Here is a 45,309-nt window from a genome sequence, read left to right as displayed (position 1 = left end):
CCGCCGCACACTCGCGCGGCGGGCGGGCCACTGCCTGGCTCCGATCGTCGGAGGGTTGGACGCCGGGCTCTGGCCGAGTGTCGCGGCGGCCGTCGCCGGGCTCGGGACGGCCCCCGTCTTCGAGCCCGCCCTGCCCGACGCCGCGCGCCAGGAGGCCCGCGCCGAGTGGCGCGACCTGCTCGCCCGCCACATCACCGCCGGTGCGCCGGGGCGCGCGTCCCGCGGCCCCGAACCCGACTCACAGGAGGAATCAACGTCGTGATCCGGCTTCCCCAACGCAAGGCGAGGTCAGAGACGAGGAGCGCCATCCGCCGCACCCCGCTGACGCTCGACCGCCGGCAGCAGATCGAGCGGCTCGCCTCCCGGCGCGTCGACGTCCTCGTCGTGGGCGGCGGCGTGACCGGCTGCTACACCGCGCTGGACGCCGTCACCCGCGGCCTGACCGTGGCGCTCGTGGAACGGGACGACTTCGCGTCGGGCACGTCCTCCAAGTCGTCGAAGATGGTGCACGGCGGCCTGCGGTACATCGAACAGGGCAACCTGCCGCTGGTCCGGCGTTCGCTGCTGGAGCGGCAGCGGTTCCGCCGCAACGCGCCGCACCTGGTGCAGCGCCTGCCCTTCGTCTTCCCGGTGCTCGCCCAGGACGGCGTCTTCGACGCGCGCATCGCCAAGGCCTTCGAGGGCCTGCTGTGGACGTACGACCTGGCAGGGGGGTGGCGCATCGGCCGGTTGCACCAGCGGCTCACCGTCCCCGAGGTGCTCGTCCGCGCCCCACGGCTGCGCGCCGACCGGCTCAAGGGCGGGCTGCTCTACTACGACAGCCGCACCGACGACGCGCGCCTGACCCTGACCATCGCGCGGACCGCCGCGCACTTCGGGGCGACCGTGCTCAACGGCGCCGTCTGCCGCGGCCTCATCCGCGAGGGCGGGAGGGTACGCGGCGCGACCGTCGAGGTCGACGGCCGCGAGATCGACGTGCACGCCGGTGTCGTGGTCAACGCCACCGGGGTCTGGGCGGACGCGCTCGACACCCTGTCGGATCCCGGCCACCGGGCCCGGATCCGTCCCGCCAAGGGCGTGCACATTGTGCTGCCGTGGACCCGGCTGCCCATCGACGGCACCGTGACCGTGCCCGTCCCGGGCCGGGCCCGCCGCGCGACCTGCACCCGCTGGGGGGACGTGGTCGTGCTCGGCACGACCGACACCGACTACGACGGCTCCCTGGACGAGGTGCTGTGCACCCGCCAGGAGATGCAGTTCCTGCTCGACGGGGCCAACACCGCGTTCGACGCCGACCTCACCCCCGCGGACGTGGTCGGCTCGATCGCCGGGCTCCGGCCCCTGGTCGGCGGTGAGGAGGGCGCCACCCTCGACCTGAGCCGCGACCACGACATCTCGACGGACGCGCACGGGCTCGTCACCGTCACCGGCGGCAAGCTCACCACCAGCCGCCACATGGGCGAGCTCGTGGTCGACGAGGCCCTGAAGGTGCTCGGCCGCCAGGCCCGCTGCCGCACCGTCCGGCTCTCCCTGCTGGGCGGCGCGGGCTACGACGCGGAGGCCACCTCGGCGACCGGGGGGCTGGGCGCGCACCTGGGCGAGCGGTACGGCACCGAGGCCCGCTTCGTCGCCGACCTCTTCACCGAGGACCCCTCCCTCGCCGAGCCGATCGTCGAAGGCGCCGCCTACCTGCGGGCCGAGGTGGTCTACGCGGCCCGGTGCGAGCTGGCGCGGACCGTGGACGACGTGCTGTCCCGCCGCACCCGGATGCGGGTGTTCGCCCGGGACCTGTCGATCAAGGCGGCCCCGGAGGTCGGCCGGCTGCTCCAGCGGGAACTGGGCCTGTCCGACGAGGAGGTCGCCCGGCAGATCGACGACTACGTCTCCGGCATCGACCGGGAGAAGACCGTACTGATGGAGGAACTTTCATGATCAGCAGGCAGACCATCACCCATCCGTTCAACCGGGGCGACTACGTCGTCGGCGCGCCCACCCCGCCCCGCTGGGCGGCCGACTGCCCGCCCGGCGACGGGAAGGCCAGCCTGCAGGGTGCCGTGGTCGAGGTTCCCGCCGCGGTCGTGGCCGAGCTGCGCGCGATCGGCGCCACCGTGCACACCGACCGGGACGAGGTGATCCTGCGCACCCGCGACTGGTGGGCGGGCACGTCCATCGGCGAGACGGACGGCAACCCGGCCACCCCGGACGCCGTGGTCGTCGAAGCGGCCGACGAGGAGCAGGTGGCCGCCGTGGTCCGCGTCTGTCACGCGCACGGCATCCCGCTGACGGTCTCGGCCGGCCGCAGCAACGTCCTCGGAGCGGCCCTGCCCGTGTTCGGCGGGATCGTGCTGGACGTCTGCGCGCTCAACCAGATCATCTCCTTCGACTCCGAGTCGATGATCGTCGAGGTGCAGGCGGGCATGTTCGGCGACCTGTTCGAGAAGGAGCTGCAGGAGGCGCACGGCGTCACCACCGGGCACTGGCCGTCCGCCTTCGCCATCTCCACGGTCGGCGGCTGGGCCGCCTGCCGCGGCGCGGGCCAGCTGTCCACCCGGTACGGGAAGATCGAGGACATGATCGTCGGGCTGGACGTGGTCCTGCCGGACGGCACCACCGCGAGCTACGGCACCTACCCGCGGGCCGCCGTCGGGCCGGACCTTCGCCAGCTGTTCATCGGCTCCGAGGGCACGCTGGGCGTGATCACCCGGCTGCGGCTGCGCACCCACCGGCTGCCCGGCTACGCGGCGGGCCTCGCGTACGGGTTCGACACGTTCGCCGCGGGCCTGGACGCCTGCCGGGAGATCCTCCAGCGGGGCGCGACCCCCGCGGTGCTGCGCCTGTACGACGCGCACGAGAGCGGCACCCACTTCGGACAGTCCGGCACCAACCTGCTGCTCATCGCCGACGAAGGCGACCCCGCGCTGGTGGACGCCACCATGGCCGTGGTCGAGGAGGTCTGCGCGGAGCGGGCGCCGGTGACGCTCGACGGCGACGCGATCCTCGCCCGCTGGCTGGACGAGCGGATGCTCGTCGGCAAGTCCGGTGACGGGTTCGCCAAGGGCCCCGGCTTCGTCGCCGACACCTGCGAGATCGCCGCGCCGTGGTCGTCGCTGCCGGTGATCTACGACGAGGTGGTCGCGGCCATCGAGGCGGTCCCGGGGACGCTGCGCGCCTCCGCGCACCAGTCGCACGCCTACACCGACGGCGCCTGCCTGTACTTCTCGCTGCGCGGCGAGGTGGAACGGGCCCGCCGCCGCGAGTGGTACCGGGCCGCCTGGGACGCCGCCAACGAGGTGCTCATCCGGCACGGAGCCGCGATCAGCCACCACCACGGCGTCGGGCTGCTGCGCTCGCCGTACGTCGAGGCCTCGCTGGGCAGCGGCTTCGGCACGCTGATGGCGGTCAAGCAGGCCCTCGACCCGGCCGGGATCATGAACCCGGGCAAGCTGGGGCTGCCCAGCCGCTACGAGTCCTGATGCGGGTCCTGCGTAAGGTGGACCGGTGAGCTCTCGTCCGAAACGTCCCGTGGATCGACGCCTCCTGGCTGCGCTGGCGGAGTACCCCGTCATGGCGTCGCTGGTCGGCGTGGCGATGGCGGACCGGTTCACCACGACCTCGACCCCGCTCGGCATCCTCGCGTCGGTTCCGCTCGGCGATCTCGCGGCGACGGTCCAGCGGACCGCCGCCGCGGGCAAGATCGTGTTCGTCAACATGGACTCGACCCCTGGTCTGGGCCATGACCCCGGCGCCCTGACCTACCTCAAGGGGATCGGGGCGGTCGCGATCTGCTCCACCCGTGCGGCGATCATCGAACGCGCGAGCGGCCTGGGCCTGCTGGCCATGCAGAAGGTGTTCGTGACAGACCGCTCCAACCTGCACCGCAGCGTCCAGTCGATCTCCCGCTCCCAGCCGGACCTGGTCCAGTTCATGCCGGCGGTCGTGCTGCGCTACATGGAGCAGCAGGCCAGGGAGCTCGGGGTGCCGTACCTCGCCGCCGGGTTCGTCCAGGACGAGGCGGACGTCGTCGAGGCACTCCAGCACGGCGCGGCCGGGGTCTGCACCTCGGACCAGGAACTATGGGAGCTGCGCCGGTCGGCCCTGCGCGCATCCTGAACCACCTCCGGCCCGCCTTCGCGCGTGTGCGCGCGGGCCGGTCAGGTGCGTCAACCCATCGGTGACTCATCGGCGGCAGGCCGCGATGAGCGGTCCCCGCACGGAAGGGACGATTGATGACGCCCGTAGAGCCGCGATTGCCCGGAGCGAGACCTGGGCCGGCGCCTTCAACGGGTCAGGCGACCAGTGAGGCGGGCCGGTCCGGCACCGGCCCGGGAGCGCGGGCGGGCGGCTCGGACCTGACGGCGACCGGCCCGGCGTCGCGGGCGGGCGGCTCGCGCCTGATCCGGAGGGCGCGGATGGGCGGGTCGTCCCTGATGGCGGTCGCGCCTCCCGTCTTCGTCGTGCTCTGGAGCAGCGCGTTCATCGCGGGCGTTCCAGGGGTCGGGGCGGCTCCGCCTCTGCTGCTGATGTTCGCGCGCTTCGCCCTGGCCGGAGTGCTGCTGGCCGGGTACGCCCTGGTCACGCGCACCCCCTGGCCGCGCGGCCGGGTCGCGGCGCACATCGCCGTCTCCGGCCTGCTGATCCAGGCAGTCCAGTTCGGCTGTTTCTACGCCGCGCTCGGGATGGGCTTCCCGGCGGCCGTCATCTCCCTCGTCCAGGGGCTCAACCCCGTCGTCATCGCGCTGGCCGCGCGCTTCCTCGGCGAGACGGTCACCCGGCGGCAGTGGCTCGGCTTCGCCCTCGGCGCGACCGGCGTGATCCTCGCGGTCGCCGACCGGGTGAGTCTGCCGGCCGGGGGCGTGGTGCTGTGCGTGGCCGGACTGCTCGGGCTGAGCCTCGGCACCCTCTACCAGAAGCGCTTCGTCCCGGCCATGGACGTCCGCACCGGCACCGCCGTACAGCTGCTCGTCAGCGCCCCGGCGGTCGGGTTGGTCTGTGTGGCCGTCGAGACCCCCCGGGTGTCGGACTGGACGTCCTTCGGCGGGTCCGTGGCCTGGATGGTGCTGGTCAACTCCATCGCGGCGTTCATCCTGCTCAACATGATGCTGCTGCGCTCGTCCGCCAGCCGGGTGAGCACACTGTTCTTCCTGACCCCCTCGGTGACGGCGGTGCTGGCCTGGCTGCTCGTCGGCCAGTCGCTGGGGTCGCTCGTCATCGCCGGGCTCGTGCTCGGCGGGGCCGGTGTCCTGCTGGCCAACCAGCGGGCCGGTACGGGCCGCGGGGGTGAACCGTCCCGCCAGGGTGAATAGCTGGGGCGGACGGGATGAACATTTCCGGCGCGGCTCGAAGCTGAACGAGCAACTTGTCTAGCTTTGTTGCGTGTCACCTGAACGTGCATTCTTAGTCCGTGTCATTCGCGCGACCGGCGTCCTCGTCGTGGCCCTGGCCGCGACGCTGGGTATCCTCGCTGGTCCCGCGTCCGCGCATCTGACGCGCAGCCATGCCGAGCTGGTAGTGAGCACCTCCGCCGGGCTCACAAGCGGTCGCTTGGTTGTGCACCGAGACGTCGTCACCCCCGAACGTGCCGGAGCCTGGGCGGCCGGGCTCCTGGAAGGCGGATGCCCCGTCAGCGCACACGGGGTGGCCGGCGACACCGGCGGCATCCCCGGCGGCGTCGTCGTCGAACTCGCCTGGTCGTGCGCCGTTGACGGCCTGGACCTGGGCGCCCTGCTGCACGCGGGAGGGCTCTCCGAGATCATCGCCGAGTTCGACGGCGTCACGTCCAACGTGACGGCCGCCCTGCCCGTCGTCGACGCGACCGGTTCGCACGCGCGCGGCCAGGACTGGCCGGTGCTGCCCGTCGTGGCGTCGCTGCTCGGCCTGCTGCTGGCTGTCACCGCAGTGACGTGGCTGCGCCGCCGTAAGCGCTGGGCCGTCCTCGTGGCGGTCACGGCGGCGACGGCGGTGCTCGCGCCGGGCACCGCGCTGGCCGCCGCGAACGTCCCCGAGGCGGGGAGTCCCACACCCGCGCCGAGCGCGCAACCGAACGCCGGCGCCCTCACCGGCACCCTCGCCCTCACCACCGTCAACCCGAAGGCCGGCTCGCCCGTCACCTTCAGCTACACCACCGACAAGCCGAACGCGCTCAACTGGGTCGGCCTGTACGGCGCTGACGACAAGCCGGGCTCCGTCGCATCGAAGACCTGGGTCAGGGCGCCGCTCGCCTCGGGAACCGTCACGCTGGACACCCGCTCCCTCGGCGAGGGGTCCTGGAGCGCGCACTTCCTGGCCGACGACGGCTACGAGCCGCTGAGCGCCCCGGTCACGTTCACCCTGGCAGGGGCCGGCTCGGACGAGGTGACCGTCGAGGGCGCCGTCTACGCCGACAAGGACGGCGACGGCGTCAAGGACGCCGGAGAGAAGGGCCTGCCGGGCGTGTCCGTCACCGACGGCGCCCGCTGGGCGACCACGGGAGCCGACGGCGGCTACACGCTGAGCGTCGACCGCAACCGCAGGGAGACCGATCTCGTCAGCGTCGTCTCGCCCAACGGCTACACGCCGGCCCTGCGCGACGACTTCGTCCCGGCCTTCTTCCGAGAGGTGCCGGGCGGGCAGGGGCCGCTGAAGGGGCTCGACTTCGCGCTCGTCCCCGACGCCAACGCCGCCGATCCCAAGGAGAAGTGGCTGATGGTCTCGGACGTCGAGGTGAGCAACGGCAACGACGCCCAGGCGAAGAACACGCTGCCGCGCTGGCAGGGCCAGGTCGAGGCGATGGCCGAGGTGCACGGCGCCACGATGACCATGACCACGGGCGATCTGACCGTGACGGACTACGCGGCAGAGCCTCGCCGCCAGGGCGGCTACGACATCCTGCGCGAGGGGCTGCGCAAGGGCAAGCTCGGCCACCCGTACTACCCGGTCGTGGGCAACCACGACGTCGGCGGCACCGCGACCTCCGCCGGATACGGCGGCAGCCTGGAGTACTGGCGCAGGAACATGGGCCCCGAGTGGTACAGCTTCGACCGCAACGGCCGCCACATCGTGGTGCTGGAGGACAACTACGACTCCAGCGGCCTGGCGCCGCAACTGCAGTGGCTGCGCGAGGACCTGCGCAGGCACGCGACCGGCAAGCAGGTGCTCGTGTTCGCGCACCGCTCGCTGTTCACCCGCTGGGGCCCCGGCGCCGGCATGCAACCGACCGTCGACGAGCTGAGCAAGTACGACGTGCGGATGTTCGCGGCCGGTCACAATCAGCAGGCCGAGTACCGGCGGGGCGCGTTCGCCAGGTCGGTCGAGGTCAACAACATGGGTGTCTACGGCATCGACTCCGCCAGGCCGGACTACAAGGTCCTCGACTTCAGCGGCATCACCGACGACCCCGGCACCCAGCGTAACGAGGACGTCGGCTACGTCACGGGCACCCACCGCCAGTTCGAGGTGGACGACGACGTCGCGCTGGTCAGCCCCGCGCAGGGCAGCGTGCACGGCGCGAAGGCCGGCGTCCCGGTCGAGTTGTACGCGGAGGACGACGGCCGGACCCCGAGCACGGCGGCGCTGACCGTCCGGGCCGGGAACGGCAAGGAGGTCTGGCGTGAGCGCCGCCTCGAGTTCGGCCGCGAGACCAAGCCCACCGGTCAGGTCAACTGCTACACGCCCCCCGGCGGCACGGCCGAGCCGTGCCCCACGGCGCACGTCTCGTGGACCAGGGTCAGTTCGCGGATCACCGGCCTGCGTCCCGGCACTTACACCGCGGAACTGGTCGCGGTCGACACGGCCGGCAAGCCATGGCCGGCGGTCAAGACGACCTTCGAGGTGGTCGCCGACGCCCGTCTCAACCGTCCGGAGCTCGGCCAGGACTGGACCGGGCAGGGCGGGGACGAGGAGGGCCGCTCGTCGGCCAAGGACGACCCGGGTGCGCGGCTGAACCTGCGCTGGGCGGCCAGCACCGGTGAGCAGTTCCACCTCAACGGCGCCGCCGTGTCGGGCGGCAAGGTCATCGTCGCCTCGCGGGCGTTCGACTCGCCGTACAGCATGATGCTCGCCTATGACGCGCTGACCGGCGCGGAGGTATGGCGTACCTACCTGGACGGCGACGCCGAGTCCTTCCCGACCGTGCACGACGGCAAGGTGTACCTCACCACCGGGGTCGGGCGCGTCTACGCCCTGGACGCGGACACCGGCAAGGTGGCCTGGGAGACGATCGACGACGAACAGGTCAAGGGCTCGACCGTGCGGCGCTACGGCCGGGCGGGCGGACCGGTGAGCGTCTTCGACCTGCCCGGCCGCGCAGTGGCGGTCTACCAGGCGTGGGACACCGTGCTCTGCCGCGACGCGAAGACCGGCGCCCGCCTGCCCGGCGGGTTCGGCGCGCCCGCGGCCTGGGGCCAGTTCCACAGCATCGCCGTACGCCGGCCCGGCGCGACCACCGCCTATCTGCACTCGGGGTCCGGACAGTTGCTGATCGCGATGGACCTGACCACGTGCAAGCAGCAGTCCTCGGTGGACACCGGCGGCGACCTGTTCACGGAGTCCTCGCCCGCCTTCACCGACGAGGGGCTGGTGACCGCGACGTCGTCCGGCGTCCGCGGGCACGACCTCACGGCGGGCGGGAAGGTGCTCTGGCAGGCCAAGCTCGGCACCGCGAACACCTGCGAGCCGGGCCCGCCGCCGGTGACCAGCCCGGCGACCCGGGGCGCGATGGCCTATGTCGCCAGCGTGGACGGCGTGGTCAGGGCGTACGACACGGCCTCGGCCGATCCCGCCAAGCCGGTCTGGGAGACGCCGCTCGGCTACCTGCCCGGTGAGAGCCCGATGGACGACCCGTGGCGGGTCGCCGCCGGGTGCGCGGCGGCCGGCCCCGGCTCGCCGGCGATGCACCCGCTGGCGACCGAGACCATGGTCTACGCGACCACCTGGGACGGGCGCGTGGTGGCGCTGGACCGGGCGACCGGTCGCAAGCTGGCCGAGTACAACCTGGGCGGCGGCGTGGCGTCGTCGCTGTCGGTGAGTGGCGACCTGCTGTTCGCGCTCACCGACGACGGCTCGGTCCATGCGCTCGCGGCCACGCAGGTCCGCGGCGAGTGATCATGGCTGTGGTTCGGGTTCTGACCCGCCTGCTCGCTGCTGCGGGCCTGGCGGTGCTGATCCTGCTGGGAGCGGCGGGTCCGGGGTGGGCACACCCGTTCGGCCCGCCGCTCGCGGCGAAGGTGACCGCCCGCGGCGACACGGTGCAGGTGACCTGGTCGGCGGCGGCCGACGATCTGGCCAGGCTCGACCAGGCGCTCGCCGGCCGGGGCGAGCAGGTCGGCGGCTACCTCGGTGAGCACATCGGGGTCTGGCAGGACGGGGCGGCGTGCACGCTGGTGTCGGCGCGGACCGAGGCGCTCGCCGCCTCCGGCGCGGTGCTGTCCTTCCGGTGCCGGGCTGAAGTCCGGGCCGTCACCCTCAGGATCACCGCCCTCACCGACGTCAACGACGCCTACCGGACAGTGTCCACGACTCCGGACGGCGCGGGCGCGCTGCACACCGCCACGGCGCCCGCGCACGTGTTGCGCTTCGACGGCGCGCCAGGCGACATGACGGGCGGGGCGGCCGGCACGCCGATCGAGTTCGCCGCCCTTTGGACGGCCGAGCTGTCCTCGCTCGTGGACAACCAGGTCGTGCTGCCGCTCGCGCTGCTGGTCGCGCTGGTGGCGGGGGCGGTGCACGCCTGCGCGCCGGGACACGGCAAGACCCTGACGGCCGGGTACCTGGTCGGCGGCGACGGCCGGACCCGTGACGCTGTCCTGCTGGGCGTGGTGGTGGCGGTCATGCACACCGTGTCGGTGGCCGTGCTGGCCGTCGGCTGGTGGCTGACCGTGGACGGGTCATCCGCTTTGGGGGGAGTGACACGGTGGCTGCAGCTCGCGTCCTCGCTCGTCGTCCTCGCTGTCGGCGTGGGACTCCTCCTGCGGCACCTGCGCGGACAACGCGGACAGCACGGTCACGGTCATGGGCACGGCCACGGTCATGGGCACGGGCACGGTCACGGGGAGGCGGGCTCGTTGCTGACCTGGCGGGGCATCGTGACGATGGGCGCGTCCGGTGGCCTGCTGCCCTCTCCCTCGGCCTTCCTGTTGCTGCTCACGGGCCTGCTCACCGGCAGGGCGGCGTTCGCCCTCGCCATGGTGGCGGCGTTCGGCGTGGGGATGGCGGCCACGCTCGCGGGGGTCGGCATCGCCGTTCTGCGCGGCAGGAACGCGGTGGAGAGCGTGGCACGATCGCCGAGGCTGCGCCGATGGAGCAGTCGCCTGCCGCTCGCCGGGGCGTCGCTGGTGGTCGCCGGCGGCCTCGTGTCCTCCGTCCTCGCGGCCGTCGCGGTGGTGGGCTCCTGACAGCCGCGCGCTGGACGACGGGCGCACCGGCGGGCCTGCTGTGCCCATCCTCTTCACGGACGACAGGGCGAAGCGGTTCACCCTCATCCACGAATCGGCACGTCAAACGCTTCGGCGGAGAACTCCAGTCCTTCCGGCAGGCTCCTGACCCCGATCAGCTTCACATCAAAGGGCAGATCCACTTTGAACGGGATCGGGTAGGAGATCAGCTGCGCGATCCGATCTGGCACGGGCACGCCCTGGATCTTGTCGGCCTGGAGCTTGATCCTCCCGTCGGCGACCTCGACCCGCATCTCGGCGTTGAACTTCACCTTGTTCGCCCCGATCGTCACCTCCCCCGAGGCCGTGAGCCGACGCCCGTTGCCGCCGATCTTCACGCCACTCGGGGCGTATTTGTCGATCGTCGCTCTGGTGAGGGTGCCGCTGATGCTCACGCGACCGGCCTGGATATGGGCCTGGTTCTGCAGGACGTCGGCCAAGGGTGCCGTCACGTCGTACGCGGCGCCCCGCAGGTTCCTGACTGGCACGCCGCCGTAGGTGAAGGTGCCGAGATTGAACCGCACCTCTGGATAGCGCCCCGACACGGCCTGGGTGAGAAACGGGATGCCCTCGATTGACACAGTCGGCGTGCCGGAGAAGTTGGGGGCGGCGGCGATTCTGTTCGCCAGGTCGCGCTCGACGCTTGCCACAGCGACTCGGTCGATGATGAGGAGGGCGACGAGCGCGATCAGTAAAACGATCAACCGGCGCATGGGGCGCCCCAACCGGAGCCGCCTGTGATCCACATCCGCACGGCGACCATGGCGGCGCTGGACAGCCGCGCCGCCGCCATCAGCACACTGAGCATCTCCTCCTCGTGCCGCTCTCGGTGCTCCCACGGGAACCAGCGGAGAAGGCGGCGGTAACGCCGTTCGAGGCCGCTCACGCGACACCTCCGGCGGGGCGCGCGTGCAGCCGGGCGGCGGCGGTCCTAGTGTTGCGCCGCAGCCGTTCGACTTCGGCGGCTAGACGGGCGCCGCCCTCGTCGGTGAGCCGGTAGTAGCGCCGCAACCGTCCGCCGACGATCTCCTCCCGGTCCTCTCCGATCAGCCCCTCGGACTGCAGCCGGTCCAGGGCTGCGTACAGGGTCCCGGCCCGCAACCGGACCTCACCCTCAGAGATACGCTCAACGTCGACGATGACGCCGTAACCGTGCAGAGGCTCGGCGGCCAGCGCGGTCAGGATGAGGAACGAAGGCTCCTGCAAAGAGCGTAACTTCGACACAGGATCTTTATATACCGATAGTCGGCACATTAAAGGATCTAGAAGCTGACTCCCAGCAGGCTTTCCATGGTGGCGATCAGCGAGCGCCAAGTCTCGCGCTGCTCGGCGGCGCCGTAGGCGAACGGGGCGGCGGAGATGACGGTGGACCGTCCGGCGATCTGACGGCCCCGCAGGCATGCGATCGACGTAGGAGCCTCGCTGCTTGGCTCAGCTCTTCCTGTGTGAGGCCGCGATGAGGGTGTCGCGGCCTCGGGGGTCAGGGATGGCAGATCGGGTCGGCGGCGGGGAGGGTGCCGGTGGCCAGGTAGGCGTTGACCTTGGCGTCCACGCAGGCGTTGCCGTATTCGCCGTAGATCCCGTGGGCGGTGGTGCCGCGCAGGGTGAGCAGGCGGGAGCCGGTCAGCGCCCGGTGCATGGCCTTGCTGCCTTCGTAGGTGGTGGCGGTGTCGCCGGTGGCGGACACGATCAGCGCGGGGGTGGGGTTGGCGACGTGCGTGAGGCGCTCGCGCGGCTGGTTCGGCCAGAAGGCGCAGGGCCAGATGTTGTTCTTGAGGGGGCCGAAGAGGGGGTGGCGCGCACGGCTGCGCTGGACGTCGTTCCAGTAGGCGTCGGGGTCGCGCGGCGCGGCGCGGTCGCCGCAGGTGATCGCGGCGGTGGGGCTGGCGAGCGGGGAGCCGACGCTGGTCAGGACGAACGCGAGGAATCCGTTGAGTTCGGAGCCGGGGTCGGCCGGGCGGCCGTGCGCGGCCTCGTTCAGGGTCCGAACGGTGGAGGTGAACTCCGCGCGGGCCGCGGGGCGGTCGTCGCCGGAGCCGACGGACAGGATGTACGGGACCGCCTGGTCGTCCACCTCGTACGGTCCGACGCGCAGCGGGCGGTCCTGCGCGGCGGCGACGATCGCGTTCACGGTGGCGAGCACGCGGGCGGGGGTGGCGCCGAGGCCATAGGTGCCGTGACGTTCGGCGGCCCAAGCCGCCCAGCCGCGCAGCGCGCGTTCCGCCTCATCTTCGGTGCCCTGCGTCGCCCTGGGGCCCCACTTGTTCGGGTCGCCCGCGCTGTCCAGGACCACGCGGTCGGTGCGGCCGGGGAACATCTGGGTGTAGACCGCGCCCAGGTAGCTGCCGTAGGAGTAGCCGAGGAAGGAGATCCGGCGCTCCCCGAGGACGCGGCGCACGAGGTCGATGTCGCGGGCCGTGTCGCGCGTGTTGGCGTACGGGAGCACGTCGGCGTGGCGCCGGGCGCAGCGCTCGGCCAGGTCGTGCTGCACCGCCACCTGCTGATCGAACCGGGCGCGGGTCGGACCGGCCGAGCGGAGCCACAGGCCGATGGGCCAGCCGCAGTCCAGCGGCGTGCTGCGCCCGACGAAGCGCGGGTCCAGGCCGACGAGGTCGTAACGGGCCGCGACGTCCTTCATGGCCGCGCGCGTCTGCAGGGGCATGCCCAGCGTGGGCTCGCCGGGGCCGCCGCTGTTGAGGACCATGGTGCCGATGCGATGGGCGCGGTCGGTGGCGGGGAGGCGGGACAGCGCGAGTTTGATGGTGCGGCCGCCGGGCCTGGAGTGGTCGAGCGGGACGGTGAGCTCCGCGCACCGTGCGCCTGCCCGGTCGAGCTCCCTGCCGAGGGCGTCGTCGGTGCCCTGGGCGCAGGGCTTCCAGTCGAGCGGTGGGGGCGGGCCGCCGTCGGCTCTGGCCGGGGGCGCGAAGGCGGCGGACAGGGCGATCAGGGCGAGGGCCGGGACCAGGAGTCTGCGGGTCCGCGCAGATGTAGGTTTCATGGTCGGGGACGCTATTTCGGCCGGACGTCCGGCACGATACAGCTGGCCGCACGCGCGTTGGTACAGCCCGCTGTAGTGTCCGGCGGGGACCGGTGACGGATAATGCTCTCCGTACGGCGTCGTGAGGAGGTGCGGATGCGTGACCGTGCGTTCTCCGGCTCGGCCTACCTGCTGGGCACGTTGGCCACCGCCGTGGTCACGGCGCTCGCGTTGCCGGTGCTGCTCGCGCCGCCGGCGGCGCGGGGCTGGGCGGAGTGGCACCGTCAGCGGGCCGGCAGGCTGCTCGGCGTTCCGGCCGACGGGCGGCCGGGCGGGCGGCGGGCTCTCGCCTGGGCGCTCGCACACGTCGCCGTCGGGTTCCCGCTCGGGCTGGCAGCCCTGATATGCCTGGGCAACATCCTGGTCGCCGCGGTGGCGGCGCCGTTGTGGTGGGCGTTTCCCGCCGACGCGCGTCCCACCCTGTTCTCGTTCTTCGACGTCCCTGTGGGCGATTGGAAGACCGCACTGGTCGGGGGCTCTGTTCAGATCGTCGTCCTCGGTGCGGCGGCCTGGTGGGTGCTCCCGATGATGGCGCGACTCCACGCGCGGGTGTGCCTGGCGGTGCTCGCACCGTCGGCCCGCGAGCGGCTCACCGAGCGGGTCGACGTGCTGACCAGGAGCCGGGTCGGCGTGGTCGACGCCCATGGCGCGGAGCTCCAGCGGATCGAACGCGATCTGCACGACGGGACACAGGCGCGCCTGGTGACCATCGCCATGCAGCTGGGCATGGCCCGGGAGTCGCTCGCCGACGATCCGGACACCGTGGCGACGCTGCTCGCGCAGGCGCACGAGACGGCGGAGGAGGCGATGGTCGAGCTCCGCGCGGTGCTCCAGACGATCTACCCGCCGATCCTCGCCGACCGCGGGCTCGACGGGGCGCTGACGGCGCTGGCCGCCCGGTCGAGCGTGCCGGTCCACATCGAGCTCGCCGATCTGGGCGCGCTCCCGGCGACCGTGGAGGCGGTGGCCTACTACGTGATCGCCGAGGCGCTGACGAACGTGACCAAGCACGCCGCCGCCACGCGGGTGGCCCTCCGGATCGAGCGCGCCGACGACGTGCTGTCCATCGAGGTCACCGACGACGGAAGGGGCGGCGCCGACGAGGCGCGCGGCACCGGGATCGCCGGGATATGCCGGCGGGTCGCCGCCCTGGACGGCGCGGTCCGCCTCGACAGCCCGCCGGGCGGCCCTACCGCGCTCGCCGTCCAGATGCCGTGCGCGTAGTGATCATTCAGGAGGTCCCGTGCGGGTCGTGATCGTCGAGGACAACGTCCTGCTGTCCAGCGGCCTGGAGCTGCTGCTGGCGGCGAAGGGCTGCGAAGTCGTGGCGGTCGTCGGCGACGGCGAGGCGTTCCTCGACGCCGTCGCCGAGCACCGCCCCGACATCGCCATCGTCGACGTGCGGCTGCCACCGTCGTTCCGCGACGAGGGAATCCACGCCGCGCTGCGGGCCCGCCGCGAGCACGGCGCGTTGCCGATCCTGGTGCTCTCGCAGTACGTCGAGCGCGAGTACGCGGGTGAGCTCCTCTCCGACGGCCGCGGCGGCATCGGCTACCTCCTCAAGGACCGCATCGGCCGGGTGGCCGAATTCGTCGACGCCCTGCGCCGCGTCGCGGCCGGCGGCACCGCCATGGACCCCGAAGTGGTCGCCCAACTCCTCGCCCGCCGCGCCGATGACCCCCTGGACACCCTCACGTCCCGCGAGCGAGAGTCGCTCGCCCTCATGGCGCAGGGCCACGACAACGCCACCATCGCCGAGCGGATGCGCATCTCCGACAACGCCGTCCACAAGCACATCGGCAACATCTTCGCCAAGCTCGGCCTGGCGCCGGACGACTCCGGCCACCGCCGCGTACGCGCAGTACTCACCTACCTGGACGGCACACCCCGGTCGGCCGAGCCAGCCCCCGGCCGTGGGAACCCGCCCTGATCCGCGTTCAGACCTCCTCCGGCCCGTGAGGAATCTCGGCAGAGCGCCTTGCGCCGACTCGACCCGACAGACACCACAGAAAGTCCTCCCGGACACTGCAGGCTCGCGGGGGGCGACGCCGGCTTGGCGGGTCACGACGCGTCGTAGCGCAGGCGGGAGGCGGCCACGTACTCGCGGTGCTGCTCGGCCCATGTGATGAGCCCGGAGACCTGGGCCGAGAGCGTCTGCCCGACGGGGGTGAGGGCGTAGTCCACCCGGGGCGGGGAGGTGGGGGTGACGGTCCGCTCGACCAGGCCATCGCGCTCCAGGCTGCGCAGGGTCAGGGTGAGCATCCGCTGGGATATGCCGTCGATGGCGCGCTGCAGTTCGGAGTAGCGCTTGGGCCCGCTGCCAAGCAGGTCCATCACCAGGACGCTCCATTTGTCCCCAACGCGGTCGAGGATGTCGCGCAGCTGGCAGGTCGGGTGATCCTCGCCGATCGTTTCGCGCACATCGGTGTGCCTTGCGCGGGTCAAAGTGCCTTCTTCCGTCATGGCGGCATTGTGGACCAGACTCCATGTGCGCACAAGAAGTAACCAACGCACAGAAAGTGCTGTTGCGATGACCATCGACTTGACCGATCCCCCACCCCGATCCGGCCCTCGCCCACGGACCACGGGCCTGGAGATCCCGCACGGCCAGCTCGACCAGTTCTCCCCGCCGCACATCAGGGCCGCCCTGGTGGCGGAGGCGCAGGCGCTGGCGGGCGTGTTCACCGGCCCCAGCCAGGTGTCCGCGCCCTCCTCGCTGGCGCTGCGGCTGCACGAGCCCGCCGGGCCATGGGCGGCGTTCCTGCACCCCAGCCGCGACGAGTTCGGGCACATCCACCGCTCGGGCTTCCTCCATCTCACCGTGCCCGTGCCGCTCATCGAGCCGCTTGGGCAGGCGGGGTGGATCGAGCCGCATCCGATCAGCCGTCGTCCTGAGTGGCCGGACACGATCGTGATGCTGTACGCCCCCCGCGACGAGGCCGAACTGGCCGTCGCCCGCGCCGTCCTGCGCGCCTCCTGGCGGCAGGCCACCGCATCTTCTACGGAAACGGAGTGATCCTCATGCGTGCCATGGCTTTCACCGACTTCGGCGCCGACCTGGCGGCCACCGACCTGCCCGTGCCCGAGCCCGGTCCCGGTGAGGTGCTGGTCCAGGTGCTGGCCTCCTCGGTCAACGGCTTTGACCTGGGCGTGCTGGGCGGCTACCTCAAGGGCGTGTACGACTACGACTTCCCCGTCGTGCTCGGCAAGGACTTCGCCGGCACCGTGGCGGCCGTCGGCGCCGGCGTGACCGGCCTGACGCCGGGTGAGGACGTGTTCGGCGTGGTCATGCGCCCGACCCTGGGGCAAGGCGGCTACGCCGAGTACGTGGTGGTGAGCGGGCAGTACGGCCTGGCCAAGATCCCCGACGGGCTCGACCACACCCGCGCGGGCGTGCTGGGACTGGCCGGTAGCGCTGCGCTCAACGCCATCGACGCCGTCGCCCCGGCACCGGGGGAAACCGTCCTGATCTCAGGTGCGACCGGCGGCGTGGGCGCGTTCGCCGTCCAAATGGCCGCCGCGCGCGGCGCCAGCGTGATCGCCACTGCCAGGCCCGGAGCCGAAGCCGCCTTCGTCACCGGCCTGGGCGCCACCTGGGCCGTCGACCACACCGACCTGCAGGCGCAGGTACGCGCGATCGCGCCCGACGGGGTGGATGCCGCGCTGCACCTGGCGGGCGACGGCCTCACCGTCGCCGCCCTGCTGGCCGACAGCGGGCGGCTGGCCTCCACCCTGCACCACCTGCCCGACGAGCCCGGCCGCGACATCAAGGCCACGGCGGTGATGGCCGACCCCAACCCGGCCACCCTCGCCCGGCTCGCCGCCGACGCTGCCGAAGGACGCCTGCGGGTGCCGGTGGCCCGCACCTACCCGCTGGCCGAGGCGCCGCGCGCGATCGCCGACTTCACCGCCGGAACCGTCGGCAAGCTCGCCGTCACGATCTGAAGGAGGTGCCCCAACGCCGAATCGCTCGCCCACACCTTCGTCGAGATGCTGAGCACCCATGATGTGGACGCCCTCGTGGTGGTCGATGATCGCGTGGTCGGACGCTTCACCTACCGCGGCACGCACACCGGCGGGTCTCACCCGCCAGCGATCATCACGGCCTCGGCCCGACTCCTCCGGGGCTGGCCTGTTGGTAAGATGCCGGATGATCTTGCTAGTCGATCATGTCGTTCGCGAAGGGAAGATCTTGACTTTTCGTCGTATCAGCATCATGACCGCCCCCCTGCTCGTCGCAGCGGCCATCGCCCTGCCGGTCACGGCCGCCCATGCATCCGTGACGTCGCAGGCGGCGACGGCCCAGGTCGCCGCCGACTCCTGCAGCAAGGCATCTGCCGACGCGAGGGCCTGGCTGAAGCGGCTCAACAAGCCGACCACCGGTTCATGGTCGGTCCTCCGCAATAGGATCTACAGTGTGACGGAGGGCATGTGGAACGGCGTCACCAAACAAGCGGGCCTAAAGATCGCGACGCGGCTGACCAACCGTTGCCGCTGACCGCGTCTCCCGCCCGGGATGCTCACTGACCGCGTCTCCCGCCCGGGATGCTCACTGACCGGGTGATGCTCGCTGACCGGGTGACGACGGCGACGAGGGCGGACCACCCCCGTCGCCTCTCACCGGTGGCCCAAGCCGCCCGGGCGGGGACGCCGCGGCCTCGCCGAGCCCCAGGCAAGATCCGCCACCTGCCCGTCCACCCCGACCTACGCCAGGCCCTCACCGACTGGCTCCAGGCACGCGCCGGCTGGAAAGGCGCCCGTACCGCGGCCGCCGGTCAAGACCTGTTCGAGCAGGCCCGAGCTTCCGGCGGCCGGCCCGTCCGACCTGACTGTCCGGGCCGACCCTGTGCTTCACGGGGCTTATCCGGACCTGATCCAGGAAACAGACCCTAAGTCCTTTCGACGGGGACAGGCTCATCCTCGAGTACCAGGGAGATTGGCATCAGGCCGGAAACTTGTTCCTTCACCTCCCGGAGCAGAGGATCCTGACGGCGATCGACAGCTTCACAGTCAGGAACGCGCCGTTCTTCCGCCTTCTGTTCTCCCCTCACGTACCTGCGTACTTCGACGCCATGGACCACATGCTCGAATACGACTTCGAAACCGTCGTCTCGGGTCACATGGCCCTCTTCGGCACTCCAGAGGACGTGCAGACGAATCGCGAGTACATCCGCGACCTGCGAATCTCCGCCACCGAGGCACTGCGCGAGGTGGGCGTGAAGGAGGCCGCCGCCGCTGCTGGCGTGCCGTACGACAATCGGCAGGCACAGCTCAAGGTCTGGATGGACGCGGTCGTCGCCCGCGCGGCAGAGCTCATGCCGGCGTCCTGGGACAAGCGGCTCGGAGGAACCGACATCTTCCTCACCGACAATCTCAACGCCGTCGCATGGAGCGTCTTCATCGACTAACCAATCCACCCGCGACCGGTGGTAGTTCAACCATCACCAGAAGGGAGCAATCCCACGTCCGAAACCTCTGCCCCACGGTGGTATTCGTGCACGGCGCCTTCGCGGACGCGCCCGCCTTCGGCGGGGTGACCCGCGAACTGTCCGCCTCCGGCTACAACGTCGTCGCGGCGCCGAACCCGCTACGCGGCTCGCCTCTGACGCGGCCGCCGTCGCGAACGTGGTGCGGGCGGTCGACGGGCGTTGAGGATGGCGAGGGCCCTGGATGCGACGGTCCGTCCCGGCTCGTGTGCGCCGCCCGCCATCAGCTCAGGGGGAGGCCGACGTAGTTCTCGGCGAGAGAGGCCTGCGCCGCGGGCGAGCCGGCCGTGTAGCGCAGCTGGGAGAGCTGGAGCCGGTAGTCGAACGGGGTCTGGTGCGGGTCCCTGTGCAGCATCGAGGTCATCTGGTAGGAGAAGTGCTCAGCCCGCCACACCCGCCGCAGCGCGGCCTCGGAGTAGCCGCCGAGCAGCTCCTCCTCGCCGCCGGTGAGCGCCCGCGCCAGCAGGGTCACGTCCGCGGCCGCGAGGTTCAGGCCCTTGGCCCCGGTCGGCGGGACGATGTGCGCGGCGTCCCCGGCGAGGAACAACCGGCGGTGACGCATGGGCTCGGCGACGAAGCTGCGCATCGGCGTGATGCTCCTGTCGGTGATCGGGCCGCGCTCCAGCTTCCAGTCGCCCTCCACCGCGAAGCGGGTCTCCAGCTCGTCCCAGATCCGCTCGTCGGGCCAGTCGGCGAGGTCGTCACGCGGATCGACCTGCAGGTAGAGGCGGCTGACGTGGGGGGAGCGCATGCTGTGCAGCGCGAAGCCGCGCTCGTGGTGGGCGTAGATCAGCTCCTGGCACGACGGCGGTACGTCGGCCAGGATGCCCAGCCAGGCGAACGGGTAGTCGCGCTGGAAGGTGGTGATCGACGGCATGGCGGCCCTGCCGATGCCGTGGAAGCCGTCGCAGGCCACCACGAAGTCGCAGCGCAGCTCGTGCTGTCCGTCGTCGTGCCGGTACCGCACCACCCCCGTGTCGGGGTCGGCCGACAGCGCCTCCGCCTCGAAGAGCAACGGGCCTTCGCGCAGCGCGATCAGGTCCTTGACCACCTCGGTCTGCGCGTAGACCATCACCGTCCTGCCGCCGGTCAGCGAGGGGAAGTCGATGCGGTGCGACTCGCGGTCGAAGCGGAGCTCGATGCCCTCGTGGACCAGGCCCTGCCTGTCCATCCGCGCGCCCGCGCCGCAGGCGCGCAGCACGTCGACGGTGTTCTGCTCCAGAACCCCGGCCCGCTGGCGGTGCTCGACGTGCTCACGGGTGCGGCTCTCCAGGATGACGTTGTCGACACCCCGGGCCGACAGCAGGTGGCCGAGGAGCAGCCCGGCGGGGCCGGCGCCGATGATTCCCACCCGGGTGTGCGTCATGGTGACTCTCCTTCGAGGACTTGCTGGGCGACGGCGAAGGCGGCGTTGGCCGCGGGCACCCCGCAGTAGACCGCGCACTGCAGCAGCACCTCGCCGATCTCGTCGGGGGCGAGCCCGTTGCGGAGCGCGGCGCGCACGTGCATGGCGAGCTCGTCGAGGTGGCCGCGGGCGACGAGCGCGGTGAGGGTGACGCAGCTGCGGGTGCGACGGTCCAGGCCCGGACGGGTCCAGATCTCGCCCCAGGCGTAGCGGGTGATGAGGTCCTGGAAGTCGCGGGTGAAGGCGGTGGTACGGGCGATCGCCCGGTCCACGTGCGCGTCTCCCAGCACCTCCCTCCGCACGCTCATCCCCGCCAGAGTGGCCAGGTGGGTGGGCGGGTGGGCGGGCAGGTGGGCGAGCAGCGCGGAGGTGACGGCGGCGGGCTGGTCGACGCCCGCCAGGTGGGCGGCCCCCGCGACCTCGACCAGCGTGGCCCGCGGGATGCCGTCGGCCAGCTCTCTGGCGTGCGCGGGTGGCGTGGCCGGGTCGTCCCGGCCCGCCAGGACCAGGGTGGGGGCCGTGATCCGGGCCAGCGCGCCGCGCAGGTCGTATCCGGCCAGCGCGTCGCAGCAGGCCGCGTAGCCGGCGTCGTCCGTGCCTGCCAGGTCGTCCAGCAGTGCTTGGTCGGCGGGTCCGGCGAACCAGCGGGCGGCGGTCGTGTCCAGCAGCGCGGCGGTGCCGCGGGCCCGGACGAGCCCGGCCCGTTCGCGCCAGGCCGCCGGTTCGCCGAAGCGGGCGGAGGAGCAGATCATGGCCAGGGAGCGCACCCGGGCGGGACGGCGCACGGCCAATGTCGCGCCGATCGCCCCGCCCAGGGAGATGCCCGCGTAGTGGAAGTCGGCGAAGCCCGCCGCGCCGGCCGCCTCCAGCACGAGTTCGGCGAGGTCGTCGACGGTTCGCACGCCGATCGGGCCGGAGCCGCCATGGCCCGGCAGGTCGAACCGGAGCACGCGGAAGGTGCGCGAGAGCGCGGCGAGCTGGGGCTCCCACACGCGCAGGGAGGTGCCGAGCGACGGTCCGAGGACGAGCGGCCGGCCGCCCTCCGGCCCGTCCAACCGGTAGTGCAGCATGGTCACTCCGCCTCTCCCAGGGCGCGCGCGACGAGCGCGGCAGCGGCACCGGGCGTCCCGGTCACGCGCAGGTTGGAGCGCATGCGCTCGGGATGGACCCGCAGGCCGGCGACCAGTTCGGCGGCGTCGGCCGCTGCGCCGGCCACCAGGCGCAACGCCTCCCGCAGCGGCTGCCACTCGGCGTGCCAGGCCCCGGCGGGGCGTTCGTCCTCGGCGGCGAGCGAGCCGTACAGGATCGCGGCCAGCGCGGGCACCTGGCGGGCCGCGGCCGCGATCATCACGGCTCTGACCGGGTTGCGCTTGTGCGGCATGGACGACGACCCGCCGCCGACGCCCTCGGAGACCTCACCGACCTCGGTGCGGGACAGCACCAGGACGTCGGCGGCGAGCTTGCCCAGCGCCCCGGCGGTGAAGGCCAGGGCTCCGGCCAGGTCCGCGACGGGGGCGCGCAGCACGTGCCAGGGCAGCACGGGCTCGGCCAGCCCCGTCTCGGCCGCGAAGCGGGCCAGGACGGCCGGGCCGCCGGGCTGCTCCAGCGTCCCGGCCGGGCCGCCGAGCTGGGCCGGCAGCGCCTGCCGCACGGCGTGCAGGCGGGTGCGCGCGCCACGGGCGAGCGCGTGCCAGCCCGCCGCCTTGAGGCCGAACGTGGTGGGCACGGCCTGCTGGGTGAGCGTCCTGGCGGCCATCGGGGTGTCGCGGTGGTCGGCGGCGAGCCCGGCCAACGCGGCGCCGACCCGGTCGAGGTCCGCCAGGGCCGGACCGAGGGCGCGACGGGCGACCAGCATGAGCGCGGTGTCCATGATGTCCTGGCTGGTGGCGCCCCGATGCACGGACGGGCCGTGCGGGCCCACCGCCGCCCGGAGCTCCTCCACCAGCGGGATCACCGGGTTGCCGCCCGAGCGTGCCCTGACCACCAGGCCGGGCAGGTCGAACTCCCCGGCCTGGGCGGCGGCCGTCACGGCGTGGGCGGCCTCCCGCGGCACCAGGCCGAGGGCGGCCTGGGCGCGTGCGAGCGCGGCCTCGGCGTCGAGCATGGCCTGGAGGACCGCCCGGTCGCCGGTGGCCTGGGCCGCCGCGCGCATGGGCGACAGCAACCCGAAGTCGGCCGACGCCCCGATGTCGGGCAAGGCCCCTGTGGCAGCCGAAGTCCCTGTGTCAGCCGAAGTCAAGGAAGACCGTCTCCTTCTCCCCTTGCAGGTGGACGTCGAAGCGGTAGGTGGCGTCGGCCTCGCGCGTGGGCAGCAGCGTCTGCCGCCGGTGCGCGGGCAGGGAGTCGAGGAAGGCGTCCGGCCGCAGGTAGATGCGGGTGAACAGGTGGTGGAGCAGCCCTCGGGCGAACACGCAGACACTGATGTAGCCGTTGCCCGGCACCCGCGTGCGCAGCGTCCAGTGCCCGTCGGCGTCGGTCGTGACCCGGCCGAAGCCGGTGAAGTCCACGCCGTGCCTGCCGATGCTCTCGCCGGTCACCGGGTCGCGGCGCATCGAGCCCGGCGCGCCCGTGAGCCGTCCCGCCGGGTCCGCCTGCCAGAACTCCAGCAGCGAGTCCGGCACCGGGGCGCCGGCGCCGTCGTGGACCCGGCCGTGGATCGTGATGCCGTCCAGGGCGATGTCGGAGCCGCCGGGGAAGGGCAGCGCGTACCCGTAGAACGGGCCGACGGTCTGCGACGGGGTGGGCTTCACCTGGCCTCCTCCGTCCAGATCGCGGCCGGGCCGTCCAGCACGATGTCCCAGCTGTAGCCGAGCGACCACTCCGGCACCGACAGGCCGTGGTCGTAGGAGGCCACCAGCCGGTCCCTGGCGACGGGATCGGTGACCGACTGCAGGATCGGGTCGTAGGGGAAGAGCGGGTCGCCGGGGAAGTACATCTGGGTGACCAGCCGCTGGGCGAACGCGGTGCCGAACAGGGAGAAGTGGATGTGCGCCGGCCGCCAGGCGTTGACGTGGTTGCGCCACGGGTAGGCGCCGGGCTTGATCGTGGTGAAGGCGTAGCGGCCGTCGTCGTCGGTGAGGCAGCGTCCGGCGCCGGTGAAGTTGGGGTCGAGCGGCGCGGGATGGTCGTCGCGTCGGTGCCGGTAGCGGCCTGAGGCGTTGGCCTGCCAGATCTCCACGAGCTGGCCGCGGACCGGGCGGCCGGCCCTGTCGAGCACCCGCCCCCGCACGATGATCCGCTCGCCGAGCGGCTGCCCGGGGTGCTGGCTGGTGAGGTCGGAGTCCAGCGCGGTGACGTCGGTGACGCCGAACACCGGCCCGGTCAGCTCGGCGGCCTCGGGGTCGCGCACCGGCATCAGCGGCTGCTTGGGGTGACGCAGCACGCTGCTGCGGTAGGGGGCGTAGTCGCGTGCGGGATGGTCGCCCTGCCCGCCCTGACGGCCGGCGATCTCGCGGTCGATGTCGTGCTGGGTGAGGGGGGACGCCATGCGGTTCACCTTTCGAGGACGATGGCCAGGCCCTGGCCGACGCCGATGCAGAGGGACGCCAGACCGGTGCCGGAACCGGCCACGGCCAGCTGGTGGGCGACGGCGCCGGTGATCCGGGCTCCCGAGGCGCCGAGGGGATGCCCGAGGGCGATGGCCCCGCCGTGCCGGTTGACGATCGCGGGGTCGAGGCCGGGAAGCTCGGCCAGGCAGCCCAGCGCCTGGGCGGCGAAGGCCTCGTTCAGCTCGACGGTGCTCAGCTCGCCCAGGCCCTTGCCCGCTCGGGCCAGCGCCCTGGTGATCGCCTCGACCGGGCCGAGGCCGAAGTAGCGGGGTTCGAGCGCGCTGACCGCGGACGTGACGACCCTGGCGAGCGGCTCCCGGCCGCGCAGCCCGTCCTCGTCGGTCAGGAGGAGGGCCGCCGCGCCGTCGCTGAGCGGTGAGGAGTTCCCGGCGGTGACCGTGCCGCCGGGCCGGAAGGCCGGTTTGAGGCGGGCGAGCGCCTCCAGTGAGGTGTCGTCGCGGATGCCCTCGTCACGGGTGACGCCGGCGATCGGGACGAGTTCGCGCTCGACGTCCGCCTCGGCCGCCTTCCGGTGACTGGCCAGCGCGAAGCCGTCCTGCGCCGCCCGGCTGACGGAGTGGCGTTCGGCGATCAGCTCGGCGCCCTCGCCGAGCGCGATCGTGTGCTCGACCGGCATCTTCGGGTTCACCAGCCGCCAGCCGAGCGTGGTGGAGACCAGCTCGCCGCCGCCGGCGGGGAAGGCGCGCTCCGGCTTGGGCAGCACCCACGGCGCGCGGGTCATCGACTCCACGCCGCCGGCGATCACGACCGACGCGTCGCCCAGGGCGATCGCCCGGTACGCCTGGATGACGGCCTCCATGCCCGAGCCGCACAGGCGGTTCACCGTCACGCCCGGCGTGCTCAGGGGCAGCCCGGCCAGCAGCGCGGCCATGCGGGCGACGTTGCGGTTCTCCTCGCCGGCGCCGTTGGCGTTGCCGAGGATCACCTCGTCGGCGTGCTCCTGGCCGTTGCGCTCGGCGAGCGCCCTGATGACGTGCGCGGCGAGGTCGTCGGGGCGGAGGCCCGCCAACGCGCCGCCGTACCGCCCGAACGGGGTGCGGACGGCGTCCAGGACGTAGACGGCTCTCATGCGATGACCTCCGCTCCGGTACGGCTGCGCAGCTCGGCGAGTTCGACTCCCCGCGCGGTCTCCACCAGCTTCAGCCCGTGGCCGGTGACGTCGAGAACGGCCAGATCGGTGACGATCCGGTCGACGCACGCGCGCCCGGTGAGCGGCAGCGAACACTCCTGGACGATCTTCGGCGAGCCGTCCCTGGCCGTATGATCCATGATTACGATGACCCTTCCCGCGCCGTGGACGAGGTCCATCGCCCCGCCCATGCCCCTGACGAGCCTGCCGGGAACCATCCAGTTGGCCAGGTCGCCGCGGGCCGACACCTGCATCGCGCCCAGCAGGGCGACGTCGATGTGGCCGCCGCGGATCATCCCGAACGACAGCGCGGAGTCGAAGAACGACGCGCCCGGCAGCACGGTCACCGTCTCCTTGCCCGCGTTGATGAGGTCGGGGTCGACCTGGTCCGCGTCCGGGTAGGGCCCGACGCCCAGGATGCCGTTCTCCGAGTGCACGGTCACGGCCACGCCCGGCGGCAGGAACGACGGGACGCGGGTGGGCAGCCCGATGCCGAGGTTGACGTAGTCGCCGTCGCGCAGCTCGGCGGCCGCCCGGGCGACCACCTCGTCCCGGGTCCAGCTCATGCCACGGTCCTGTTCTCGATGCGCTTGTCGGCGGCCTGTTCCGGGGTGAGCGGGACGACCCGCTGGACGAAGACGCCGGGCAGGTGGATCTCGTCGGTGCCGAGGGCGCCGGGCTCGACCAGCTCCTCCACCTCAGCGATGGTGATTTTTCCCGCCATAGCGGCGAGCGGGTTGAAATTTCGGGCAGCCTTGGCGAAGACCAGGTTGCCCAGCCGGTCGCCCTTGGCCGCGCGGACCAGCGCGAAGTCGGTGGTGATGCCGCGCTCCAGCACGTACCGCCTGCCGTCGAACTCGCGCACCTCCTTCGGCGGCGAGGCCACCGCGACCGAGCCGTCGGGAGCGTGCCGCAGCGGCAGCCCGCCCTCGGCGACCGGCGTGCCGACTCCCGCCGGGGTGTAGAAGGCGGGGATGCCGCAGCCGCCGGCGCGCAGCCGCTCGGCCAGGCTGCCCTGCGGGGTCAGCTCCACTTCGAGCTCCCCGGCCAGGTACTGCCGGGCGAACTCCTTGTTGTTGCCGATGTAGGAGGCGGTCACCCGGGCGATGCGACGGGCGGCCAGCAGGACGCCGAGGCCGCCTCCGTCGACGCCGCAGTTGTTGGACACGACGCCGATGCCGCGCACGCCGATGTCGTAGAGGGCTTGGATCAGCACGTTCGGGATGCCGCTGAGGCCGAAGCCGCCGACCGCGAACGTCGCGCCGTCCCGCACCCCGGCCAGGGCCTCCCCAGCGTTGGTGATCACCTTGTCTGTCCGCACGAGGCTCCGATGTGTTCGCTAGGTGAACTATTTTTCGCTATCGTGCCGTCGAGTATCCGTATCGGAGGTGCCGATGTCCAGCCCCGAAGAGCCGGCCGGAGCGCTGGAGCGCGGGCTGGCCGTCGTCCGCGTGCTGTCCGCCGAGCCGCCGTACCGGCCTCGACGCCTGCGCGCCACGGACCTGGTCCGGCTCACCGGCCTCGCCAGGTCCACGGTCGACCGGATCGTGGCGACCCTCGTCCACCTCGGCTACCTTCGGGCCGAGGACCGCGAGGTGCTGCTCGCCCCGCCGCTGATGGAACTGGGCGAGGCGTACCTGGCCTGCTCCGGGCTCCCCGCGGCGCTCGCCTCCCACGCCGGACGGCTCGCGGTGGAGCTGGACGAGTCGACCTCCCTCGCCGTCCTCGACCAGAGCGGGGCCCGGTTCGTCAGCCGGTTCACCCGGCGGCGCACGCTGTCGGTGGTCTTCCGGGTCGGCGACCTGCTTCCGGCCGACCGGTGCGCCGCGGGCCTGGCCCTCCTCGATCCGAGCAGGCCATGGGCGGAAGACGACCAGCTCGTCGAGCCCGGCCTGGTGGCGGTCGCCGTCCCGGTGCGCGACCCGGCGGGCGCGGTCGTCTGCGCGCTCAGCGTCGTCAGCCACACCAGCAGGCACACCGTCTCCACCCTGCGTGAGCGCGCGCTGCCCGCCATGCGCGCCACGGTCGCCGAGATGGAGGCCGCCCTGGCTCGCGCGCAGAGCTGCGGTCCGCCTGACACGGCGGGCGTGGACGACTCCCTGGCCGCCAAGCGGGAACTGGGCGCGGGCTTCCTGCAGTCGCTGGCGCGCGGGCTCGCCGTCCTGGTGAGCCTCGGCACGGCGCGCGGCGGCCTGACCCTGGCGTCCGCCGCCAAGGTCACCGGCCTGCCGCGCGCCACCGTCCGGCGCGCCCTCCTGGTGCTGGAGCGGCTCGGATACGCGGCCGCCGACGACGGCAGGTTCGTCCTCCTGCCCAGGGTGCTCGAACTGGGGTACGCGCCTGTGTCGGCGAGGAGCTTCGGCGAGGTCGTCCAGCCTCACCTGGCCGACCTGGTGGCCAGGGTGAACGAGTCGGCCTCGGTCGCGGTGCTCTCCGGCGACGAGGTCGTCTACGTGGCACGCGTGCCCACGGTCAGCATCATGAGCGTCACCATCGGCATCGGCACGCGCTTCCCCGCGTACGCGACCTCGATGGGCCGGGCGCTCCTGGCCGACCTGCCCGAGGAGCGCCTGGCCGGGATCGTCCCGCAGCCGCTGACCCCGTACACGGTCGGCTCAGCGGCCGAGCTGGCGGCGGCCGTGCGCCAGGCGGCGGTGGACGGCTACGCCCTGGTCGACCAGGAGCTGGAGGAGGGGGTGCGATCCATCGCCGTTCCCGTCCGCGATCGCGACGGGCGGGCCGTCGCGGCGGTGAACGTGGCCACGCACGCCGGCCGCGGCACCCCCGCCGAGCTCGTCCGCGACGTCCTGCCCGCGCTTCTCGAGGCCGCCGCGCGCATGGAAGCGGACCTGGCGCACGTCCGCGTCACCCCGTAGGGACGAGAGCCGGTGGGGCCGCCCGCCCCGGAAGGCCGTGAGGTCCGTCCTGTCTGCCGTCGGCCGTCCCGGGCCGAGCATTAATCAAAGACTTGCGCAGTTGAGCAATTATGGGCCAGGCTGTGTCGCAACTTTGTCTTCTCTGTGGAGGAATCCGTTCGTGGATGGTTATTGGGTGCAGCTCGCCCTCGTGGCGGTGCTGGTCGTGATCAACGCGATCTTCGCGGGCAGCGAGCTCGCGCTGGTCACTCTGCGGGAGGGCCAGTTGCGCCGCCTGGAGCAGCAGGGCGCCGGGGGACGGGTCCTCGCCCGGCTGGCTCGTGACCCGAACCGCTTCCTGGCCACCATCCAGATCGGCATCACCCTGGCGGGCTTCCTGGCCTCGGCCACCGCGGCGGTCACCCTGTCGGAACCGCTGGCGCCGCTGCTGGGCTTCCTCGGAGGCGCCGCGTCCCCCGTCGCGATCATCCTGGTGACGCTGGCGCTGACGTTCGTGACGCTGGTGTTCGGCGAGCTGGCGCCCAAGCGGGTGGCCATGCAGCGCGCGGAGACCTGGGCTCTGCTGGTCGCCCGCCCGCTCAGCCTGCTGTCCAGCCTGTCACGCCCGGTCATCTGGGTCCTGGGCAAGTCGACCGACGTCGCCGTCCGCCTGATCGCCGACGGCGCCGGGCGACTCCGTGACGGTCGGCGCCTGGCGCATCGAGATCACCGGGATCGACCGCCACGCGATCACGCAGGTCCGCCTCCACCCTGTCGCCACCGAAACGGCCGTCTCACCGTCGGCGGACCCCGGTGACTGACGGCGGCCAGGCCGGGCGAAGCCCCGGCGAGAAAGCTCCGTCATGTGCCGTAACCTGGCACTATTACCTCGAAGCACGTGCGGGAAGGACAGGCTGATGGGATCTCTCAGCCCGACACACTGGCTGATCGTGGCGATCGCCGCCGTTCTGCTGTTCGGCGCGAAGAAGCTGCCTGACACCGCCCGTTCGGTGGGCCGCTCGCTGCGCATCTTCAAGGCCGAGGTCACCCAGGCGGGCCACGACGGCGAGCAGCAGCCGCTCGCCGCCCCCACCCCGTCGACCCTCACCCCGTCGGCCATGGAAGAGCAGGCCAGGCAGCTGGAGGAGCAGGCCGCGCGGCTGCGCGCCCAGGCCGCCGCGGAAGGCAAGGACAAGCCCGCCGCCGGCTGACGGCGGGCAGGCGCGCAGCCTATCCAGACCGCGCACCTAGACTGGGCGCCTGCCAGACCGGGCGGACGGAAGAGAGCGGCTGTGGCGACGAGCGGTTTCGACGATCCTCCCCCCGCGGTGCTGGCCGAGGCGGCGGCCGCGTTCGGGATGCTCGCCTCGCCGCCGCGGCTGCACATCGTCTGGGCGCTGGCGCAGGGCGAGAGCGACGTGAGCGGGCTGGCCGAGCGGGTCGGCGGCGCCTTGCCCGCGATCAGCCAGCACCTGGCGAAGCTCAAGCTCGCCGGTTTCGTGCGCTCCCGCCGTGAAGGGCGCCGGGTGGTCTATCTGGTCGACAACCAGGACGTCGTGGCCACCGTCCAGTGGCTGGTGGGGCAGCTGGCCGAACGCGCCGGCCATCCGGTAGCGGCACGACGCGCCCGTGGTCTGGGCGCCTGAAGCGCCGGCAGCCGCCTCCCTGAAGGCGCGGCCCGATCGCCTGGCCGACGTCGCCGAACTCGCCAGGCTCGAGGTGCTGCGACGGCTGGGAAGCGCCCCGCGCGGGCTCGTCGAATCGCAGGCCGAGGAGCGCCTGCTGCTGCACGGCGAGAACACGATCATCGCCCGGCGCCCGCCCTCGTGGCCGCGACGGCTGGCGCGCATCCGCTGCGGGTGGCGGCGGGCGCGCTGGCGGCCATCGGCGTGCTGCTGCCGCCCTCGCCGGCGGCCGGCGCGCTCGGCCTGACCGTGCTGCCGGTCACGTACTACGTGCTGCTCACCGTGGTGGCCGCGCTGTACGGCGGGGCCTTGCTGGCGCTCACCCACTGGACGGATCGGCGCACGAACCTCGACCTTTCGCCGGTCCGAGTCACGCCCGCGCTCAGTCCGGCCGGGCGACCGTGACGAGGACCGCGATCGGCGCCGCCACGCACGCCGCGACCCGGCCTCGCTGCCCGAAGGCGGCGACCTTTCAACCGGCTACGGTCAACGGCGTGCGGCGGACCATCACGCTGGAGATCGTAAACCTCGCCCGGCGAAAGGTTCACGTGCAGATCAGCGGTGACCCGCTCAATGTTCACCCGGGCCAACCCGAAGTCGTCACGATCTCCTGTGAGGATGCCACGGCTGGTACGACCTGACGGTCACCTGCCCCGACGACCCCCTCTTCCTGCGCCGGCTCGCGGGTCACATCGAGAACGGCGCGCCCAGCGTCTCCGGATGAAGTACTCCAGAAAGGCATGTCCCCATGTGCCACAGTCATGATCACTCCCACGATCTCCCGGAGGGGACGGCCGCGTTCGCGGACCTGTCCGTGCCGGAGAGTGAGCTGCCCCCCACTGACGTCAGCCGGCGCCGCTTCCTGCTGAACAGCGGCCTGCTCGGCGCCGCGACTGTCGGCGTGACCGCCCTGGGCGGCCTGGCCGCGGCGCGTCCCGCGGCCGCCACCAGCGGCGGCTCGCGCGGCCACCAGTGGCTTGCCGGTGATCACCACGTCCACACGCAGTACAGCTACGACGGCATGTACACCATCGAGCAGCAGGCCGCCGGCGCCATCAAGCACGGCCGCCTGGACTGGCTGGTCATCACCGACCACGGGCACGCCGCACACGAGAAGTTCGCGGTCGAGTCCACCTACGCCGACATCGTCGCCTCCCGCGCCAGGCACCCGGAGCTGCTGCTGTGGCAGGGCCTGGAGTGGAACGTCCCCAGCGGCGAGCACGCCACGGTGTTCTTCGACGGCGCCCGCGACGAGGTCCAGCTGCTGCGCGCGTTCGAGCGGCTCTTCGACTCGCGGATCAACGGCACCGGCGCGAGCACCCCGGCCAACGAGGCGAAGGCGCTGGAGGCGCTCGGCTGGCTCGACACCGCCCTGCGCACCGGGTCGGCGAACTCCGCGCTGTTCCTGATCAACCACGTGATGCGGCGCGGCCGCTTCTCCCCGCGCGACCTGCGAGCCTTCCGCGACGCCGCCCCGCACATCGCGGTCGGTATGGAGGGCGCGCCCGGCGCCCAGAACGAGCCCCGGGCCCGCGGCGACTACAACAACACCGCCGACGCCAACTCCTGGACCGGCTGGCGGCCGGAGCACTACCCGACCTACGGCGGCTTCGACTCGATGACCGGCATCCTGGGCGGCATGTGGGACTCGATGCTCGCCGAGGGCAAGGGCTGGTGGATCACCACCAACTCCGACGGCCACTTCTACCACAACGACACGATCATTGAGCCCCAGCGGCCCGGCGACTGGTACGACCAGCACGGCAAATACCCGGACCCGATCGACGGCGGCGTCCCGCAGCGGCATGCCGACTTCTGGCCCGGCCAGTTCAGCCGGACCGTCGTCGGTGCGACCTCGCGCAGCCACGGCGCGGTCATGGAGGCTCTCAGGGCCGGCCGCGTCTGGGTGTCGATGGGCGGTCTCATCGACGGCCTGCACGTTGACGCGCACGCCCCCGGCAACGCGCCGGTCACCCTCGGCGGCCGGCTATCGGTGCGACGAGGCGACGACGTCACCGTCACCATCTCCGTCGACCTGGCCGGCCGCCCCAACGCCAACGACGAGGTACCCAGGCTGGCCCGCCTGGACCTGATCCGCGGCGCGGTCACGGGTCCCGCCACCGACCCCGACACCTTCACCGCCCCGGACGTGCGCGTCGTCGAGTCGTTCACGCCGAACGGCAGGGCCAGGGTCGCCGAGTTCCACTACAGGTTCCGTGACGTTCGCGAGCCGTTCTACTTCCGGCTGCGCGGTACCGACGGCAAGCGCAGCGCCGCCGGAGGCCTTGAGCCGGCCGCCGACACGGGCCCCAACGAGAACCCGTGGAACGACCTCTGGTGCTACACCAACCCGATCTTCGTAGAGGTGGCGTGAATGCCAGGCCGGTTCCCGCCTGGTTCACCGACGCCAAGCTCGGCATCTTCCTCCATGGGGGCGCGTGTTCGGTGCCCGCCTGGGCCGAGCCCGTCGGCGAACTGGGAGCCATCGACCGCCGCGGCCCGCACCGCGATCTGATCGCCGACCTCGCCACCGCCACCCGGGCCCGGGGGCTGCGTTTCGGCGTCTACTACTCAGGCGGGCTCGACTGGTACGCGAGCCGCTGGGCCGTCTGGTCAACGACCGTTGGGATGGCGCGCTACTGCCGGGGTGTCAGCTTCTCCTTCGGCTACAACCGCAACGAGGGCCCAGAGCACTTGCTGGATCCAGCAGGCGCGGTTCGCCTGCTGGTGGGCGTCGTCTCGCGCGGTGGCAACCCGCTGCTCAACATCGGCCCGAAGGCCGACGGCACGTTGCCCGGCGAGCAATATGCCGTCCTGGAAGGTGTCGCATTCTGGATGGCCCACCACGCTTCCGCTGTGCACGCGACCCGGCCGATGGAGCCGGGGCCGTGCCGGACGGAGTCCTGGTCACCTCAGCCGAGCTCGGCACACAACTGCCCGCCGTGCTCCGATTCGTCCTCACGACATAGTCGAGCTGCGGACAAGCGACTGCGGGCGTTCCCACGCGCCCGCTGGCGCGCAGCCTGTGGGCGGTCACGCAACCGATGCTGCTGGGCCTATGGTTGAGGACATCGTCATGGGTGATCCGTATGGTTACATGGCCATTCATGATGGGACACGCGATGCTTGCGGTGGGAATCGGCCTCGCGGCCATAGCTCCCGCCGCCCCACAGGCATCTCCGCTCTCCGTGATGACCTGGAATGTCTGCGCCGGCACCAACCCATACTGCTCCTTCTACCGCAGGAGCGTACAAGATCTGGCGTGGAACATCGGCCGGTACGCCCTCACGGGGCCGATCAAGCCCGACGTGATCTTCCTGCAGGAGTTCTGCACGGGCGCTGCCGGGGCGCTGGAGCTCTGGCTGGAAAAGCAGACCGGCCGGATGTGGACCGTCCAGTCGTGGGGCCTCACCTCGAACGACGGCACCCCCTATGCGTGCCATCCCGACCACCAGGGCGGCTCGCGTGGCGTCCAAAGCGTCACCGTTGCGGTGGCCGACCACGCGGCCACTTTCCAGACATACCCGCTGACCTCGCCGCCGTGGTATGTGAAGCGCAGCGCGCTCTGCGCGACAATCTCCGCCAAGCGGGTCAAGGTCTGTGGCACCCACCTGTCGGCCGGACTGCCCAATGACGACCGGCAGCCGGGCGCGCCGTACCGGAAACAGCAGATCAGGGAGTTGATGGCGGCTGCAGCGCAACCCGGCTACCGGGCCGTCTTCGGCGGGGATCTCAACGTCGCGCCGCCGGACAGCGACTACGGCAGCGCCGCAGGCCGCCGGGCCATCGTCCCCGCCTACAAGGCGTATGACGAATGCGACCAGCGTGGCGGCCGCCGTACGGGACGGTGGACACACACCAGTACCCGCGAAGACGGCAGCGTGACGAAGAAGCTCGACTACCTGTTCGCCCCCAAGGGCAGCGTACGGCAGTGCCACGTCGAGCAGCGGACATCCACCTCCGACCACATGCCGCTCTACGTCAAGGTGGCGCTGTAGGGCTCAGTAGTCACCACATCCGAAAAGGCTCGCTGCCCCCCAAACCCTCCGCTCTGGCCAGAACCTCACTCCCCGGGAAACGATCACGCTACTTTGGGATAGTCGGGCGTGCCGCCGGTGGGCGGCGTAACGTCACGATGGTGACGCCCACGCTGCTGCGCGAGCGCCTGGCCGCCGCCGGACCCGGCGCCGACGTCGTCCTCACCCCGGTCCAGGAAGAGGCGTACCAGGCCACGGCGGACCGCCTCAACGCGATGTGGCCCGGCCGCTGATTTGACGCCTGGTCGCCGACGCCCGGTCCCCGATGTCCGGCCGCTGACCCGACGCCTGGCCGCCGACGTTCGTCCGGCCGTGGCCGGTAGCGCGGCGGTAGCCGGCGAGGCGCCGGCGGCCCCGGACTCCTGGCGCAGGCCGGCCTCGGGTCGCGACACGGCTGCCATCCGGGTCGTTCGTCCCGCTCAGGCCTATGCTGGCAGGAGTCCTGCGGCCGGGGGAGGACGTTCGTCCAGGACGCCGCCGGCCGTCCCGGTGTTCGCGACGGGAGATGCCGATGTCCGCTGAGCAACCGATTCTGGTGACCGGCGCCGCGGGGAGCGTCGGAGCCGTCGGCCGGACGGTGGTCGAGAACCTCCGCAGGCGGAACCTGCCGGTCCGCGCCCTGGTCCATCGCGAGGACGACCGGGCTGAGGCGCTGCGCGCCACGGGTGCGGAGGTCGTCGTCGGCGATCTCACGCTCGCGGCGGACGTCGCCGGGGCGATGGCCGGCTGCGACCGCATGTACTTCGGCATGAGCGTGTCGTCGCAGTACCTGGAGGCGGCCGTCACGGCGGCCGCGGTCGCGCGCGACCACGGGCATCTGGACGCGTTCGTCAACATATCGCAGATGACGGTGGCCCAGATGGACCTGACCAGCACGTCAGAGTCCATCCAGCAGCGGGCGCACTGGCTCGCCGAACAGGTTCTCAACTGGTCGGGCCTCCCCGTCATCCACGTCAGGCCCACCGTGTTCATGGAGAATCCGCTCTTCCAGAAGTTCGCCTTCGCCTCGATCGTGAAGGACGGCACGATTCGGCTGCCGTTCGGCTCCGGGCGCACCTCTCCGATCGCGGCCCGGGACGTCGCCGAGGTCGTCACGGAGATCCTGGCGAACCCGTCCCCGCACATCGGCCGCACCTACCATCTGACCGGCCCGGCCGCCCGCGACCTGCACGCCATGGCCGTGGCGCTCTCCGTGGTGCTGGGCCGGCCCGTCACCTACGTGGACGTGCCCTACGAGCAATGGGTCGACCGGGACCTGGCCGCGCTGGGGCTTCCGGATCATCTCTTCGAGCATCTCGCGACGATGGCGCGCCTCCATGCGCAGAACCGCTACGACCGCGTGTCGCACGACGTCGAGACGATCACCGGAAGGCCGGCGTCGAGCCTGGAAGAGTACGTCAAGGACAATCCCCAGCTTTTCGGAGAGTGACCCCGGCGTCGATGACCTTGCGGCATTCGTCATGAAACATCCGCTGGATCCCGATTTGCGGTGCGATAGCAAAGGAAAGACCGGGACGCTAAGTTTGAAGATCAGCGAATGCGACATATGAGGAGAAGCTTTCGTGGCGGACGAGTCACTCCTGCCTGACCGGGCAATTCCCCCAAGAATCGACACCACCCGGCCCCATCAAGCCCGGGTGTGGAATTATTGGCTGGGCGGAAAGGACAACTACCCGGTCGACCGCGAGCTTGCCGGGCAGCTCCGGCACGTCTACCCAGGTATGGAGGACATCGCCCGTCACGCTCGGGCGTTCCTGGGGCGTGCCGTCCGGCACCTGGCCGCGGACGCGGGCATCCGGCAGTTCCTCGACATCGGCACCGGATTGCCGACCGTCGACAACACCCACGAGGTCGCCCAGCGGGTGGACCCGAGCTGCCGCATCGTCTACGTGGACAACGACCCCCTGGTGCTGGTGCATGCCCAGGCGCTGCTCACCAGTCACCCCCAGGGCGCCTGCGACTACATCGAGGCGGACGTCCGCGACCCCGACACCATCCTGAACCTGGCGGCCAAGACGCTGGACCTCTCCCGCCCCACCGCGCTCATGCTGCTCGGCGTGATGGGCACCGTCCTCGACGACGATCAGGCACACGCGCTGGTGCGGAACCTGCTGGACGCGCTGCCGCCAGGCAGCTACCTGATCTTCGAGGACGGCACGAACAGCGTCAAACCCGACGCGGCCGCACAGGCCGAGCGACTCCGCGACGAGGGGAAGGTGTACTCCTATCGCCTGCGCAGCCCCGAGGAGATCGCCCGGTTCTTCGACGGCCTTGAACTGGTGGCCCCAGGCGTCGTCTCGGTCTCCCGATGGCGGGTGGAAGCCGAGCTCTTCGGCGTCCCTGACGAGGTGGACGCCTTCGGTGGCGTCGCCCGCAAGCGGTAGTAGCCCTACAGCGTGCCGGCGATCTCGCGGAGGATCGCCGGGGTGGCGGCCGACGGCTGCGCGTGGAGGCCCAGCTGGTTCAGCAGGTGCTGGTAGGGGAGGGCGTCTGACTCCTTGGTGACGTAATGCGCGCCGGCGATCTGTTCGAGATAGACCACATCGTGCAGGTCGGCCTCGGAGAAGCGAAGGATGGTCACCGGTCCGACGCCCCCGACGTCGCCGCCAGAACCGAACGGCAGCACCTGGAGGGTGACGTGGGGCAGCGCGGCCATCTGGTGAAGGTGCTCGAGCTGGGCACGCATCGTCGCGCCGCCCCCGACCTGACGGCGCAGCGCCGCCTCGTCCATCACCACCCAGAGCCTGTGCGGCGCGGGTGACGTCAGGATCTGCTGGCGGTGCATCCGGACCGCGACGCGGCGCTCGATCTGCTCGGCGGGCGCGCCCTCGTGGCCTTGTGCGATGACCGCGCGGGCATACTCCGGCGTCTGCAACAGCCCGGGGACGTACTGGATCTCGTAGGTGCGGATCAGGGCCGCGTCCTGCTCCAGCCCGAGGTAGGGCTCGAACCAGTCGGGTATCACGTCGCGGTAGTTCTGCCACCAGCCGTGCGCGTTGGCCTGCTCGGCCAGGAGGAGCACAGCTGCGCGTTCGGCTTCGTCCACGCCGTACAGGGTGAGGAGGTCGGCCACGTCGCGTGGCTTGAAGCCGGTGCGCCCCAGCTCCAAACGGGTGATCTTGGAGTGCGAGCCCCGGATGACGTATCCCGCTGCTTCGCGGGTGATCCCTCGTGACTCGCGCAGCCGGCGCAACTGCGCGCCGACCAGCATCCGTAGCGCTGTCGGCCCGGGCTGACGGGACTCCCCACCAGGGATATCGGTCAGACCGCCTATACCGCGAGAACTCGGCATACACGCTCCTATATCGGCAAATCGCCATTGACTGGCCGTCGGACAATCCTGGCACGCGTGCCAGGCCAGCCACCATATTCCCTATTAGCCAGAGATTTGCTGCCTATTCGCGGATGCCAGGTTATTGCGAATTCATGCGCGAAATGGGGGAGTAGCGTGCACGCAGGAACCGGCCCGGAAGCACCGCGCTGCCGCCAGGTCCTGCGGCGCTGCCGGGCGGGCGGTCAGCGGCGCGGCACCGCGGCCACGCCCTCGATCTCCACTGCCAGCTCGGGGGCGGCCAGCGCGGCCACCACGGCGAGGGAGTGGGCCGGCCAGTCGCCGTCCGGGTACCACCTGGCGAACACCTCGGTCCGGGCGACGCGGCAGCCGTCGAGGTGCTCGGTGCCCGCGACCAGCGTCAACAGCTTCACCAGGTGCCCGGGCTCGGCGCCGAGGGATGCGAGCAGCGTCTCGATGTTGGCGAAGGCCTGCCGCGTCTGCGACTCCGCGTCCGGGCCGGCGAGCGTGCCGTCGTCCAGCGCTCCGACCTGGCCGGAGATGAACACCAGCTCGTGGTCGGCGGGCACGCCGGCCAGGTGGCTGTACTGGCCGATCGGCGGTGCGAGGCCGGCGGGGCTCCAACGGCGGACCATGAAATCTCTCCTTCGCCTGACGATGTGACGACCCGGGAGCACACGTCAGGCCGTCGAGGCCCGGCTGCTTCCTCCCGTCTCCGCAGGATTTCAGATGATCGAAAGAATGCTTCAATCCGCTGCACCGGGCCGACGGTGGCGGAAGTCGGCGAGGTGTGCGCGGAGGGTCGGCGGTGGCGGAAGGCGGCGGCTGCCCGCCGCAGAAAGGTGTGGGCCGTGGACCGCCGCGAGCAGAGCCTGGCCGACCTCGGCGGATTCCAGGGCGGCGACCCGGCCCGCTACTACCTCGACGGCCGCTACCGCAGCAGCCCCGCCCCTTCGCAGGCCCGCTCCTGGGGGCTGAAGGTCGCGCTGGACGACCTGCGCGGCGTGGTCCAGGCCGCCGCGGACCACGGCCGCCGCAAGGTGGTCCTCGGCGGCCACTCCTGGGGGGCGACGACCGCGCTGGCGTACGCGGCCTGGGACTTCGCCGGCCGCCCCGGCTACCAGGACCTGTCCGGGCTGCTGCTGATCGACGGCGGCGTGCACGGCGCGTTCGCGGGCGAGGGCGGGACGATCCACAACTCGCCCGCGGAGGTCCGCGCCCGGCTCGCCGCGATCGAGGAGGGCGAGCCGTTCGACGACTACCTGTCGCAGGGGAAGGGGTTCGGCACCCGGCCCGAGCAGGCGGCCATCTGGTACCAGCTCGTCGCCTGGTACGCCCATCGGTACCCGCACGCGCCGTCGGTCCTGGCGGACCGGCTCCCGGAGAAGCTGCGCCCCTCCCGGCCCGTCACCAACGCGGGCCTGCTCGGCTGGCTGGTGCAGGCCGCGCCGGGCACCGCGCCGCAACTGGCGGTCGTGTCCGGACGGCTCGGCGAGGATGGGGACGATGATGGGGACTGGGTGGACGACGGGATGACGCCGCTGTCGCGGGTCGCCGAGGCGATGGCCGGTCCCGAGCCGGGCACGTTCGAGTGGTACTGGCCGCAGCGGCTGAGCCTCGACCTGGACGCCGTCGACCCGTACGCCGACACCGAGTCCGCCAAGCTGCTCGGCCTGCGGCTGTGGCACGCCCGCCGCGTCAACGTGCCGCTGTACGCCTTCGAGAGCGGCCTGGACAAGGGCACGGAGCTGACGGCGGCCCGCTGGGTCGTCAAGCACTCCCGCATCCCCCGGGCCACCTACGCGGGCGATCACGCCATGAAGCACCTCGACCCGCTCTTCGCCGGCCCGGGGCGCAACGAGCTGACCCGCACGCTCGTCCCGTTCCTGCGCGGACTGTAATGGTGCGCATGTCAACGCTTCCGGCGGGGGCGGCGGAGCACGTCGACCCCGCCCGCCTCCCCACGCTGGTGCGCGCCGCCCAGCGTGGCGACGCGCTGGCCATGCAGGAGCTGCTCGCCGCCCTCACCCCGTACGTGGGGCGGCTGGCCGGCCCCATCGCGCTCGACGACGGCCAGGACGCCGCGCAGGAGGCCCTCATCGTCATCTTCACCAGCCTGCGGCAGCTGAAGGAGCCGGCCGCGCTGTTCGGCTGGGCGCGGGCCATCACGGTCCGCGAGGCCGTACGGGTGGCCCGCAAGGCGAGCCGTGCCAGGCCCGCCGAGCTCGACGACGTCCCCGACCGAGGCGACCCGCAGCTGTCGGCCGACGTCCGGGACGTGCTGGAGAGGCTCACGCCGGAACACCGGGCCGTGCTGACCCTGCGTGACCTGGAAGGCCTGGACGAGCAGGCCATCGGCGAGCTGCTGGCCCTGCCCGCGGGCACCGTCAAGTCCAGGCTGTTCCGGGCGCGGCGCAGCTTCAGAAAGGAGTGGGATCGATGACCTGGCCCGTCGCGGAACTCGACAACGTGGCACGGCTGAGAATCCTCGCCGCCGCCCAGCCCAGCGCCCTGTTCGCCGAGGAGGTCGTGGACGCCCCCTTCGACGCGGTGTGGGCCGTGGCGGCGGACCTGGAGCGCGAACTGCCCGTCCTGCTGCCGGACGTCCGGTCGATGCGGATCACCGCGGCCGACGGGGAACGTCTGGAAGGCCACGCGCGCGGGTACGGCGGGGTTCGGGCCCGCTTCGACATCGTGCTGCGCCCGGGGTGGTGCGTCATGCAGAGCCGGTTCCTGCTCGGTGGGATGGCGGCCGTTCCCGACGGCGGCCGGACCCGCTTCGCCTTCCTCGGGGGCTTCCGCTTTCCCGGCATGCGGCTCCTGGCCCCGGCCGTGGAGCCGCTCGTCCGCGGCTACGGCCCGCTGGTGATCCGCAGGCTCCGCGACCGCCTAACCGGCCCGGGGAGGTGATCGCGGGGGCCGCCGGATCCCGTGCGATGATGTCCGGGTCATGCTGGCGGCCCCCCTGCTTCGTCTCGCCCGCGCCGCGGCCTTCGCCACGGTGTGCGTCGCGCTGGGCGCGCTCGCCCATGTGTTCGCCGGGGGCACGGTCAGCGCCGAGACGGCCACCTGGGGGCTGGGGCTGTCGCTGCTCGCGGCGCTGCCGGCGACCCGGCGGGAACGCGGCCTCCCCGTGATCCTCCCGCTGCTGGCGGCTGTGCAGGCGGGGATGCACGTGATCTTCGCCGCCGTCGACGCCACCCCTCCCGGAGAGGCCGTCGTCCAGCACCTCCACTGCGCGGTGCCCGATTTCGGGATGACGGTCCTGCACGGCGCGGCCGTGACGTTGACCGCCGTCTGGCTGGCCAAGGGCGAGGCGGGCGCGTGGGCGATCCTGCGCCTGCTCGGCGCCCGCGTCATCCGCCTGCTCATCGCCTGGCCGGAGCCCGAACCCGCGGCCGGACACCACCCCGTCCCAGTCTTTCCCGACGTCCTTCGGCTGCGGTCCGCGATGCTGCGGGCCGCGGTCAGCCGCCGGGGCCCGCCCGCGGTCGTTTCCTCCCTCTGATTCCCGGTCCCCGACCGGAACCTCCGAGTCCAGGTCCAAGACCGGACCTTCTGGTTCCCGGTCCGCGACCGGGCGTTCTGATTCCCGGTCTCTGACCGGACGGAAACGACCACTGGCATCGGCGCGCCCTTCCGGCGTGCCGCGAAAGGACCTCCTGTGCGCTTCTCGCATGCGCTCCCCCTGCTCGCCGCGCTCTGCCTGCCGGCGACGGCGTGCGCGGCCCCCTCGGCCTCGTCGGCCCCGACTGCTTCGGCGGCCGGACGTCCGGCCCCCGGCTATCCCGTCACGATCGCCAACTGCGGCCACTCCTACACCTTCGACCGGGCGCCCAGCCGTACCGTCCTGATGAGCGGCGGCGCGGTGGGGCAGGTCTCCGCGCTGATTGCGCTCGGTGTGGAAGGCCGGATCGTCGCCAACGCCCAGTCCTACGGCGCCTCGGACGTGCCCGGCCGGGCGGAGGCGATCGAGCGGCTCCCCAAAGTGAAGATCAACAAGGGCAGCTACGACATCTCCCGCGAAAGCATGCTCTCGCTGCGCCCGGACTTCGTCATCGGCACGACCGGCTTCGACTTCGACGCCCAGAACGGCTACGCCACCCGGCAGGAGCTGCTCGGAATCGGCGCCAACACCTGGCTCCCCGACTCCACCTGCGGCGGCCCCGGCACCATCAAGGGCACCCAGACCATCGACGACAGCTACGAGATGCTGCGCGAGCTGGGCAGGGTGTACGGCGTGTCCGGCCGGGCCGAAGAGCTGATCGCGCGCTCGCGCGAGCGCATCGAGCAGATCGCGGCCAAGGTCAAGGACGGGCCGAGGCCGAAGGTCATGTACGTCATCCCGGGCATGGAGATGGGCGCCGCCGAGTTCAGCTCGATCGGCGCCAACGGCATGTGGAACGACATCTTCGCCAAGGCCGGAGGCGTCAACGCGTTCGCCGGGGTCACCGACGCCGTCTTCGCCAACCTCAGCAAGGAGCAGGTGGCCAGGACCGACGTCGACGCCGTCGTGCTCATCAACTGGCGCAACCCGGACCCCGACGGCGAGGCCAGGAAGCTCTTCGCCCAGTTCCCGCACTGGCGGGCGGCCAGAGACAACCGGTACGTGGTGCTCTCAGACTCCGCCTATCTCGGCCCCGACAACGCCATCGCCGTGGAACGGATCGCCAAGATGCTCCACCCGGAGAAGTTCTGATGCTGCGCCGCATTCCCCTGACCGTCTGCCTGGTCGCGCTCGCCGCGGCGCTGGTGGCAGGCATGCTCGTCGCGATCGGTGTCGGGTCCGTCAACATCCCGCTCGCCGAGACCTGGGACATCGTGACGGGCCGGCCGGGAGACCCGGTCAACGCCAAGATCATTTGGGAGTACCGGATTCCCCGGGTGCTCCTCGCGGCGCTCGCCGGAGCGGGCCTGTCCGTCGCCGGCGCCGTCCTGCAGGCGCTGGTGACCAACCCGCTCGCCGACCCGTACGTCCTCGGCGTCTCCTCCGGAGCCTCCGCCGGCGCGGTGCTCGTCATGACGCTGGGGTCGGCGGCCGCCGGCGGCCTCGGCGTCTCCTCGGCCGCGTTCGCCGGAGCGATGCTCGCCGCCCTCGTCGTGTTCGCCCTCGGCCAGCGGCGCGGCCGGCTCACGCCCACGCGGCTGGTGCTGTCGGGCGTGGCGGTGGGCTACGTGCTGCTCGCCGCCACCAGCTACCTGCAGCTCCAGGCCGACCCCGAGGAGCTGCGGAAGGTGATGTTCTGGATGCTCGGCAGCGTCGCCGGCGCGCAGTGGGGCCATCTCCCCGCGGTCGCCGTGGCCGTGCTCGCCTGCACGGCGGGCCTGGTGCTGTACGGGCGGCGGCTCAACGCCCTGATCACCGGCGAGGAGCCGGCCACGGCCCTCGGCGTGGACGTCCGGCGCGCCCGAGTCGGCCTGCTGGTCGTCTCCTCGCTGCTGACCGGCACCGTCGTCGCCGTCGCGGGCGGCATCGGGTTCGTCGGGCTGATGGTTCCCCACCTGGTGCGGATGGCCTTCGGCACCGACCACCGCCGGCTGCTGCCGCTGGCCACGCTCGTCGGGGCGCTCTACATGGTGCTGGTCGACCTGCTGTCGCGGACCGTGGACCGTCCGGCCGAGCTGCCCCTGGGCATCTTCACGGCGGTGTTCGGCGCCCCGTTCTTCGTCTGGCTCCTGCGCAGGGAGGAACGATGAGACTGCGCGTCGACAACGTCAGCGTCGCGCTCGGCGGGGTGCCCGTCCTGCACGACGTCTGCCTCGTGGCGGAGCCGGGGCAGGTCGTCGGCCTCGTCGGGCCCAACGGCAGCGGCAAGTCCACGCTGCTGCGCACGGTCTACCGCTCGCTGCGCCCCGGCTCGGGAACCGTGCGGCTGGGGGAGCGGGACGTGTGGGCCTGGTCGTCGCGGGAGGCCGCGCGCCGCATCGCGGCGGTGCTCCAGGACGACACCACACCGGCGGGCATGACCGTCGCCGAGGTGGTCGAGCTCGGACGCACCCCGCACCACGCGCTGTTCACCCGCCACGCCCCCGGCGACGAGGCGGCCGTGCGGGAGGCGATGGCGCGGGCCAGGGTGTCCGCCATGGCGGAGCGCGCCTTCGGCTCGCTGTCGGGCGGCGAGCGCCAGCGCGTCCTGCTGGCCCGCGCGCTCGCCCAGGAACCGCGGCTGCTCGTCCTGGACGAACCCACCAACCACCTCGACATCCAGGCCCGGTTCGAGCTCCTGGACCTCATCAGGGAACTCGGGACCACCACGCTCGTCGTCATGCACGAGCTCGACCTGGCCGCCCGCGTGTGCGACTCGCTCGTCGTCCTGCACGGCGGGCGGGTCGCGGCGGCGGCGCCCGCGCTCGACGCCCTGACGCCGGACGTGCTGCGCCACGTCTTCGGCGTGCGCGCCCGCGCGGCGCGTGACCCGGACGGGATCGTCCGGCTCACCTACGCCGCCCAGCCCCTGGCGGGCGTCCCGGTAGCCGGGACGCGGTGACGGATGTGCGGGCGGCGCGAGAGCCCCGCCGCCCGCACGGGCGGGAGACCGTCAGAACTCGAGCCGGTAGTAGACCGACATCCGCCGCAGGAAGGGCAGGAGCCTGGCTGCCCGGACCAGCGTCCGGTAGCCGGCTCCCAGCTCGTCGTAGCCGTCGATGTCGAGGGCGCCCACCGCGCTCGCGCACCGCAGGCCGGGCGCGATCGACTCCAGGTCCGAGCAGCCGTCGACGCCCCAGCGCAGCGTGGCGCCCGCCGCCCGGACGATTTTGTTGATCTTCTGCAGCTTGATGCCGCGCGTGCTGAACGCGTCGAAGATGAACTGGCCGTGCGGAAAGCGGTCCACGATCCGCCGGAACAGCGCCCTGCCGTCGGCTTCCTCCAGGTACATGGTCAGGCCCTCGGCCACGACCAGGACAGGCAGGCCGGTGGGCACGTCCTCCAGCCACGCGGGATCGGTGACGGACGAGGCGATCATCTGGTAGCCGTCGCGCGGCGGGTAGAGCTGCCGCCTGAGGTCGATCACGTCGGGGTAGTCGACGTCGAACCAGCGCACGCCGGGGCCCGGGGCGACGCGGTAGACCCTGCTGTCGAGGCCGCAGCCGAGGTGCAGCACGGTGGCCGCGGGGTGACTCGCCAGGAATTCGCGGGTCCAGGAGTCGAGGTGCCTGCCGCGGAGCGCGAAGGTGACGTGGTCGCCGCGCCGCACCCCGGTGGCGGCGGCGTCGAAGTCGAGCTGCTCGACCGCGTCCAGCGCCATCGTGTCGTTGAGCAGCGGCCTCGGCGACCGGGCGTCCAGAGCCCTGCCGTACAGGGTGGCGAGCATGGTGGCCCGCTCGCCGGTGAGGCGAACCTTCGGCATGCACGCCACGTTACGCCCACCGGACCGGCGCGAACCGCCCGGCCCAGGTGGCCACCGCGACGAGCCGGGTGCGGGTGCTCCTATGCCCGGCAGGGCAGGTCAGGGCGCGGTTGAAGCCGGCGCCGAGGGTGGCCGGCCACGGCGGCCCCGCCGAGAGGCGACGGCGGGGCCGACGGGCCTCACCGTCGCCCGGAGGGGGAGTTCTAGTTGACGCAGTCCTGGCCGTTCACCGTCAGCACGATCTCGTAGATCTTGTCGTGTGACAGGAGGAAGGAGTAGTGGGCCTTCGGGTTGCCCGGAACCCCGACTATGGGGAACCCGCTCGCGCTCTGCTCCAGCTTGGGATAGGCGGCCTTCAGCTGCGCGTGGGTGGAGCCGATTCCGATGCCCTCAGGGGTCTTGACGCCCTTGGGTGCGAAGATCACGGCCACGCCGAGCTTCTTGGAGATGTACAGCCCCACGTTGTCCTTGCCGGTCGGGTGGTCCTTGAGGTCCCAGCCGGAGCACCCGGGCGCCCTTCCGGGGGCGGACTTGGACACGATCTTCCCGGTCGTCTTGGCCTTGGCGGCGGACATTCCCAGCTTCACGCTCCCGTACCCGAACGGCCCCAGCGTGACCTTGCGGTGCGCGGCGGGCGCCGCGAGCGCGGCGGGTGCGACGCCGACCAGCACCACCCCTCCAGCCAGCGCCGCGACCAGCGCCGAACGACCGATTCGCAGGGCAGTCGACTGCTTCATGGTGATCCCTCCACGATCTTCTGAGTCCTACCCTGGTTTGAGTGCCGGTCGGGCGCAGAGGTTCGGCCACGGCGGGTGTTTCGGAGCCCTTATCCGCCTGCCACAGGTGACGCGGGCGCGGAGCAGGCAGAACTCGTTGCCCCGAGTTCGGTGATCCGGCATGCCATGCGGCCACGTTAACGGTCGCGGCGCGGGGGAGAGACAACGGTGGTCAAAGTGAAGGCGGTGCTCAGCGAGAAGAGTCGCGTCCGGCACTCAAACCAGGGTAGGACTCAGAAGATCGTGGAGGGATCACCATGAAGCAGTCGACTGCCCTGCGAAT

The 45,309-nt window shown here is 72.1% G+C and carries 50 protein-coding genes and 2 pseudogenes; 34 read left to right on the top strand and 18 right to left on the bottom strand.

The genetic code is table 11. The annotated features are described in order from the left end of the window. From ABZ297_RS27785 to ABZ297_RS27770, 4 genes and pseudogenes are all read left to right on the top strand, one after another. Positions 1-262: pseudogene (locus tag ABZ297_RS27785) on the top strand (hypothetical protein); the annotation flags it as partial. Continuing rightward, on the top strand, positions 259-1,932 hold the full coding sequence (locus tag ABZ297_RS27780) for a glycerol-3-phosphate dehydrogenase/oxidase (protein WP_355351603.1): 1,674 nt from the start codon (positions 259-261) through the stop codon (positions 1,930-1,932). The pseudogene ABZ297_RS27785 and the gene ABZ297_RS27780, both read left to right, overlap by 4 nt. After that, positions 1,929-3,473 carry an FAD-binding oxidoreductase gene (locus ABZ297_RS27775; RefSeq protein ID WP_355351601.1) on the top strand — a complete coding sequence of 515 codons (1,545 nt, stop codon included), beginning with the start codon at positions 1,929-1,931 and terminating at the stop codon, positions 3,471-3,473. The genes ABZ297_RS27780 and ABZ297_RS27775 overlap by 4 nt, the downstream gene beginning before the upstream one ends. Positions 3,474-3,498: 25 nt before the next feature. Beyond that, positions 3,499-4,110, top strand: a complete 612-nt coding sequence (locus ABZ297_RS27770) for a glycerol-3-phosphate responsive antiterminator (protein ID WP_355351599.1) — start codon at positions 3,499-3,501, stop codon at positions 4,108-4,110. 175 nt (positions 4,111-4,285) lie between these two features. Here the strand turns inward: ABZ297_RS27770 and ABZ297_RS27765 are convergent, their stop codons facing one another. Continuing rightward, positions 4,286-4,477 (bottom strand): hypothetical protein, encoded by a 192-nt coding sequence (locus tag ABZ297_RS27765; protein ID WP_355351597.1) that lies wholly within the window; start codon positions 4,475-4,477, stop codon positions 4,286-4,288. Between ABZ297_RS27765 and ABZ297_RS27760 the strand changes: the two genes are divergently transcribed. From ABZ297_RS27760 to ABZ297_RS27750, 3 genes are all read left to right on the top strand, one after another. Then, positions 4,455-5,303 carry a DMT family transporter gene (locus ABZ297_RS27760; RefSeq protein ID WP_355351595.1) on the top strand — a complete coding sequence of 283 codons (849 nt, stop codon included), beginning with the start codon at positions 4,455-4,457 and terminating at the stop codon, positions 5,301-5,303. The two genes, ABZ297_RS27765 and ABZ297_RS27760, sit on opposite strands and share 23 nt — an antisense overlap. 244 nt (positions 5,304-5,547) lie before the next feature. Beyond that, positions 5,548-9,078, top strand: coding sequence for a PQQ-binding-like beta-propeller repeat protein (locus tag ABZ297_RS27755; protein ID WP_355351609.1), 3,531 nt, complete (start codon positions 5,548-5,550; stop codon positions 9,076-9,078). A 2-nt stretch (positions 9,079-9,080) separates the two neighbouring features. Further along, complete coding sequence (locus ABZ297_RS27750) at positions 9,081-10,367, top strand: hypothetical protein (RefSeq protein ID WP_355351593.1); 1,287 nt, start codon at positions 9,081-9,083, stop codon at positions 10,365-10,367. An 83-nt stretch (positions 10,368-10,450) separates the two neighbouring features. On the opposite strand, the gene ABZ297_RS27745 is transcribed toward ABZ297_RS27750, so the two are convergent. From ABZ297_RS27745 to ABZ297_RS27730, 4 genes are all read right to left on the bottom strand, one after another. Beyond that, a complete protein-coding gene (locus ABZ297_RS27745) occupies positions 10,451-11,119 on the bottom strand; it encodes a DUF2993 domain-containing protein (RefSeq protein ID WP_355351591.1) in 669 nt (222 codons plus the stop codon). Then, positions 11,107-11,292 (bottom strand): hypothetical protein, encoded by a 186-nt coding sequence (locus ABZ297_RS27740; RefSeq protein ID WP_355351589.1) that lies wholly within the window; start codon positions 11,290-11,292, stop codon positions 11,107-11,109. Before ABZ297_RS27740 ends, ABZ297_RS27745 begins: the two co-directional genes overlap by 13 nt. Then, complete coding sequence (locus ABZ297_RS27735; protein ID WP_355351587.1) at positions 11,289-11,630, bottom strand: helix-turn-helix transcriptional regulator; 342 nt, start codon at positions 11,628-11,630, stop codon at positions 11,289-11,291. The genes ABZ297_RS27740 and ABZ297_RS27735 overlap by 4 nt, the downstream gene beginning before the upstream one ends. Positions 11,631-11,886: 256 nt before the next feature. Beyond that, the gene (locus ABZ297_RS27730) at positions 11,887-13,404 is read right to left on the bottom strand and encodes an alpha/beta hydrolase (RefSeq protein WP_355351585.1); all 1,518 of its coding nucleotides are present in this window, start codon (positions 13,402-13,404) and stop codon (positions 11,887-11,889) included. Between the two features lie 135 nt (positions 13,405-13,539). On the opposite strand from ABZ297_RS27730, the gene ABZ297_RS27725 reads away from it, so the two are divergent. Both ABZ297_RS27725 and ABZ297_RS27720 read left to right on the top strand, forming a co-directional pair. Then, positions 13,540-14,667, top strand: coding sequence for a histidine kinase (locus tag ABZ297_RS27725; protein WP_355351583.1), 1,128 nt, complete (start codon positions 13,540-13,542; stop codon positions 14,665-14,667). Positions 14,668-14,686: 19 nt separating this feature from the next. Beyond that, entirely contained in the window at positions 14,687-15,373 is a 687-nt protein-coding gene (locus ABZ297_RS27720; RefSeq protein WP_355351581.1) for a response regulator transcription factor, read from the top strand. Between the two features lie 131 nt (positions 15,374-15,504). Here the strand turns inward: ABZ297_RS27720 and ABZ297_RS27715 are convergent, their stop codons facing one another. Further along, the gene (locus ABZ297_RS27715) at positions 15,505-15,906 is read right to left on the bottom strand and encodes a helix-turn-helix domain-containing protein (RefSeq protein WP_355351579.1); all 402 of its coding nucleotides are present in this window, start codon (positions 15,904-15,906) and stop codon (positions 15,505-15,507) included. Positions 15,907-15,973: 67 nt separating this feature from the next. Between ABZ297_RS27715 and ABZ297_RS27710 the strand changes: the two genes are divergently transcribed. From ABZ297_RS27710 to ABZ297_RS27695, 4 genes are all read left to right on the top strand, one after another. Next, entirely contained in the window at positions 15,974-16,459 is a 486-nt protein-coding gene (locus ABZ297_RS27710) for a luciferase family protein (protein WP_355351577.1), read from the top strand. Between the two features lie 5 nt (positions 16,460-16,464). Next, the gene (locus tag ABZ297_RS27705) at positions 16,465-17,388 is read left to right on the top strand and encodes an NADP-dependent oxidoreductase (protein WP_355351575.1); all 924 of its coding nucleotides are present in this window, start codon (positions 16,465-16,467) and stop codon (positions 17,386-17,388) included. A 205-nt stretch (positions 17,389-17,593) separates the two neighbouring features. Continuing rightward, on the top strand, positions 17,594-17,941 hold the full coding sequence (locus ABZ297_RS27700; RefSeq protein WP_355351573.1) for a hypothetical protein: 348 nt from the start codon (positions 17,594-17,596) through the stop codon (positions 17,939-17,941). A 574-nt stretch (positions 17,942-18,515) separates the two neighbouring features. After that, the gene (locus tag ABZ297_RS27695; protein WP_355351571.1) at positions 18,516-18,851 is read left to right on the top strand and encodes a hypothetical protein; all 336 of its coding nucleotides are present in this window, start codon (positions 18,516-18,518) and stop codon (positions 18,849-18,851) included. A gap of 301 nt (positions 18,852-19,152) precedes the next feature. Here the strand turns inward: ABZ297_RS27695 and ABZ297_RS27690 are convergent, their stop codons facing one another. From ABZ297_RS27690 to ABZ297_RS27655, 8 genes are read right to left on the bottom strand one after another with little or no spacing between them, the layout of a single operon-like run. Then, entirely contained in the window at positions 19,153-20,295 is a 1,143-nt protein-coding gene (locus ABZ297_RS27690; protein WP_355351569.1) for a 4-hydroxybenzoate 3-monooxygenase, read from the bottom strand. Further along, complete coding sequence (pcaC, locus tag ABZ297_RS27685) at positions 20,292-21,404, bottom strand: 4-carboxymuconolactone decarboxylase (RefSeq protein ID WP_355351607.1); 1,113 nt, start codon at positions 21,402-21,404, stop codon at positions 20,292-20,294. The genes ABZ297_RS27690 and pcaC overlap by 4 nt, the downstream gene beginning before the upstream one ends. Before the next feature lie 2 nt (positions 21,405-21,406). After that, positions 21,407-22,531 (bottom strand): 3-carboxy-cis,cis-muconate cycloisomerase, encoded by a 1,125-nt coding sequence (gene pcaB / locus ABZ297_RS27680; RefSeq protein ID WP_355351567.1) that lies wholly within the window; start codon positions 22,529-22,531, stop codon positions 21,407-21,409. A 28-nt stretch (positions 22,532-22,559) separates the two neighbouring features. Continuing rightward, positions 22,560-23,084, bottom strand: coding sequence for a protocatechuate 3,4-dioxygenase subunit alpha (gene pcaG, locus ABZ297_RS27675; RefSeq protein ID WP_355351565.1), 525 nt, complete (start codon positions 23,082-23,084; stop codon positions 22,560-22,562). Then, the gene (gene pcaH, locus ABZ297_RS27670) at positions 23,081-23,821 is read right to left on the bottom strand and encodes a protocatechuate 3,4-dioxygenase subunit beta (protein WP_355351563.1); all 741 of its coding nucleotides are present in this window, start codon (positions 23,819-23,821) and stop codon (positions 23,081-23,083) included. Before pcaH ends, pcaG begins: the two co-directional genes overlap by 4 nt. 5 nt (positions 23,822-23,826) lie before the next feature. Continuing rightward, a complete protein-coding gene (locus ABZ297_RS27665; protein ID WP_355351561.1) occupies positions 23,827-24,972 on the bottom strand; it encodes a thiolase family protein in 1,146 nt (381 codons plus the stop codon). Continuing rightward, a complete protein-coding gene (locus ABZ297_RS27660) occupies positions 24,969-25,598 on the bottom strand; it encodes a 3-oxoacid CoA-transferase subunit B (RefSeq protein WP_355351559.1) in 630 nt (209 codons plus the stop codon). Before ABZ297_RS27660 ends, ABZ297_RS27665 begins: the two co-directional genes overlap by 4 nt. After that, positions 25,595-26,353 (bottom strand): CoA transferase subunit A, encoded by a 759-nt coding sequence (locus tag ABZ297_RS27655; RefSeq protein ID WP_355351557.1) that lies wholly within the window; start codon positions 26,351-26,353, stop codon positions 25,595-25,597. Before ABZ297_RS27655 ends, ABZ297_RS27660 begins: the two co-directional genes overlap by 4 nt. Positions 26,354-26,426: 73 nt before the next feature. Between ABZ297_RS27655 and ABZ297_RS27650 the strand changes: the two genes are divergently transcribed. The 14 genes and pseudogenes from ABZ297_RS27650 to ABZ297_RS27585 all read left to right on the top strand — a co-directional run bounded on the left by ABZ297_RS27650 (position 26,427) and on the right by ABZ297_RS27585 (position 35,993). Next, positions 26,427-27,908 (top strand): IclR family transcriptional regulator C-terminal domain-containing protein, encoded by a 1,482-nt coding sequence (locus ABZ297_RS27650; RefSeq protein ID WP_355351555.1) that lies wholly within the window; start codon positions 26,427-26,429, stop codon positions 27,906-27,908. Positions 27,909-28,068: 160 nt separating this feature from the next. Then, positions 28,069-28,560, top strand: a pseudogene (locus ABZ297_RS27645) (CNNM domain-containing protein); the annotation flags it as partial. Between the two features lie 244 nt (positions 28,561-28,804). Beyond that, positions 28,805-29,098, top strand: coding sequence for a Sec-independent protein translocase subunit TatA (tatA, locus tag ABZ297_RS27640; protein WP_355351553.1), 294 nt, complete (start codon positions 28,805-28,807; stop codon positions 29,096-29,098). A gap of 81 nt (positions 29,099-29,179) precedes the next feature. Next, a complete protein-coding gene (locus ABZ297_RS27635) occupies positions 29,180-29,533 on the top strand; it encodes a metalloregulator ArsR/SmtB family transcription factor (RefSeq protein ID WP_355351551.1) in 354 nt (117 codons plus the stop codon). Next, a complete protein-coding gene (locus ABZ297_RS27630; RefSeq protein WP_355351549.1) occupies positions 29,517-29,819 on the top strand; it encodes a cation-transporting P-type ATPase in 303 nt (100 codons plus the stop codon). Before ABZ297_RS27635 ends, ABZ297_RS27630 begins: the two co-directional genes overlap by 17 nt. Further along, a complete protein-coding gene (locus ABZ297_RS27625; protein WP_355351611.1) occupies positions 29,714-29,977 on the top strand; it encodes a hypothetical protein in 264 nt (87 codons plus the stop codon). Before ABZ297_RS27630 ends, ABZ297_RS27625 begins: the two co-directional genes overlap by 106 nt. A gap of 89 nt (positions 29,978-30,066) precedes the next feature. Continuing rightward, positions 30,067-30,213, top strand: coding sequence for a hypothetical protein (locus ABZ297_RS27620; RefSeq protein ID WP_355351547.1), 147 nt, complete (start codon positions 30,067-30,069; stop codon positions 30,211-30,213). Continuing rightward, positions 30,210-30,296, top strand: coding sequence for a hypothetical protein (locus tag ABZ297_RS27615; RefSeq protein ID WP_355351605.1), 87 nt, complete (start codon positions 30,210-30,212; stop codon positions 30,294-30,296). The genes ABZ297_RS27620 and ABZ297_RS27615 overlap by 4 nt, the downstream gene beginning before the upstream one ends. A 24-nt stretch (positions 30,297-30,320) precedes the next feature. Next, positions 30,321-31,946: a PHP domain-containing protein gene (locus ABZ297_RS27610; RefSeq protein WP_355351545.1), complete on the top strand. Its 1,626-nt coding sequence runs from the start codon at positions 30,321-30,323 to the stop codon at positions 31,944-31,946. Continuing rightward, entirely contained in the window at positions 31,943-32,638 is a 696-nt protein-coding gene (locus ABZ297_RS27605) for an alpha-L-fucosidase (protein WP_355351543.1), read from the top strand. Before ABZ297_RS27610 ends, ABZ297_RS27605 begins: the two co-directional genes overlap by 4 nt. A gap of 125 nt (positions 32,639-32,763) precedes the next feature. Further along, positions 32,764-33,570, top strand: a complete 807-nt coding sequence (locus ABZ297_RS27600) for an endonuclease/exonuclease/phosphatase family protein (RefSeq protein ID WP_355351541.1) — start codon at positions 32,764-32,766, stop codon at positions 33,568-33,570. A 140-nt stretch (positions 33,571-33,710) separates the two neighbouring features. Further along, on the top strand, positions 33,711-33,842 hold the full coding sequence (locus ABZ297_RS27595; RefSeq protein ID WP_355351539.1) for a hypothetical protein: 132 nt from the start codon (positions 33,711-33,713) through the stop codon (positions 33,840-33,842). 278 nt (positions 33,843-34,120) lie between these two features. Continuing rightward, positions 34,121-35,038 (top strand): NAD(P)H-binding protein, encoded by a 918-nt coding sequence (locus tag ABZ297_RS27590; protein ID WP_355351537.1) that lies wholly within the window; start codon positions 34,121-34,123, stop codon positions 35,036-35,038. 133 nt (positions 35,039-35,171) lie between these two features. Then, a complete protein-coding gene (locus ABZ297_RS27585) occupies positions 35,172-35,993 on the top strand; it encodes an SAM-dependent methyltransferase (RefSeq protein WP_355351535.1) in 822 nt (273 codons plus the stop codon). Between the two features lie 5 nt (positions 35,994-35,998). Here ABZ297_RS27585 and ABZ297_RS27580 read toward each other — a convergent pair whose 3' ends face one another. Together ABZ297_RS27580 and ABZ297_RS27575 are read right to left on the bottom strand one after the other, a co-directional pair. Then, positions 35,999-36,820: a helix-turn-helix transcriptional regulator gene (locus tag ABZ297_RS27580; protein ID WP_355351533.1), complete on the bottom strand. Its 822-nt coding sequence runs from the start codon at positions 36,818-36,820 to the stop codon at positions 35,999-36,001. A gap of 305 nt (positions 36,821-37,125) precedes the next feature. Further along, positions 37,126-37,536, bottom strand: a complete 411-nt coding sequence (locus ABZ297_RS27575; RefSeq protein WP_355351531.1) for a RidA family protein — start codon at positions 37,534-37,536, stop codon at positions 37,126-37,128. A gap of 216 nt (positions 37,537-37,752) precedes the next feature. On the opposite strand from ABZ297_RS27575, the gene ABZ297_RS27570 reads away from it, so the two are divergent. From ABZ297_RS27570 to ABZ297_RS27540, 7 genes are all read left to right on the top strand, one after another. After that, positions 37,753-38,802, top strand: coding sequence for a hypothetical protein (locus ABZ297_RS27570; protein ID WP_355351529.1), 1,050 nt, complete (start codon positions 37,753-37,755; stop codon positions 38,800-38,802). A gap of 8 nt (positions 38,803-38,810) precedes the next feature. Further along, on the top strand, positions 38,811-39,344 hold the full coding sequence (locus ABZ297_RS27565) for a sigma-70 family RNA polymerase sigma factor (protein WP_355351527.1): 534 nt from the start codon (positions 38,811-38,813) through the stop codon (positions 39,342-39,344). Further along, entirely contained in the window at positions 39,341-39,811 is a 471-nt protein-coding gene (locus ABZ297_RS27560) for a hypothetical protein (RefSeq protein WP_355351525.1), read from the top strand. Before ABZ297_RS27565 ends, ABZ297_RS27560 begins: the two co-directional genes overlap by 4 nt. A 40-nt stretch (positions 39,812-39,851) precedes the next feature. Further along, entirely contained in the window at positions 39,852-40,409 is a 558-nt protein-coding gene (locus ABZ297_RS27555; RefSeq protein ID WP_355351523.1) for an MFS transporter, read from the top strand. A 156-nt stretch (positions 40,410-40,565) separates the two neighbouring features. Beyond that, the gene (locus tag ABZ297_RS27550) at positions 40,566-41,600 is read left to right on the top strand and encodes an ABC transporter substrate-binding protein (RefSeq protein ID WP_355351521.1); all 1,035 of its coding nucleotides are present in this window, start codon (positions 40,566-40,568) and stop codon (positions 41,598-41,600) included. Next, positions 41,600-42,598, top strand: a complete 999-nt coding sequence (locus tag ABZ297_RS27545) for an iron ABC transporter permease (RefSeq protein WP_355351519.1) — start codon at positions 41,600-41,602, stop codon at positions 42,596-42,598. The genes ABZ297_RS27550 and ABZ297_RS27545 overlap by 1 nt, the downstream gene beginning before the upstream one ends. Further along, complete coding sequence (locus ABZ297_RS27540; RefSeq protein WP_355351517.1) at positions 42,595-43,389, top strand: ABC transporter ATP-binding protein; 795 nt, start codon at positions 42,595-42,597, stop codon at positions 43,387-43,389. The genes ABZ297_RS27545 and ABZ297_RS27540 overlap by 4 nt, the downstream gene beginning before the upstream one ends. Before the next feature lie 51 nt (positions 43,390-43,440). Here the strand turns inward: ABZ297_RS27540 and ABZ297_RS27535 are convergent, their stop codons facing one another. Both ABZ297_RS27535 and ABZ297_RS27530 read right to left on the bottom strand, forming a co-directional pair. Continuing rightward, positions 43,441-44,250: a class I SAM-dependent methyltransferase gene (locus ABZ297_RS27535; protein ID WP_355351515.1), complete on the bottom strand. Its 810-nt coding sequence runs from the start codon at positions 44,248-44,250 to the stop codon at positions 43,441-43,443. Positions 44,251-44,453: 203 nt separating this feature from the next. After that, positions 44,454-44,987 (bottom strand): hypothetical protein, encoded by a 534-nt coding sequence (locus tag ABZ297_RS27530; RefSeq protein ID WP_355351513.1) that lies wholly within the window; start codon positions 44,985-44,987, stop codon positions 44,454-44,456. Positions 44,988-45,309: the final 322 nt, after the last annotated feature.

The sequence above is a fragment of the Nonomuraea sp. NPDC005983 genome, from assembly GCF_040614375.1.
Lineage (GTDB): Bacteria > Actinomycetota > Actinomycetes > Streptosporangiales > Streptosporangiaceae > Nonomuraea.
This window is presented reverse-complemented; position numbering and strand designations above follow the sequence as displayed.

What these genes read in the sequence shown, in the direction of transcription:
- ABZ297_RS27530 (WP_355351513.1), bottom strand. Translation starts at nt 44,987, where the DNA reads ATGAAGCAGTCGACTGCCCTGCGAATCGGTCGTTCGGCGCTGGTCGCG.
- ABZ297_RS27715 (WP_355351579.1), bottom strand. Translation starts at nt 15,906, where the DNA reads ATGACGGAAGAAGGCACTTTGACCCGCGCAAGGCACACCGATGTGCGC.
- ABZ297_RS27660 (WP_355351559.1), bottom strand. Translation starts at nt 25,598, where the DNA reads ATGAGCTGGACCCGGGACGAGGTGGTCGCCCGGGCGGCCGCCGAGCTG.
- ABZ297_RS27745 (WP_355351591.1), bottom strand. Translation starts at nt 11,119, where the DNA reads ATGCGCCGGTTGATCGTTTTACTGATCGCGCTCGTCGCCCTCCTCATC.
- pcaC (WP_355351607.1), bottom strand. Translation starts at nt 21,404, where the DNA reads ATGCTGCACTACCGGTTGGACGGGCCGGAGGGCGGCCGGCCGCTCGTC.
- ABZ297_RS27765 (WP_355351597.1), bottom strand. Translation starts at nt 4,477, where the DNA reads ATGAACGCGCTGCTCCAGAGCACGACGAAGACGGGAGGCGCGACCGCC.
- ABZ297_RS27665 (WP_355351561.1), bottom strand. Translation starts at nt 24,972, where the DNA reads ATGAGAGCCGTCTACGTCCTGGACGCCGTCCGCACCCCGTTCGGGCGG.
- ABZ297_RS27690 (WP_355351569.1), bottom strand. Translation starts at nt 20,295, where the DNA reads ATGACGCACACCCGGGTGGGAATCATCGGCGCCGGCCCCGCCGGGCTG.
- ABZ297_RS27705 (WP_355351575.1), top strand. Translation starts at nt 16,465, where the DNA reads ATGCGTGCCATGGCTTTCACCGACTTCGGCGCCGACCTGGCGGCCACC.
- ABZ297_RS27695 (WP_355351571.1), top strand. Translation starts at nt 18,516, where the DNA reads ATGGACCACATGCTCGAATACGACTTCGAAACCGTCGTCTCGGGTCAC.
- ABZ297_RS27650 (WP_355351555.1), top strand. Translation starts at nt 26,427, where the DNA reads ATGTCCAGCCCCGAAGAGCCGGCCGGAGCGCTGGAGCGCGGGCTGGCC.
- ABZ297_RS27750 (WP_355351593.1), top strand. Translation starts at nt 9,081, where the DNA reads ATGGCTGTGGTTCGGGTTCTGACCCGCCTGCTCGCTGCTGCGGGCCTG.
- ABZ297_RS27725 (WP_355351583.1), top strand. Translation starts at nt 13,540, where the DNA reads ATGCGTGACCGTGCGTTCTCCGGCTCGGCCTACCTGCTGGGCACGTTG.
- pcaH (WP_355351563.1), bottom strand. Translation starts at nt 23,821, where the DNA reads ATGGCGTCCCCCCTCACCCAGCACGACATCGACCGCGAGATCGCCGGC.
- ABZ297_RS27610 (WP_355351545.1), top strand. Translation starts at nt 30,321, where the DNA reads ATGTGCCACAGTCATGATCACTCCCACGATCTCCCGGAGGGGACGGCC.
- ABZ297_RS27565 (WP_355351527.1), top strand. Translation starts at nt 38,811, where the DNA reads ATGTCAACGCTTCCGGCGGGGGCGGCGGAGCACGTCGACCCCGCCCGC.
- ABZ297_RS27600 (WP_355351541.1), top strand. Translation starts at nt 32,764, where the DNA reads ATGACCTGGAATGTCTGCGCCGGCACCAACCCATACTGCTCCTTCTAC.
- ABZ297_RS27560 (WP_355351525.1), top strand. Translation starts at nt 39,341, where the DNA reads ATGACCTGGCCCGTCGCGGAACTCGACAACGTGGCACGGCTGAGAATC.
- ABZ297_RS27590 (WP_355351537.1), top strand. Translation starts at nt 34,121, where the DNA reads ATGTCCGCTGAGCAACCGATTCTGGTGACCGGCGCCGCGGGGAGCGTC.
- ABZ297_RS27535 (WP_355351515.1), bottom strand. Translation starts at nt 44,250, where the DNA reads ATGCCGAAGGTTCGCCTCACCGGCGAGCGGGCCACCATGCTCGCCACC.
- ABZ297_RS27575 (WP_355351531.1), bottom strand. Translation starts at nt 37,536, where the DNA reads ATGGTCCGCCGTTGGAGCCCCGCCGGCCTCGCACCGCCGATCGGCCAG.
- ABZ297_RS27540 (WP_355351517.1), top strand. Translation starts at nt 42,595, where the DNA reads ATGAGACTGCGCGTCGACAACGTCAGCGTCGCGCTCGGCGGGGTGCCC.
- ABZ297_RS27545 (WP_355351519.1), top strand. Translation starts at nt 41,600, where the DNA reads ATGCTGCGCCGCATTCCCCTGACCGTCTGCCTGGTCGCGCTCGCCGCG.
- ABZ297_RS27730 (WP_355351585.1), bottom strand. Translation starts at nt 13,404, where the DNA reads ATGAAACCTACATCTGCGCGGACCCGCAGACTCCTGGTCCCGGCCCTC.
- ABZ297_RS27555 (WP_355351523.1), top strand. Translation starts at nt 39,852, where the DNA reads ATGCTGGCGGCCCCCCTGCTTCGTCTCGCCCGCGCCGCGGCCTTCGCC.
- ABZ297_RS27580 (WP_355351533.1), bottom strand. Translation starts at nt 36,820, where the DNA reads ATGCTGGTCGGCGCGCAGTTGCGCCGGCTGCGCGAGTCACGAGGGATC.
- ABZ297_RS27710 (WP_355351577.1), top strand. Translation starts at nt 15,974, where the DNA reads ATGACCATCGACTTGACCGATCCCCCACCCCGATCCGGCCCTCGCCCA.
- ABZ297_RS27775 (WP_355351601.1), top strand. Translation starts at nt 1,929, where the DNA reads ATGATCAGCAGGCAGACCATCACCCATCCGTTCAACCGGGGCGACTAC.
- tatA (WP_355351553.1), top strand. Translation starts at nt 28,805, where the DNA reads ATGGGATCTCTCAGCCCGACACACTGGCTGATCGTGGCGATCGCCGCC.
- ABZ297_RS27700 (WP_355351573.1), top strand. Translation starts at nt 17,594, where the DNA reads ATGATCTTGCTAGTCGATCATGTCGTTCGCGAAGGGAAGATCTTGACT.